General features: G+C 48.2%; 56 protein-coding genes (1 of these 56 only partly in view). 24 read left to right on the top strand and 32 right to left on the bottom strand.

What is annotated here, in order from left to right:
• The 5 genes from H6F88_RS15775 to H6F88_RS15755 all read right to left on the bottom strand — a co-directional run.
• On the bottom strand, positions 1-1,506 hold the 5' portion of the coding sequence (locus tag H6F88_RS15775) for a CHASE2 domain-containing protein (RefSeq protein ID WP_190643713.1). Its footprint begins 405 nt before the window's first position; the window shows 1,506 of its 1,911 coding nt (coding positions 1-1,506); the start codon lies at positions 1,504-1,506; its stop codon lies beyond the left edge, outside the window.
• Positions 1,507-2,157 carry a response regulator gene (locus H6F88_RS15770; protein WP_190643712.1) on the bottom strand — a complete coding sequence of 217 codons (651 nt, stop codon included), beginning with the start codon at positions 2,155-2,157 and terminating at the stop codon, positions 1,507-1,509.
• Between the two features lie 36 nt (positions 2,158-2,193).
• Complete coding sequence (locus H6F88_RS15765; protein ID WP_190643711.1) at positions 2,194-2,892, bottom strand: hypothetical protein; 699 nt, start codon at positions 2,890-2,892, stop codon at positions 2,194-2,196.
• 211 nt (positions 2,893-3,103) lie between these two features.
• On the bottom strand, positions 3,104-3,589 hold the full coding sequence (locus H6F88_RS15760) for a hypothetical protein (protein ID WP_190643710.1): 486 nt from the start codon (positions 3,587-3,589) through the stop codon (positions 3,104-3,106).
• Between the two features lie 124 nt (positions 3,590-3,713).
• The gene (locus tag H6F88_RS15755) at positions 3,714-3,932 is read right to left on the bottom strand and encodes a hypothetical protein (protein WP_190643709.1); all 219 of its coding nucleotides are present in this window, start codon (positions 3,930-3,932) and stop codon (positions 3,714-3,716) included.
• 292 nt (positions 3,933-4,224) lie between these two features.
• Between H6F88_RS15755 and H6F88_RS15750 the strand changes: the two genes are divergently transcribed.
• Positions 4,225-5,106, top strand: coding sequence for a calcium-binding protein (locus tag H6F88_RS15750; protein ID WP_190643708.1), 882 nt, complete (start codon positions 4,225-4,227; stop codon positions 5,104-5,106).
• Positions 5,107-5,574: 468 nt separating this feature from the next.
• Complete coding sequence (locus H6F88_RS15745; RefSeq protein WP_190643707.1) at positions 5,575-6,573, top strand: Uma2 family endonuclease; 999 nt, start codon at positions 5,575-5,577, stop codon at positions 6,571-6,573.
• Between the two features lie 154 nt (positions 6,574-6,727).
• Here the strand turns inward: H6F88_RS15745 and H6F88_RS15740 are convergent, their stop codons facing one another.
• The 3 genes from H6F88_RS15740 to miaB all read right to left on the bottom strand — a co-directional run bounded on the left by H6F88_RS15740 (position 6,728) and on the right by miaB (position 8,854).
• Positions 6,728-7,138 (bottom strand): HNH endonuclease signature motif containing protein, encoded by a 411-nt coding sequence (locus H6F88_RS15740; protein ID WP_190643706.1) that lies wholly within the window; start codon positions 7,136-7,138, stop codon positions 6,728-6,730.
• Complete coding sequence (locus tag H6F88_RS15735) at positions 7,139-7,348, bottom strand: hypothetical protein (RefSeq protein WP_190643705.1); 210 nt, start codon at positions 7,346-7,348, stop codon at positions 7,139-7,141. It lies immediately after the preceding gene.
• Positions 7,349-7,498: 150 nt separating this feature from the next.
• Positions 7,499-8,854, bottom strand: coding sequence for a tRNA (N6-isopentenyl adenosine(37)-C2)-methylthiotransferase MiaB (miaB, locus tag H6F88_RS15730; protein ID WP_190643704.1), 1,356 nt, complete (start codon positions 8,852-8,854; stop codon positions 7,499-7,501).
• A 270-nt stretch (positions 8,855-9,124) separates the two neighbouring features.
• Here miaB and atpD point away from each other — a divergent pair, with 270 nt between their 5' ends.
• The 3 genes from atpD (at position 9,125) to H6F88_RS15715 (ending at position 12,755) form a co-directional block, all read left to right on the top strand.
• Positions 9,125-10,582, top strand: a complete 1,458-nt coding sequence (atpD, locus tag H6F88_RS15725; RefSeq protein WP_190643703.1) for a F0F1 ATP synthase subunit beta — start codon at positions 9,125-9,127, stop codon at positions 10,580-10,582.
• 9 nt (positions 10,583-10,591) lie between these two features.
• The gene (gene atpC / locus H6F88_RS15720) at positions 10,592-11,005 is read left to right on the top strand and encodes an ATP synthase F1 subunit epsilon (RefSeq protein ID WP_190643702.1); all 414 of its coding nucleotides are present in this window, start codon (positions 10,592-10,594) and stop codon (positions 11,003-11,005) included.
• 463 nt (positions 11,006-11,468) lie between these two features.
• Positions 11,469-12,755 (top strand): glycosyltransferase family 4 protein, encoded by a 1,287-nt coding sequence (locus tag H6F88_RS15715; protein WP_206756449.1) that lies wholly within the window; start codon positions 11,469-11,471, stop codon positions 12,753-12,755.
• A gap of 211 nt (positions 12,756-12,966) precedes the next feature.
• Here H6F88_RS15715 and H6F88_RS15710 read toward each other — a convergent pair whose 3' ends face one another.
• On the bottom strand, positions 12,967-13,266 hold the full coding sequence (locus H6F88_RS15710) for a 30S ribosomal protein PSRP-3 (RefSeq protein WP_190643700.1): 300 nt from the start codon (positions 13,264-13,266) through the stop codon (positions 12,967-12,969).
• Positions 13,267-13,479: 213 nt separating this feature from the next.
• Between H6F88_RS15710 and H6F88_RS15705 the strand changes: the two genes are divergently transcribed.
• The 3 genes from H6F88_RS15705 to H6F88_RS15695 all read left to right on the top strand — a co-directional run bounded on the left by H6F88_RS15705 (position 13,480) and on the right by H6F88_RS15695 (position 16,521).
• Complete coding sequence (locus H6F88_RS15705; protein WP_242050573.1) at positions 13,480-14,289, top strand: TIGR01548 family HAD-type hydrolase; 810 nt, start codon at positions 13,480-13,482, stop codon at positions 14,287-14,289.
• Between the two features lie 250 nt (positions 14,290-14,539).
• The gene (locus H6F88_RS15700) at positions 14,540-15,424 is read left to right on the top strand and encodes a hypothetical protein (RefSeq protein ID WP_190643698.1); all 885 of its coding nucleotides are present in this window, start codon (positions 14,540-14,542) and stop codon (positions 15,422-15,424) included.
• Positions 15,425-15,486: 62 nt separating this feature from the next.
• Positions 15,487-16,521, top strand: coding sequence for a hypothetical protein (locus H6F88_RS15695; protein ID WP_190643697.1), 1,035 nt, complete (start codon positions 15,487-15,489; stop codon positions 16,519-16,521).
• A gap of 11 nt (positions 16,522-16,532) precedes the next feature.
• On the opposite strand, the gene H6F88_RS15690 is transcribed toward H6F88_RS15695, so the two are convergent.
• The 3 genes from H6F88_RS15690 to cobA all read right to left on the bottom strand — a co-directional run bounded on the left by H6F88_RS15690 (position 16,533) and on the right by cobA (position 19,558).
• Positions 16,533-17,090 (bottom strand): hypothetical protein, encoded by a 558-nt coding sequence (locus H6F88_RS15690; RefSeq protein WP_190643696.1) that lies wholly within the window; start codon positions 17,088-17,090, stop codon positions 16,533-16,535.
• Positions 17,091-17,307: 217 nt separating this feature from the next.
• Positions 17,308-17,970, bottom strand: a complete 663-nt coding sequence (gene coaE / locus H6F88_RS15685) for a dephospho-CoA kinase (protein ID WP_190643695.1) — start codon at positions 17,968-17,970, stop codon at positions 17,308-17,310.
• A 4-nt stretch (positions 17,971-17,974) separates the two neighbouring features.
• Positions 17,975-19,558: a uroporphyrinogen-III C-methyltransferase gene (gene cobA, locus H6F88_RS15680; RefSeq protein ID WP_190643694.1), complete on the bottom strand. Its 1,584-nt coding sequence runs from the start codon at positions 19,556-19,558 to the stop codon at positions 17,975-17,977.
• 241 nt (positions 19,559-19,799) lie between these two features.
• Here cobA and H6F88_RS15675 point away from each other — a divergent pair, with 241 nt between their 5' ends.
• Positions 19,800-20,564: a 16S rRNA (uracil(1498)-N(3))-methyltransferase gene (locus H6F88_RS15675; RefSeq protein ID WP_190643693.1), complete on the top strand. Its 765-nt coding sequence runs from the start codon at positions 19,800-19,802 to the stop codon at positions 20,562-20,564.
• 57 nt (positions 20,565-20,621) lie between these two features.
• A complete protein-coding gene (locus tag H6F88_RS15670) occupies positions 20,622-21,719 on the top strand; it encodes a tetratricopeptide repeat protein (RefSeq protein WP_190643692.1) in 1,098 nt (365 codons plus the stop codon).
• 173 nt (positions 21,720-21,892) lie between these two features.
• Here H6F88_RS15670 and H6F88_RS15665 read toward each other — a convergent pair whose 3' ends face one another.
• Positions 21,893-22,345 carry a hypothetical protein gene (locus tag H6F88_RS15665; RefSeq protein ID WP_190643691.1) on the bottom strand — a complete coding sequence of 151 codons (453 nt, stop codon included), beginning with the start codon at positions 22,343-22,345 and terminating at the stop codon, positions 21,893-21,895.
• Positions 22,346-22,885: 540 nt separating this feature from the next.
• On the opposite strand from H6F88_RS15665, the gene H6F88_RS15660 reads away from it, so the two are divergent.
• The gene (locus tag H6F88_RS15660) at positions 22,886-23,893 is read left to right on the top strand and encodes a YdcF family protein (protein WP_190643690.1); all 1,008 of its coding nucleotides are present in this window, start codon (positions 22,886-22,888) and stop codon (positions 23,891-23,893) included.
• 81 nt (positions 23,894-23,974) lie between these two features.
• Entirely contained in the window at positions 23,975-25,723 is a 1,749-nt protein-coding gene (locus H6F88_RS15655) for an ABC transporter ATP-binding protein (RefSeq protein WP_190643689.1), read from the top strand.
• A 191-nt stretch (positions 25,724-25,914) separates the two neighbouring features.
• On the opposite strand, the gene H6F88_RS15650 is transcribed toward H6F88_RS15655, so the two are convergent.
• A complete protein-coding gene (locus tag H6F88_RS15650) occupies positions 25,915-26,058 on the bottom strand; it encodes a hypothetical protein (protein WP_190643688.1) in 144 nt (47 codons plus the stop codon).
• 37 nt (positions 26,059-26,095) lie between these two features.
• Here H6F88_RS15650 and H6F88_RS15645 point away from each other — a divergent pair, with 37 nt between their 5' ends.
• Positions 26,096-26,761 carry a HupE/UreJ family protein gene (locus H6F88_RS15645; RefSeq protein WP_190643687.1) on the top strand — a complete coding sequence of 222 codons (666 nt, stop codon included), beginning with the start codon at positions 26,096-26,098 and terminating at the stop codon, positions 26,759-26,761.
• A 114-nt stretch (positions 26,762-26,875) separates the two neighbouring features.
• On the opposite strand, the gene H6F88_RS15640 is transcribed toward H6F88_RS15645, so the two are convergent.
• From H6F88_RS15640 to H6F88_RS15630, 3 genes are all read right to left on the bottom strand, one after another.
• Positions 26,876-27,967, bottom strand: a complete 1,092-nt coding sequence (locus tag H6F88_RS15640; RefSeq protein ID WP_190643686.1) for a polysaccharide pyruvyl transferase family protein — start codon at positions 27,965-27,967, stop codon at positions 26,876-26,878.
• Between the two features lie 346 nt (positions 27,968-28,313).
• The gene (locus tag H6F88_RS15635; RefSeq protein ID WP_190643685.1) at positions 28,314-29,711 is read right to left on the bottom strand and encodes a TldD/PmbA family protein; all 1,398 of its coding nucleotides are present in this window, start codon (positions 29,709-29,711) and stop codon (positions 28,314-28,316) included.
• A gap of 250 nt (positions 29,712-29,961) precedes the next feature.
• A complete protein-coding gene (locus H6F88_RS15630) occupies positions 29,962-30,207 on the bottom strand; it encodes a hypothetical protein (RefSeq protein ID WP_190643684.1) in 246 nt (81 codons plus the stop codon).
• A gap of 505 nt (positions 30,208-30,712) precedes the next feature.
• On the opposite strand from H6F88_RS15630, the gene H6F88_RS15625 reads away from it, so the two are divergent.
• The gene (locus tag H6F88_RS15625) at positions 30,713-31,189 is read left to right on the top strand and encodes a DUF4079 domain-containing protein (protein WP_190643683.1); all 477 of its coding nucleotides are present in this window, start codon (positions 30,713-30,715) and stop codon (positions 31,187-31,189) included.
• A gap of 58 nt (positions 31,190-31,247) precedes the next feature.
• A complete protein-coding gene (locus tag H6F88_RS15620) occupies positions 31,248-33,578 on the top strand; it encodes a ComEC/Rec2 family competence protein (protein ID WP_190643682.1) in 2,331 nt (776 codons plus the stop codon).
• Between the two features lie 5 nt (positions 33,579-33,583).
• Here the strand turns inward: H6F88_RS15620 and H6F88_RS15615 are convergent, their stop codons facing one another.
• Positions 33,584-33,859: a MoaD/ThiS family protein gene (locus H6F88_RS15615; protein ID WP_190643681.1), complete on the bottom strand. Its 276-nt coding sequence runs from the start codon at positions 33,857-33,859 to the stop codon at positions 33,584-33,586.
• Between the two features lie 139 nt (positions 33,860-33,998).
• Entirely contained in the window at positions 33,999-35,306 is a 1,308-nt protein-coding gene (gene thrC, locus H6F88_RS15610; RefSeq protein WP_190643680.1) for a threonine synthase, read from the bottom strand.
• A gap of 528 nt (positions 35,307-35,834) precedes the next feature.
• Here thrC and H6F88_RS15605 point away from each other — a divergent pair.
• Positions 35,835-36,320, top strand: a complete 486-nt coding sequence (locus tag H6F88_RS15605; RefSeq protein ID WP_190643717.1) for a sterol desaturase family protein — start codon at positions 35,835-35,837, stop codon at positions 36,318-36,320.
• A 178-nt stretch (positions 36,321-36,498) separates the two neighbouring features.
• Here H6F88_RS15605 and H6F88_RS15600 read toward each other — a convergent pair whose 3' ends face one another.
• The 7 genes from H6F88_RS15600 to H6F88_RS15570 all read right to left on the bottom strand — a co-directional run bounded on the left by H6F88_RS15600 (position 36,499) and on the right by H6F88_RS15570 (position 43,153).
• Positions 36,499-37,113, bottom strand: a complete 615-nt coding sequence (locus tag H6F88_RS15600) for an isochorismatase family cysteine hydrolase (protein WP_190643679.1) — start codon at positions 37,111-37,113, stop codon at positions 36,499-36,501.
• 88 nt (positions 37,114-37,201) lie between these two features.
• A complete protein-coding gene (locus H6F88_RS34030) occupies positions 37,202-38,059 on the bottom strand; it encodes an ABC transporter permease (protein WP_347277703.1) in 858 nt (285 codons plus the stop codon).
• Complete coding sequence (locus tag H6F88_RS15590; protein ID WP_190643677.1) at positions 38,046-38,783, bottom strand: SDR family NAD(P)-dependent oxidoreductase; 738 nt, start codon at positions 38,781-38,783, stop codon at positions 38,046-38,048. Before H6F88_RS15590 ends, H6F88_RS34030 begins: the two co-directional genes overlap by 14 nt.
• 18 nt (positions 38,784-38,801) lie before the next feature.
• A complete protein-coding gene (locus H6F88_RS15585; RefSeq protein WP_190643676.1) occupies positions 38,802-39,752 on the bottom strand; it encodes an EamA family transporter in 951 nt (316 codons plus the stop codon).
• A 12-nt stretch (positions 39,753-39,764) separates the two neighbouring features.
• Positions 39,765-41,126: a type III glutamate--ammonia ligase gene (gene glnT / locus H6F88_RS15580; RefSeq protein ID WP_190643675.1), complete on the bottom strand. Its 1,362-nt coding sequence runs from the start codon at positions 41,124-41,126 to the stop codon at positions 39,765-39,767.
• A gap of 39 nt (positions 41,127-41,165) precedes the next feature.
• A complete protein-coding gene (locus H6F88_RS15575) occupies positions 41,166-41,957 on the bottom strand; it encodes a creatininase family protein (RefSeq protein WP_190643674.1) in 792 nt (263 codons plus the stop codon).
• Between the two features lie 38 nt (positions 41,958-41,995).
• Positions 41,996-43,153 carry an aromatic ring-hydroxylating dioxygenase subunit alpha gene (locus H6F88_RS15570; protein ID WP_190643673.1) on the bottom strand — a complete coding sequence of 386 codons (1,158 nt, stop codon included), beginning with the start codon at positions 43,151-43,153 and terminating at the stop codon, positions 41,996-41,998.
• Positions 43,154-43,435: 282 nt separating this feature from the next.
• Here H6F88_RS15570 and H6F88_RS15565 point away from each other — a divergent pair, with 282 nt between their 5' ends.
• The 5 genes from H6F88_RS15565 (at position 43,436) to menH (ending at position 47,649) form a co-directional block, all read left to right on the top strand.
• Positions 43,436-44,269: an ABC transporter ATP-binding protein gene (locus H6F88_RS15565; protein WP_190643672.1), complete on the top strand. Its 834-nt coding sequence runs from the start codon at positions 43,436-43,438 to the stop codon at positions 44,267-44,269.
• Between the two features lie 495 nt (positions 44,270-44,764).
• Positions 44,765-45,733, top strand: a complete 969-nt coding sequence (locus tag H6F88_RS15560) for a sodium-dependent bicarbonate transport family permease (RefSeq protein WP_190643671.1) — start codon at positions 44,765-44,767, stop codon at positions 45,731-45,733.
• A 4-nt stretch (positions 45,734-45,737) separates the two neighbouring features.
• Positions 45,738-46,049 (top strand): P-II family nitrogen regulator, encoded by a 312-nt coding sequence (locus H6F88_RS15555; RefSeq protein WP_190643670.1) that lies wholly within the window; start codon positions 45,738-45,740, stop codon positions 46,047-46,049.
• 6 nt (positions 46,050-46,055) lie between these two features.
• Positions 46,056-46,769, top strand: a complete 714-nt coding sequence (locus tag H6F88_RS15550) for a carbonic anhydrase (protein WP_190643669.1) — start codon at positions 46,056-46,058, stop codon at positions 46,767-46,769.
• Between the two features lie 64 nt (positions 46,770-46,833).
• On the top strand, positions 46,834-47,649 hold the full coding sequence (gene menH, locus H6F88_RS15545; protein WP_190643668.1) for a 2-succinyl-6-hydroxy-2,4-cyclohexadiene-1-carboxylate synthase: 816 nt from the start codon (positions 46,834-46,836) through the stop codon (positions 47,647-47,649).
• Between the two features lie 35 nt (positions 47,650-47,684).
• Here the strand turns inward: menH and H6F88_RS15540 are convergent, their stop codons facing one another.
• On the bottom strand, positions 47,685-48,584 hold the full coding sequence (locus H6F88_RS15540) for an AraC family transcriptional regulator (protein ID WP_190643667.1): 900 nt from the start codon (positions 48,582-48,584) through the stop codon (positions 47,685-47,687).
• 439 nt (positions 48,585-49,023) lie between these two features.
• Between H6F88_RS15540 and H6F88_RS15535 the strand changes: the two genes are divergently transcribed.
• Complete coding sequence (locus H6F88_RS15535; protein ID WP_190643666.1) at positions 49,024-50,565, top strand: alanine/glycine:cation symporter family protein; 1,542 nt, start codon at positions 49,024-49,026, stop codon at positions 50,563-50,565.
• 196 nt (positions 50,566-50,761) lie between these two features.
• On the opposite strand, the gene H6F88_RS15530 is transcribed toward H6F88_RS15535, so the two are convergent.
• On the bottom strand, positions 50,762-51,847 hold the full coding sequence (locus tag H6F88_RS15530; protein ID WP_190643665.1) for a pyridoxal-phosphate dependent enzyme: 1,086 nt from the start codon (positions 51,845-51,847) through the stop codon (positions 50,762-50,764).
• Between the two features lie 335 nt (positions 51,848-52,182).
• Between H6F88_RS15530 and H6F88_RS15525 the strand changes: the two genes are divergently transcribed.
• Both H6F88_RS15525 and H6F88_RS15520 read left to right on the top strand, forming a co-directional pair.
• Entirely contained in the window at positions 52,183-52,761 is a 579-nt protein-coding gene (locus H6F88_RS15525; protein WP_190643664.1) for a TetR family transcriptional regulator, read from the top strand.
• A gap of 109 nt (positions 52,762-52,870) precedes the next feature.
• On the top strand, positions 52,871-54,010 hold the full coding sequence (locus tag H6F88_RS15520) for a cytochrome P450 (protein WP_190643663.1): 1,140 nt from the start codon (positions 52,871-52,873) through the stop codon (positions 54,008-54,010).
• A 24-nt stretch (positions 54,011-54,034) separates the two neighbouring features.
• On the opposite strand, the gene H6F88_RS15515 is transcribed toward H6F88_RS15520, so the two are convergent.
• From H6F88_RS15515 to H6F88_RS15500, 4 genes are all read right to left on the bottom strand, one after another.
• Positions 54,035-54,430: a hypothetical protein gene (locus H6F88_RS15515; protein ID WP_206756448.1), complete on the bottom strand. Its 396-nt coding sequence runs from the start codon at positions 54,428-54,430 to the stop codon at positions 54,035-54,037.
• Between the two features lie 248 nt (positions 54,431-54,678).
• Positions 54,679-55,431, bottom strand: a complete 753-nt coding sequence (locus tag H6F88_RS15510; RefSeq protein WP_190643661.1) for a glucose 1-dehydrogenase — start codon at positions 55,429-55,431, stop codon at positions 54,679-54,681.
• Between the two features lie 251 nt (positions 55,432-55,682).
• On the bottom strand, positions 55,683-56,132 hold the full coding sequence (locus H6F88_RS15505) for a hypothetical protein (RefSeq protein ID WP_190643660.1): 450 nt from the start codon (positions 56,130-56,132) through the stop codon (positions 55,683-55,685).
• A gap of 137 nt (positions 56,133-56,269) precedes the next feature.
• Positions 56,270-56,818: an NAD(P)-dependent oxidoreductase gene (locus H6F88_RS15500; RefSeq protein WP_347277704.1), complete on the bottom strand. Its 549-nt coding sequence runs from the start codon at positions 56,816-56,818 to the stop codon at positions 56,270-56,272.
• Positions 56,819-56,934: the final 116 nt, after the last annotated feature.

Below are 56,934 nucleotides of genomic sequence, written 5' to 3'. Positions count from 1 at the left end.
ATAAAGCACTTCATCGAGTGATTCAGTGAGGGCGATCGCCTGATCCTCTGCCAGGTGCAGGTTTTCGTCACGGGTCAACACTTCCTGGCGCACCAGTTCGTACACGGCTCGTAGTTCCTGGTTAAGATCTTTGAGTCTTGCCTCAATTTGGGGAAGTTCCAGATCACCCGATTGCGTCTTTCTGAGCAACAGGGATAGCGTTTGCAGTGGTCCGTTGTGAATGGCGTTAAAGGTGTGGTCGATCACGTATTGGCGATCGCGTAACTGCTGTTTTAAATCCTGCTGATATCGATAAAACAAAGCGGTCGTCAGCCCCGCCCCATTTACCAGGAGAATTATCAGCGGTGGCACCAGTGGCACCCACCAGCCCATCACTAAGAGCCAGTAGGATACGCCCAAAAATACAGCACAGCTTACACTCAGCCCCGCAACGACGCGCCAGGAGGTGCCTAAAAATCGTCCCAGGCTAATCCCTAAAATTCCCCAGGCGGCGATCCACAAATATTCCCAACTCTCGCCCCAACTGTTGAGTAGCGGACGCTGATAGAGCGCTGCCTGCACAATTTGGCTAATTGTGTGTGCCTGCACTTCTACGCCGTAAACAATTCCCGGTGCTGGATTGGGAGCCATACTGGAAACAGCAACGGTGTTGATAATATCTTTGACACTAGGTGCGACTACACCGATGAGGACAATGCGATCGCGCACCAACTCATCAGGCACTTCACCTGCCAATACCGCCCGCAGCGACACCATTTCAAACGGATGTCCGCCGCTGCGATAGTTGATGAATGTATCGACCTCATCCGTTGGTTTTTCTAAATTGCGGTATCCGCCTGTGTTGGGCTGAATTCGGGGCAGTTCAGCCTTGCCAAAGCGCAGCGCATAGGGGTCACGGAGTCCAGACTCCAGGGGGAGGTTGCGATCGCCCAAAAACTTCCCTGCCACTCGAATGGCTAACGAAAAGCTAAATTCTTCCTGGGCATCGTAAGCCCCTAATAGGTTACGCCGTAGCTTACCGTCTGGATCAGATTGCAGGTCGGCAAAGCCCACCTGTTCGGCAGGCAAGGCGGGAGGAGGGGCGATCGTGCGGGGAAAAATTCGCTCAATGCCAATCAGGTTAGGCGTGGTGTGAAACAGGTCTGCAAGCTGCTGATGTCCTGGCTCTTGAGGCAAATCTCGAAAAATGTCCAGCCCAATTACGGCAGGTTCAGACTGGTTAAGGGTTTGAATCAGGTCTGCCAATTCACTATCGGGAATAGGGTACTGTCCTACGGATTGAATGTCATCTTCATCAATCCCAACAATGAGGATATGTTCGTCGGTGGGTTCAGGTGGACGCAATCGCAGCAGGTAGTCCAACGCAAACCATTCCAGCATTTGTAGTCCGCCAACCAACCGCAGCGCCACAACCAGCCCGATCACTGCTAGCCCTGGCAGTGCGCCCGATCGCCAAAGTTGCAGTTCACGTTGAAGAACTGCCCAAATGCCCTGCCCTGTCCGCATTTAGTCAATCAATCCTTCTTCACGAGCGCGAATCTCAGTTTGAATCCGGTTATTCTTGCCCGCATCAGGATAAACGCCCAGAGCATCCTGTACCTGTGTCCAGTAATGGCGCACAGTGCGTTCGGCGACTCTCATGCGTTCGGCGATCGCCTTGTCTTGCAAGCCTTCCTGAAACGCTAGTCGCAGCACTTCCAACCATTCTGGCTTAATCTCCAGTCCGGTTCGCATCTCCCTTGGCGTGTAGACGACTCCTTGAATTGCCCAGTCCACTTTGGTGAGCATTTCCTTTAGCGGCAAACTCTTCTCAGCAATGGTGAAGCCGCCCTCATGAGTATTAATAGATGGTTTGAGCCGCACCAGTGATTTTGCATTGGCGCTCTGCACCACAATATTTAGCGTTGGGAAGCGCTGGAGCAAAGTTCTCAACAGTTGTAAACCTGTCTCAGTGCGAGAAACCTGTCCCGATTGCTCTGGCAGCGCCAGGTCTACCACAACCAGGTCAGGCTGAGTTTGCTCAATCAGCGTCAGCGCTGTTGCAGTCGCCTGGGCAGTGCTGATTTTTGCATCGGGATATTGGCGCTGAAGCACCGTGACGGTGCTGTCTAACACCAGTTCGTGGTCGTCCACCACGACAATTTTTAGCCCAGCCACCCTCTCTCCTCCGGATCAATCCATCGTTGCATTCGTTTATACCTTATCGTGAGCGTACCGCCATCGAAAACACCAGGAAACGGTCTGCTGTTGCTGTCGATAAGAACAGCGTCCCGAAGCAAGTACCTGAAAGGTTCGTGGCAAATACTTCAGTTCTGGCGATCGCCCCGCCTGTTGAGCAGCCTCGACCGAAGCGTAGTGAATTTGCACCACCAATTCTCCCCAGTGCTGACGGTTTCGTAACTCAATTGATATTGGCATCTCCGCATCAGCATTGTTCTGGGTTGCAACCAGATGTAACAACTGATCGAGTGCAGTCAAAAGTATCTGGCTGCGAATCAGCGGTTCAGAATGCCAGAAATCTGGCAGGGTCAGGGCGATCACCTGTTGCGCCCCCGGAGTGGCGATCGCCTCAAACCGTTTTGCCCAGTCGCGAATTGCCAGCGGTAAGCTAACCTCTCCATAGGGCGGAGCCAGATTATCACTCAGTTGCACCAGATGCCCGTCCAGATACTTCATCTGCTCGATCCAGTGCTGCACGCCATCTTCGTCCAGGCTCAGCTCCAGCCGCCGTCGCATTACAAATGTTTCCTGCAACAGCCCGTTGCGAACCTGCTCTGCCTCTCGACACAGCCATCGCTGCCGCTGCTCAAACCACCACCGTAGAGCCTGCTGAGTTTGCCAGTGAACCACAGCTAGCCACACTAAACCACTCACTAACAACAGGGAAAGCACAAATTAAATGGGTGGGAATGAGTAAAGTGGAAATTATTTGAGTAGGGGTTTGGCAATGCCAAACCCCTACAGTTCAGCCAAACTCCTACGGTCAGTAGACAATGCAAATTGATTGATGCATTGAGGCTACCTCTTATAAAACTCACATTCCTCTTCAATAGCTGTCCGAAAACTGAAAACTTGATTGCACTTTTCTGCAAACCTTTTTCCGTCATCTACGGGCATCTGCCAAAGCAAGCTGATCGATCAATCCTGGCAACTGTTGAGGGCTGAAAACACTGAGATAGCGGGGAGTGAGGGAGGGAGTCAAAAGCTCCAGCATCAAGCGGTTCTCAACCCAAAACTCAACCACATCAAATAATCCATCTCGATTGGCAAGAAATACGCGCCATCCTTCCTTCTCACCGATTCGCTCAATCTCTTCCAGGCTGGCAGGAACAGAAATTGCAGCATGAACAGAGGTGTAGTGACTCGGTTTCTGATTCAGTTGAAATCCGGCTTGCCCCTGATAGCTGTCTGGAATCAGTTCAGTTCCGAGTGGATAAAACTCAAACATCGTGCCAAACTCATCCCCTGCCAAAACAATGTAACTACCTGGGTTAGGAGGGAAAGGAACTACTCGCCCATGAAGAATTTCAGCGAGAACTTCGGCAACATACAGCGGATCGATAACTGCGACAGAAATATGGTGAAGCATGATTGTCTCCTTGAGATACTGTTAGGTCGAACTTGTGACTAAGAAAGTGATAGATGTGGGTTGAGTTAAATGGAAGGACTACACGCGATCGCCATCAATTTGCTCATGGGCGATCGCTATCACATCATTGTTGAGCAATGGTTTCAGACTGAAGTTGGGTTTGGGTTGCACCATTTGCGTTAGTTTCAACAGCATTAGCTTGTTGAGAAACTGCCCAGCCAATGAGTCCAAAGAAAATTGTGCTGGTGGCGAGGGTAGTGAGTGTCCAGTTAAAGAGCGATCGCTCCAGAGAGGGCATCGAAGCTAAGGATGGTGCAGCACCGGAAAGTGTAAGTGTTTTCATGAGGCAAACCCTCTTAGCGGTTGATACTTCCAACAATACCGAAGCAATTTCACGAAATCACGGTTAGTTCCAGTCAAGTTGAATGCAGTTTTCGGCAATCCTCATGGCTTCAAACAACACCAGGTTGTACCAGAAACGACGATTGAATTGACCGAAAACCTACATGAATTCCATCTTTTCTCCTTGCATGATGAAAACCACAAGGCATTTAACACAGGGCAATGAATCACAGCATTTAGCCTTTGCAACTTGTGTTTATAGCAATTTTCAATTCATCAATCAGGAGAGAATCATGGCTCAAGTCGTCGGTAGCAACTTATCCGAGCGCGTATTTGGTACGAATGACAACGATGACTTATTTGGGCTAGGAGGAAACGACAGACTGACAGGGTTTGCAGGGGATGACCTGATGGCAGGTGGTACCGGCTACGACACCGCAGACTATAGCCGTCTGGGACGTGCAGTCACCCTCTTACCCGGTGGACGGGTAAGCAAAGGTGGGTTGGGAGTCGATCAGATGAACAGCATTGAGCGAATCGTTGGCACAGCCGGGTTAAACAACTCGATTGATGGGGCAAGCGGCAGCGGCAGTGCATCCTTCAACGTAGACTTGGGAGCCAAAAGACTCACAGTGAATAATGTTCCATTTTTAGGAACATTAAACTTCTCGGTACATAACTTTGTGCATGTGCGTGGCACTCCCTCCGCCGACCGGATTACCGGCAGCGGCAAAGGAAATTTTTTGGATGGTCAGGGTGGTAATGATACACTCACAGGAAGTGCTGGCAGTGACACAATAGTAGGCGGCAGTGGCATCGACCTTCTTAATGGTGCTGACAATTTCTATAGAGGCTTCCTTGAAGTTGACAGCCTCACGGGTGGAAGCAACAACGATGGTTTTATAGTAGGCAATCGCTCCGGTTCATACTATCGATTCAATGGTTCCAGCGACTATGCCTTGATCAGGGATTTCACCCGTGGAGATCTAATTCAACTGGGCGCAGGTGAAACTTATCAAACCCGTCGAGACTCCTTTGGCTTTGACCTGTTTGTATTTCGTGACGGTGTGGCAGACTTGGTTGCCGATGTTCGCACGACTTCCTTTGTATCGCTACCCTCTGGGCCATTTCGCCTTGCCTCTGGTCAGGTACTTGGTGGTTTCTATGGCGCTTAGATAACTTTAACACTAGTTAAACGAAGTGCCAGACTGGACCCAGTATTGGGATTAATCGCATCTAACCCTGATCGAGCAATCTCCTACCTTCTCTGGAGAAGCCCAATGATTCTCCAGGAAGGTTCAAAGGCTCTCTAGACAATCTCAGAGACTCTCTAAACAATTTAATGGAGTTCCTCAGACAATTTCAGAAGTTCTCTAGATAATCTAAAAGGCTCTCTAGACAATCTCAACCATTCTTCAAAGACTGCAAATAGAACATTGAATGCTCAAACTTCAGTCATGCAAACGGATACGATCTGTCCTTTGGGATCAGCGATCGCTTCTAAAAAGGTAAGAGCCCTGAGAAGTGATTTTCATTCCTCACATTCATACCTATTCTTGATGGGAAGCCCTATGCAGAGATTGGTAAACGAACTGAACAATGCTTACAATACAAACAAAAGTCCAAGCTGTTGAGGCTTTACGGTGACTCAAATTATTCTTAACCTCAACCCCTTCATTCAGCTAAGTGATGAACAGTTCTACCAACTGTGTCAGAATCACCGCGACTCAAAATTTGAGCGAACAGTCCAGGGAGAATTAGTCATCGTGCCATTAGTAGGTGAGGAAGGAGAAAGTTGGAAGGCAGATTTGATTAGGGAACTGATGTACTGGAATCGACAGTCTCAACTTGTTAAGGGATTCAATTCTTTAACCTGCTTCAGACCACCAGAGGGGGGCAATCACTCTCTTGATGCAGCCTGGGCCTCTTCAGAACAATGGAATCAACTCACACCAAAACAACAAAAGAAACTTTCACTCCTCCATCCAGATTTCCTAATCGAACTGCCTTCTGAGAACAACGCCCTTGAGCCATCGCGACAAAAAATGCAGGAATACCTCAACAATGGACTACGGTTAGGATGGCTAATTAATCTCCAAAAACGCCAGGTAGAGATTTACCGAACAAATCAAATTAAGCAAGTACTTGAAGACCCAAAGCAGCTAAGCGGAGAAAATGTTTTCCCTGGCTTTGTATTGGATCTATCTACACTATGGGGCAAATCATGGCACTTCAGTATGGGCTTCCGAAATATACTGCAATTATTATTTGCTCCTACTGCCCTTGAAAAAGAATCACTTGAGTGGCGTAATAATATTCAAGCTGACACTGTTAAGAAGAATATAGAAGACAAAAGGAAAGGTCTTTTCTCAACCCTTTCCTGGATTTTTATCCCTGCTGCACTTGGCGTTATTGCCGCTCAGTTACTAAATCACGTATACATTATTCCTAGCAATTTTGTGCCCTACATTAGAACTTTCTCTTTATCAATATTTGCTTTTGCAACATTAAGTCGTCTAGAAGAAGCAAGAACGTTCGATGGTAACAGTTTGCCTGAAAAGACAAATACGTTTCTATTTAAGCTTTTCTACGGTTTTGGGTTTTCCCTTACCATTGCTACGTTGTTCTTAGCTATAGATTAGTTAGCGTTACGCTCTTTCTGCTATGCATGAATCAACGTAGGGCGGTCTAATGCTGGGTTCCCTTCGAGACTTTGTAACAAGTACTTCTGGATAATCGCAGTCTTCAATAATTTTGACAGGTGCGGTTTGCTCTTTAAAGTTGGTTGATGCAAATTTACGGTGGTGGATGACGACCTAGCAGTTCCTCTTCTGTGCGAATCGCCAACATAGCTGGTCGATTCAAATCAAGCGCTTGCAACGTTGCCCTACCCGTAGCTGTCAACCCGATAACTTGCACATCCCTCCAGACAAAGTGTTCCTTCCAGACTTGTTTGCGAGGATTAAATATAGAGACAACTTCACCCGTCTCTGAATCTTCAAGAACTTGCCGCGCTCCCTTGCGAAGGGAGGAGACGCAAGCAAGAGCCAAATTTTCAGCAATTGTTTCGCCACCAGCTACTACAGGAATGATGTGGTCGATATGGAAAGTAGCAACTTGTCCAATCTGCGATATCCCGCAATATTCACAGCGATTACCCGCTCTCTGAATCACTAATCGGCGGAGAGAGGCAGAAATTGTACCCATTTAAGTCTGTTTCGTTACCCGTGTTGAGCGTAAACGCAACAAGGATAGGAATTCTGCTAGATCAACAAGCCCTTCCGCTTCCTGTCGTTCTGCCTGAGACAAAGTGTGTCCCTCATCCTGACGATCCAGCAGGAACTGTAGACGTGCTTGAACTGCTTGAGGAAGTTGGAACCGAGCTAGTTCGATAGGAATCTCGACAATTTCCGGCATAGAGCAGTTAGCCTAATAGAGACTGTGCTGTAGCCTCATTGTAAGTGACGGAATTGAAATGGTGTACGTATTGCGATCGCACATCACACCAGGTAAACAACTGGTTGTCCGTGAGAATTTTGAGGCTACTTGCTGCTATCCAACTCGCCGTTAGACTACCGCAAGTTGGACTTGCTCACCCGTCAGACTAAACGCTCGAACTTCGGTGATTTTGACAGGCACGGTTTGCCCCTTGAGGTCAGCGATCGCTCCCTCAAAAAAGGTTAGTCTGTTACCGCGTGTACGCCCCATCACCTGATTCGGATCTTTGGGATTCTGGTCTTCAACTAGCACTTCTTCAATGCGTCCCTGGTAGCGGAGCGATCGCTCCGCCGCTTTGATAGACACTAAATGGTTAAGACGTTGGAGGCGATCGCGCTTCACCTCTTCGCTTAACTGATTTTCCCAGAGCGCAGCGGGTGTGCCAGGGCGGGGAGAATAGGCAGCGGTGTTGAGTTGGTCAAAGCCGATGTCCTCCACCAGCTTTAGCGTGTTTTCGAACTGGGCTTCGGTTTCTCCGGGGAATCCGGCGATCGCATCCGCACTAATCGAAGCATCGGGCATGTAGCGGCGAATCGTATCAATAATTCGACGGTACTTTTCCTGGGTGTAGCCGCGACTCATCGCCTTTAGCACCTCGTTGTCACCCGACTGAAAGGGAATGTGAAAATGCTCACACACTTTGGGCAATTCAGCACAGGCGCGAATCAGTCGCTCGGTAAAATAGCGGGGATGGCTGGTGGCAAAGCGAATTCGCTCGACTCCGGGCACGTCATGAACGAAGTAGAGCAAATCAGTCAGGGTGTGCTTATGGCGACCTTCTGCCGTTGCGCCTGGTAAGTCGCGCCCGTAGGCATCAATGTTTTGCCCTAACAGCGTCACCTCCCGGTAGCCCTGCCGCCCCAATTCCTCCATCTCTGCCCGAATTGCTTCGGGTGTGCGGGATTGCTCGACTCCGCGCACATTTGGCACAACGCAATAGGTGCAGCGCTCATTGCAGCCATAAATTACATTTACCCAAGCACTAACGTTGCTGTCTCGTCTCGGTTTGGTAATGTCTTCGACGATATGAATGGGTTCAGTCGCCACAATCTGATTGCCATTAAACACCTGCTCCAGCAAATCGCGCAGTCGGTTTGCGTGCTGAGGACCCATCACCAGATCGAGTTCGGGCACCCGCCGCAGCAACGCCTCCCCTTCCTGCTGGGCAACGCAGCCTGCCACGATCAGCGTCAAGTTGGGCTGCTCATGCTTACGTCTTGCCTGTCGACCCAGGTAGGAATAAACCTTTTGCTCGGCATTGTCCCGAATCGTGCAGGTATTGTAGAGAATTACATCGGCATCGTCTGGAGCCTCTGACCACTCAAACCCCATTTCTTCTAAAACGCCTGCCATGCGTTCGGAGTCGGCTTTGTTCATCTGGCAGCCGAAGGTGGTGATGTGATAGCGATGCGAAGAATGGGTCATAGTGAGCAGTCGTTTTTTGTCGTAGAAGAGATTTGGAAATTTGTATCGCTGGTAGGGACGAGCGGCTGTTCGCCCTTGGGAAGGAAGAAGCAAAATGCAGTAAGCCTGCACTTTATTATAGATTTTGGGCGATCGCCCCATCCGTCAAATTTTTCAGCAGTTTGCTTTCGTTAAAGATTTACATTCAGTGATAATCTGAGAGATGGAAATTTTAATTCTTAAGACTGTCTTCAAGTTTCTAGAAAAGCTGATCACAGAATAGGCGCAAGCATGGTCACTACAGCAGAAAAGACAAACGTTGGCTTCATTACCCAGATCATTGGCCCGGTTATCGACGCTCGATTTCCCAATGGTCAATTACCTAAGATTTACAACGCCCTGAAAGTCAGCGGCACAAACTCAAACGGGCAAGAGGTTTCGGTTACCTGTGAAGTGCAGCAGCTTCTAGGAGACAACCAAATTCGGGCTGTGGCAATGAGTTCCACAGATGGTTTGGTTCGAGGCATGGAAGTCCTTGATACGGGCGCTGCTATCAAGGTTCCAGTCGGGCTAGCAACCTTGGGAAGAATTTTTAACGTCTTGGGTGAACCCGTAGACGAACTGGGTCCAGTCAATAACGAAGAGTTCTTCCCGATTCATCGTGCTGCACCTAAATTCACAGAATTAGAAACCAAACCTTCAGTTTTCGAGACTGGAATTAAGGTGATTGACCTGCTGGCTCCCTATCGTCGGGGTGGCAAAGTGGGTCTGTTTGGCGGTGCAGGAGTTGGCAAGACTGTGTTGATTCAAGAGCTAATCAACAACATCGCAAAAGAGCATGGCGGAGTGTCGGTGTTTGGTGGCGTGGGTGAGCGCACCCGTGAAGGAAACGACCTTTATAACGAATTTAAAGAGTCGGGCGTGATCAACGCTAACAACATTAGCGAGTCCAAAGTGGCGCTAGTGTACGGGCAGATGAACGAGCCACCGGGAGCCAGAATGCGCGTAGGTCTGTCGGCGCTGACGATGGCTGAATATTTCCGAGATGTCAACAAGCAGGACGTGCTGCTGTTCATCGACAACATCTTCCGGTTTGTGCAGGCGGGTTCTGAAGTGTCAGCGCTGCTCGGACGAATGCCCTCTGCGGTAGGATATCAGCCCACCCTGGCAACAGAGATGGGTGACCTGCAAGAGCGCATCACCTCAACCACTGAGGGTTCGATTACCTCCATCCAGGCAGTTTACGTCCCTGCGGACGACTTGACCGACCCCGCTCCAGCAACCACGTTTGCTCACCTGGACGCAACCACCGTACTTTCTCGGGGTCTGGCAGCTAAAGGAATTTATCCGGCGGTAGACCCACTCGATTCTACTTCCACAATGCTTCAGCCCAGTGTGGTTGGCGATGAGCACTACAGCACTGCTCGTGCGGTGCAGTCTACCCTCCAGCGCTACAAAGAACTGCAAGACATCATTGCAATTCTCGGTCTGGATGAATTGTCTGAAGATGACCGTCTGACCGTTGCACGTGCCCGTAAAATTGAGCGCTTCCTCTCTCAGCCCTTCTTCGTAGCTGAGGTATTTACTGGTTCTCCTGGTAAGTACGTCACTTTAAGCGAGACAATCAAAGGCTTCCAGATGATCCTGTCGGGTCAGTTAGATGATCTGCCAGAGCAAGCTTTCTACCTGGTAGGTGGCATTGATGAGGCGATCGCCAAAGCCGAGAAGATGAAGGCTGAAGGTAAGTAGGATAAAGTCATGGCACTAACTGTTCGTGTAATTGCCCCAGACAAGACCGTTTGGGATTCTGATGCTGAAGAGGTAATTCTTCCTAGCACGACTGGCCAACTGGGCATCTTGCCAGGACATGCACCGCTTTTGACTGCTTTAGATACAGGCGTGATGCGGGTTCGGGCAAACAAAGACTGGGTGGCGATCGCCCTCATGGGTGGGTTTGCTGAAGTCGAAGCCAACGAAGTCACCATCCTGGTGAATGCAGCCGAGCGTGGCGACACCATCGACCGGGAAGCTGCTCGCACTGCCTACAGCGAAGCAGAAGCCCGCCTCAACAAAGTTGAAGCAGGCAACCGACAGCAGCAGATTCAAGCGACCCAAGCGCTAAAGCGTGCCCGTGCCCGCTTCCAGGCTTCTGGAGGAACGGGACAGGCTTAAAGCTAGGTATAGAGCTATACGAAAAAGAGCCTCTCACAATGTGAGAGGCTCTTTTCTATTTTTTCCGAGCGGAGACAAAACTCATTGCGTCTCTACCAGGAAAAACCTGAGCTACTCAGGCTTAAATTTTAATGGCATTAATCAGGGCATAAAGGGCATAAGTAACGTGAGTTCGGGTTAAGCTAAACGCTGCAAGGTTTGGTATAAAAGGCTTTAGGCAAAGGGTATTGCTGTAGGCTCTTCTCAATAAGGTTGTTTATTGAGAAAAATTGCATCTGTGGACCTTGCTGACAATAGCTTGATTCACTGCAACGAAATGAGGTACGAAAAATCAGGGGTTCTGACGATTTCTTATCCCGAACTCACGTTAAGTAGATATAAATAAAGCGTGAGCAACTTCTAAGCAACGAAGGAGCAATGCTCTTCGAGTTGCGAGCTCAACCGAACTGTCTTTCTACCCGATATGAGTAAGGTCGGCATTATGGTTCAGGTGGGCAGAGCATCTGAGGAAACAGCTAACTCAAAAACACTATCTACCAATTTAATTATGCTGAAACACTATATATTCTTCACTCGAAACGTGATGCCACAGCCCGGTGCGGCTCATCTTGTTCACGCTGCAAACTCAGCTGACGGAATGGCAAATTTAGGGTATCCCAGTCTGTTAATTCATCTCAGTAAAGAGCCAAGCGCACTGAACCTTACGAATCTCCTGCGCCCCTTTCAACCACAAGCCCCTTCAGAAGAATTAATCAACCTCTACAATCTTCGTGGAAAACTTAAAGTTGCTGCTCTTCCTACCCCAAAACTGAAATCAACCAGCAAACTACTCAAGAAAGCAACTCATCCCAGCACACTGATTGCAAAATACTATTTCCCCATTCACATTCGCCCTGCGGCTCAAATTGTCCATTCACGAGATTGGAATTTTGTTGAATCAGCAATTAAATGTGGAGTTCCAGCAATTTATGAACATCATCATCACGAAGAGAAACAGTTTGATCCTGAAATTGTCCAAAATCCGCTGCTGCAAGTTGCTGTAACTGTCGCAGATTCAGTTCGTGAGAGCATGATTCAAAATGGGCTGCCCGCCGACAAGATCGTTAAGCTTCACAGTGGCTTTAACAGTGTGTTTCTGAACAGGCAACCTGAACAAGCTGCAACCTGGCGTAAGCAATTGTTAACCAATGAGCAATATCTAGTCGTTTATGCGGGAGCACTACTGCCCTTCAAAGGCGTTGACCTATTGCTAGATGTGACTCAACAGCTTACCCATGCCCATTTTGCATTTGCAGGCGGAGATGAAACACAAGTAACCGCTTACAAGCAATTAGCAATTGAAAAACAGCTTAGAAACGTCACGTTTTTAGGGCACCTCTCACACACTAGCCTTCCTGGGTTGCTTCAGGCGGCCGATGTGCTCGCTCATCCTCATTGTTCTGGACCAGCCTCAACGTTTACGTCTCCTCTTAAGCTGTTTGACTACCTAGCATCAGGAACGCCAATTGTTGCGACTGAAATTACTTCTTTGGTAGAGTTCAAGTCTTGTAATGCTATTGCGGGTTGGTGTGAGCCGGATAACCCAGATTCGTTTGCTAGATGTATTCAGCAGGTTTTAGAAACTTACCCCAGAAAATCAGAGGGCTACAGCCATATGATTGACTATGTTCAGCAATTTTCTTGGGAAAATCGTGCTGCTAAACTGCTTAGCTATGTAAAAGATTCAATGCGTCCTGTGCTGCTGCAATAAGGCTTATACCGTTTTTGCATATCTACACAGTTATATAGGTATGAGTATATTTTTGGGACAAAGGGCTTGAGCTGAATGGCACTGACTTAAGAGCGATGGGCAGCGCCCACCTTACAGTTTTTCAAAGCTTCTGGCGATCGCTGAATCCTTATCTCAGTGCCATTCGGTTGAAACCCTTTATCGCTGATGTTCAACTACGCTCTGAGTGCAACTAAGCGCTACCTGTGAAAACCACTTCGGGAAACTTCACTTGAGCCTCAGACATAGGGCGGCGCTTGCCTTCCTCTTGCCAGTAGTTGATCACCTCAGTCGCTTTGTTGAGCAGTTCAATCCGGTCTGCTTCAGCAATCCAGTGCTTTTTCTCCATTTCAGTCTTGAGCTGTTCCCAGGCATCATTCCGGGGCCAGAAGAAATAGGACGTAAGCGGACTGGTGCCCTTGCCGACCACCTGGTCAACCGCTAACGCCACATCGTTCTCAAGCCAGAGAACCTTCAAAATAAACTTTGACAAACGCCAACCTCCACAATTCCTAACAGTTTTCTGATAACTCCACAATCCACTATGGTAATGCATGGATTCACAGATAACCAAATTGGGCGAGGAGAAAAGAGTAATAGTAGATGCTTGACAGTGCATAGTCTTATAAATATGTTCTGGTCTATAGCTCCATACCCTTTCTCCCCCTTCCTTTTCCCCAACACAAAATTACAGGAGGCGCAGTCGTTGGCTAAGCAGAATCAGGCATTTCCCCCCGCGATTGTAGTATTTGACATTGACGGCGTAATTCGAGACGTGGGCGGGTCTTATCGGCGGGCACTGGCGGACACGGTGGAGCAGTTCACTCAAAGTGCCTATCGCCCTTCGGCGACCGATATTGATGCGTTGAAAGCAGAAGGACACTGGAATAACGACTGGGAAGGGTCACAAGAATTGGTCTACCGCCATTTTGAGGCACAGGGGGTAGAGCGATCGCACCTCAATCTCAACTACGGCGACATCGTTGCCTTCTTTCAAAGCCGCTATCGCGGACCCGATCCGCAACACTGGACAGGCTATATCTGCCAGGAGCCATTGTTATTAAATGCAGACTATTTTGATCTGCTGACCCAAGCTGGCATTCCCTGGGGCTTTTTTAGTGGTGCTACGCGGGGATCAGCTTCCTATGTGCTGGAAAAGCGGTTGGGGTTGCGATCGCCCGTTCTAGTTGCAATGGAAGATGCTCCTGGCAAGCCCGACCCTACTGGGTTGATAGAAGTTGTGCAGCAGCTAGAACCTTTTGGCGCATCCTCTACCCCTGTCCTCTATTTGGGTGATACGGTTGCTGACCTCCACACAGTACAAAACGCCAGTCGAATAGATTTGTCTCGCCGTTGGATTGGCGTGGGTATTTTGCCCCCTCACGCCCAAGCCACTGCCGAATACTCTGTAACCTACACTACAAATCTGAACAATGCAGGTGCAGCAGTCGTATTAGCCAACGTCAAGAACCTGACACTGGATTACATAAAGAAACTTGTCAGCTCAGAGGTATAAAATAAAACTTTCGCTGCTCGTTGGATTTAAGTAAAAACAAAAAAACCGGATTCTTTATGAAGAAAAGGTAAAGTTCAGTATTTTTATAGACCACCTAAAGAACGTCGGATATAAATAGGAAAAACAAGAGCAAGATTCTTCCTCTTCTCGAAAGATTGTTACGCCGCTCAATAAGCTGAACCGATGAGTGAATGTTTCTTCTGGAACTTTTCATTCACTCGTAATTACTTAATGCAATGTTTGAGAAGCTATGACTCAAAATGAACTTGATCTCTGCTTTTGCACGTTGGCATTTGGTGATACCTACCGTTCTTTAGCTAAGGAGCTTGCTAAAGATCTGGAGCAATACGCCCCTGACGTTCCCTTTGTACTTTTTACTGACAAAGTAAGCGAGTTCAAGGCTCACAAAAATGTTCTGGCTTTTGGACATAGAAGGCGAGGTGTTTTGCTCTATCATGAGCGGCGATTTGCGATCGCCAAAGCCTTAACAATGGCAAATTCCTGCATGTATTTAGATGCAGATGTACGGATTTGTGCCCCGGTTCCAAGGAATATACAGTGGCTTCCGGGCTTAACTGCTAGAAGCTGTAGTTCAATGAACAAGCATATTCGAGAACGCTTGAACAAAACCGATCCACCCGATCCCAAAGCCGTTAAAGTTGTTGAAACTTATAAAAAAATGGCGCACAAGGTTGGCGTCGACCCAGAGGATGACCAGATCAGGTTTATTAACGAATTTCTATTTGTGATTACGAAAGATTCTGGTCGAGAGATAGAGTTTCTTGACCTATGGGGACGGCTAGCACTGTATGCAGAACTGCTTGGAATGCACAAACACCCAACCTATGCAATGGGCTTAGCTGCTGTCAAAACGGGCTTACATATTCGTCACGATGTAATGGAAGGACTTGACTTTTTTGATGATCGAATTGAGAAGGTCAGAATCGCCAATGGGCAATCTGATCCAGCCGCCAAGCAAAAGTACTTTGAAACGCAACAAAAAGTTGAGCAACGCTACCGTTCATTGCCTCATAAAGCAATAGATAAAATATCTCGTTTTTTTCGCCATCACTATCACACGACCCGCTTAAAAATTACAACGTATGTGAGCGATTCTAACTTTTATCATCACTAAACCATGATTTTATCAATTGGTTTCAGACTAGCCATATTGCACATCTCAGGTAAACAACACTTATGAACAACAGCCTGCCCCCGATTTACTTCTTTTACCCTAAGGATGCATGGCACGAAGACATGCCAATGGTTGCCGATAAGTATTGGTACTACCACGTTGAGAATCAGGTAACGTTTGGCATGTACTCCAGCATCATTCAAACTTACTTACACTTAAAAGAGTCTGGTTTTCCTTGCGAATTGGTCACAAAGATTCCAAGTGAAGGTATTGTAGTTGCCCATCGGCGCTCTTTTCCGTTTCACCTTCGCCCCAATCCTAAGCAGCTATTTATTTGCTACAAGGCAAATTATGATTTTCACCCCTATGCTCAGATTCACGTTGTGCTGAATTCCAGGGAGCCTAAATCGCTGTACACGCACTACTACATTCCTCACTGGCGACAAACGGGTTTGATTCCACGCGATCCAGCACGAGGCGATCGCTTTGAAAACGTGGCCTATTTCGGACTATTTTGGAATCTCGCACCCGAACTGCGAACTGAGCATTGGCAGAACCAACTAAAAGATTTGGGGCTGTCCTGGCGCATTGTCGACCCAGAGCAGTGGAATGACTATCGAGACACAGATGCAGTTGTAGCGGTACGCAACTTCAAACGCAAGGATTTTACCCATAAACCTGCGCTAAAGCTCTACAATGCGTGGCACGCTCACGTTCCTGCCATTTTGGGTGAGGAAACCTCCTTTCAAGCAGAACGCCAGAATGAGCTAGATTACATCGAGATCACTTCTCCAGAACAGGCTCTACAGGCACTCAAGCGGCTTCGAGATAATCCAGAGCTGCGTCGAGCTATGGTTGAGAACGGCAAAATACGGGCCGAAGCGACCACGCCTGCACAGCTTGTGCAAGAATGGCAAAATTTCTTCAAGGACACCGCAGTGCCAGCTTATCAGCGGTGGCAGTCTGCATCGCAACTTAGCCGAAAAACCTTTTACCTGCGTCGTTATGTCGTGCTGCGGTTGAGGGAGTTACAGGAGCGCGGCAGCAAGCAACTCCTGGACGAATGGCTCCGTCGCAAATCAAAAGCAGTTAGCTAGACGGAAAGCAGCTAGTTAGATGGAAATCGCCCTCGTTGTTTGCGGGCTTCCATTGCCCGCTCCAGCATTTCTAATAGCCCAGGTGCTTCTTCTTGCAGCGTCAACAGCAGTCGCTCTCCTGCTTCCAGGTCGCCCGGATCTTTGCCTGTCTCCATCACCACGTTGAGCCGAGGCATTGCCATTTCGTCAACGATCTGTACCAGTCCGTGCAAACAACGGTTGAACTGCTTTTCGGTCAAGGTGGAGTCTTCTAGCGGAAACTCGATGATTGCTCTGATTTCACCGTCGGAGGGGTCATATTCCCATTGCAGCATCTTGGTTTCCCAGGAAATGCTCAGCATCGTTTGCAAGATTGCCCCTTTGTGAGGGTGGTCTTGAATGCCAGACAGGACTCTGGGTGCAAAAAGCTTGAAGAAATCTCCATCCTCATCTAACTCGACGACAATTAAGAAATCTTCTATGTTGTCGGCGTATACGCCTGTGAGGATACGACTTTCTTCTTCATCTACTCGATATTTCCAGCCTGATTTATCCAGATAGGAAGCAATTTGCTGAAGTGTTGCGCCCATGAAATTCTCTCTAGGTCAACAGTAGGGTATCCAAAACAAGCTACCTAAAAGCTATTTCAACTTAAAGATATTTCACCAGTAAGAGCACTGATTGTCTCAGTGCTGCCAGTCGTTCATCCAATCTATCATTAGACTTCTGGCAAATTAGGCGACTCGCCAAGCAGGGGCTGTTTGAAAGCGAACTCTAATTTTCTGCCTGATTAGGCTTTTGGTAGGTCTAAGGGTGCTGCTGGGATGCAACAACATTGGGTGGAACGGACTGAGCCAAGGCTAGATCCACTTGGTGAAAGAGGGATTCCAGATCGGCTGAGTTCTCAATCACGATATCAGCCCGGCCAACTTTTTGCTCAATTGGCATCTGGCTGCTGATTCTGGATTGGACTTGCGCTAGTGTGAGGCGATCGCGCTGCATCAGATGCTCGATCTGTCTGGCTTCAGGACAGCGCACGACCCAAATCTCGGTGACAAGGTCAGTCATGCGAGCTTCAAATAGCAGCGGGATCACTAACACGACGGTGGAATGATGCTGAGTCAGGAGGGTTTGCAGGTTTTTCTCCAGGCGATCGCGCACATACGGGTGAACTCGTTGCTCTAGCCAAAGCCGCTCTGCTGGGCTATCAAAGATGATTTCACCTAGTCGTTTTCGGTCTAAGTAGCCGTTTGGGAGCAATATGCCTGAACCATAGCGCTCTGCAATTTCTGTCAAAACTGTAGATCCTGGCTCTACGGCTTCTCGTGCATAGAGGTCAGTATCTAAGACGGGCAGTTTGTGAACGTTGCCTAGATAATCTGAAATGGTGGTTTTACCCATGCCAATTCCGCCTGTTAAGCCAATGATGCGCTGTCGGTCGGAGGCATACTGCTGTTGCTGGTCGCTCATCTGTCTAGCCAGAAACTCTAGCCCACTGTACGATCGCTTGAACTAACCCCTCCAAAGTATACTCTTCTGCCTCAATGTCAACGCGTCCTAATAGGCGATCGCAGGCTGCTGAAGTTTGGGGTCCAATAGAGGCGATGCAAATGTTGTTGAGCTGGTTGGCTTCTACTCCTAGCATCTGATGGAAGCATTGCACGGTTTTTGAACTCGCAAAAGTAATGATGTCTACTTTGCCTTGTTTAAGCGCTGTGAGCGTTTCAGGGGCGATCGCTTCTGGACAGCGGGATTGATAAGCTGCAACTTCGGTAACGACTGCCCCTTTGTCTGTAAATTCTTTTACTAAAACGTCTCGCCCACCACTCTCGACTCTAGGAAACAGAATTTTTTTGCCTGTTAGATGATCCACGTCTGGGAAATGAGTGATGAGCGAATCTGCAACGAAGTCGGGTGGAATAAAGTCGGGCTGTAGTCCTCGCTGGGACAGACTATTAGCAGTCTTTTTGCCAACGACCGCAATGTTTACACCCGCCAGAGATCGGGCATCTTTGCCCTGAGCAGTAAGTCGTTCAAAGAAGTAATCTACGCCGTTAATGGAGGTAAGAATGAGCCAGTCAAAGTTGCTCAAATGGGCGATCGCTTGATCTAAGGCATCCCAATTAGAGGGCGGACCAATCTCTAGGGCGGGCATTTCAAGTACGGTTGCTCCGGTTTGCTGAAGCAGTTTGACAAATTGGCTCGACTGGCCGGCGGAGCGGGTAATGAGTACGGTCTTGTCAGCCAGGGGATTGGGGGTGGGGGATTGGGGGTGGGGGATTGGGGGTTGAGAAGTCACAGGGATAGACGCTTGTTTTGAGTCACGCTGTAAGTCATTTTCAGGGGTGGGTTGAAGATAGGGGTGTAGTGCAACAACTTCGCCAATCGTAATTACAGCGGGGGAAAGGGACTGACGAGCAGTTTGGTGGACGATGTTGGCAAGAGTGCCAAACCAAGTTTGCTGTTGGGTTTGTCCGGCCCAACGAATGATCGCAACTGGGGTGTGGGGCGATCGCCCTCGACGCTGTAGCTGCTCCACGATTTCGGGCAGGTGTTTTGTCCCCATCAAGATGACGAGTGTTTCGATTTGTGCCAGGGCTTCCCAATTGAGTAGGTCTGGGTCGTGGGCGCTGAGGATGGCAAAGCAGCGGCTTAACACGGGATCGGTTAAGGGAATGCCTGCTAATAGGGGAGCTACGAGTGCAGAGGAAAGCCCTGGTATGACTTCAAAGGCACAATCTGCGGCTTTAAGTGCTTCAATTTCTGCGGTGCATCGCCCAAAGATGAAGGGATCGCCGCTCTTGAGCCGCACAACTTGTTTGTTTTGCTGACAATGCTCGACGAGCAGTTGGTTGATTTCGGTTTGTGCGACGCTAGGTTCTCCGCCGCGTTTGCCTACGTCGATTTTGAGGCAAGGTGGCACAAGCTGCAACAGGGCAGCATCAACCAATGCGTCGTAAATTAGTACCTCTGCCTGGGCTAAGATTTGCTGCGCTCGCACGGTTAAATAATCGATGCTGCCTGGTCCAGAACCTACTAAGTAAACCTTACCTCTCATCTTTCATCTCCCATCTCTCCTGCATTTCTAGCCCCTAGCCCCTTCTCTATTCCTATAATCCTATGTGTACTGAACTGTGGGTTCATTGCTGAATCTTCTTTGGGGGCTTTGCCCCCAAGCCCCCACTGGGAAGCACGTCCCCCAGACTCCCTCCGCAAGGGGCGATCGGTGGGTAGCGGGACGCGCTTCGCATCGGTGGGAGGCAAGGGTTCTTTGCTCTTTTGGGGTATGGGTTCTTGGTATGGCTCAGTTGCAGCGGGTAGCGATCGCCCCTCATCAGGTTTTGGATCGACGGGTAATGCTAACGGCTGAGCAGCAGCATTATTTGACGCGGGTGTTGCGGCTGCGGGGGGGCGATCGCTTTATTGCGATGGATGGGCAAGGAAACTCCTGGTTGGCTGAGCTAGGGCAGTCTTTGTCTGAGGCGGTGGTGGTTGAGCAATTGATGCAGGAAGATCCGGTTGAACTGCCGCTGGCGGTAGTTTTGCTGGTGGCGCTGCCGAAGGGAAGCGGTATGGATGAGGTGGTGCGACAGGCAACGGAGCTGGGGGTTAACCAAATTCTGCCCATCATTAGCGATCGCACGCTGCTAAACCCTAGTGCCCAGAAATTGGAACGCTGGCGGCGGATTGCTCAGGAGGCGGCTGAGCAGTCTGAACGGCAAGTTGTGCCTGAAGTTTCTGCACCCCTATCGTTTGAGCAAGCTTTGAAAATCTGGAATTCTACGAATGCAGTCTGCTATCTCTGCGCGGCACGAGGAAACCCTCCTCATTTACTAACCTATTTGCAGGCTCAATCAGTATCTAATCATTCTCACAATCCTCGATTGGTGGTGGCAACTGGACCGGAGGGTGGCTGGACAGAATCAGAGGTGGAGCAGGCGATCGCCTCTGGCTACCAGCCTGTTTCTCTGGGACAACGCATTCTCAGGGCTGTGACAGCGCCCCTTGCTGCCCTATCCCTAATCGCCGCCACAGCCGAATCTTCCCAAATCCCCAACCGCTAGTCCCCAACCCATAATCCCTGTACTAAGCTAAAAACACACCCCACTGGCCCAATAGCCATGCTTGAGCAAATCGCTGCTGCTTTTGACCGTCAGGACTATCAAACGGCTGCTCGTTTACTGAAACCACTGTTGCAGCAGTCTCCTAATCATCCGGGGGTGCTGTTCTATGCGGCTCGGCTGCATGAGGTTTCTGAAGAATCGGAATCTGCTGAGGCGATTTATCGGAAACTGCTAAAGGAAACGACGAATCCTAAACTTGCAATTCAAGCTCGTCAAGGGTTACAGCGTTTGCAGGCAGCTACTCAGGAAAGCAGGCAGGAGGCGATCGCTCAGGCAAAGGCAGATCCGACGAATACAGGATCAGCCTTTTTGGTGCTAGAGCCAATCAATGGCGCAACTAGACCACCTGCAGTTCACAATTTTGCTCGCATTATGAAGCTTGACCCCTACACGGCTCAGCTGCATTTGCCGAGCCGAGGCTGGCGGCTTTATCGAGTTGGCTCTGCGGCTGAAATTCAAGTCTATGGGCAGGAGCTACGGCAAAGTGGAATTCCAGTTTTCTGGATGAATTTGCAGGCGATCGCTAAGATTCGGGTATTTCGCGTCCACTATTTCAAAACGGCTGATCCCCAACCTACGGTAGTTTGTCAAAATGAGGCAGATCAACTTGGCGCTCTTACGTTCAACTGGTCTGAGGTGACGCGACGAGTTGAAGGACGACTGCCGATTTTTGAAGATGTGGTCGATCTCGATGCCCGTAATCGGCTCAAGCGCAAAGAGCAAACTCAAGATTATGCTCAGATTTGTGACCTGCACCTACCAGGGCGCAATTGTATTTTGAGAATCTGTGACACCACTTATCATTTTCAGCAGGGTATTCCTTTTCAGGCTGATCAAACTCAGGTAAAAAAACTTCAGGTCACAAATCGGATCAACTGGAACAGTCTGCTTGGTTTTCTAGATCACAACCTGACAGAAGTTCCCCTTTGGGCTGATTTTACTCCTTTCGCTGAAACAGCCCTTGACCCTCTCGATCTGGTAGGTGGTCTTAATGCCCATGTTGGATTACTGCGCAAAGCTGAAAGCAATTGGGACCCAGCTTTTCAACTCTACAGCAGCCTGATTTTCCTGCATGAAACAGCCCATTCTTCATGAAACAGGCCATTAAAGCTTACTAATACCAATTCTTCTGCAGTCCGCATGTCTCCCAAATAAGCGGCTTCGTGTAGAAACGGTATCGCCTAAATGAGTTTAAAAAAGAGGACTGAACAGTGCTCAGCCCTCCATCTTCAAATTATTTTGTCAACAAAAGTTTCTCAATACTGCGGTCAGGCTTTCACTTTCTTTGCCATGTCCAAGAAGTAGCCCATGCTAGGACCAGGACGACGGCGACCGTTTTGACTGGCAGTAGGCATGAGAAACTTAGGCGCAAAAGTAGGTACAGGCTGAGGAGTATTGAGTGGAACTGCAGGCTTAGACTCAGGCACAGAAGTATCAGGTGCCTTTTGCTCAACCGCGCTGATCTGAGCAGTTTTAGTTGCAGGCTGCGTAGGCTGTACCTTGGCAGGTTCTAACTTGGCGGGTTCCGGCTTAGGAGAAGCGCCATTGGAGGCAGCAGTAGAAACAGTATTCGCAGGTGCAGAGGGTTGTGGCTCCTCCTTGGACTCATCCAGTTCAAGGAAATAACCAGATTTCTTTAACCCCAAAACTTTGCTAAAGGAACCAAATAAACCGCCTAGAAAGGCCAGGAGGTTGCCGATAATTTTTTTGATGAAACCCATTGCCGCGATCGCTCCTAATCGTTACCTTATCGAGTTTACTTTAATAGCTCAACACTAAACTTGAGACTGTCTTGAGAGTCAAAAACAGATCCAAATCAAGACTTTAATAGAACTCAAGCAATCTCTATCAGAGAATTATGAGACTTTCTCAATCCCTCTTACAAAGAATTTTAATATTTTGTTACAAAAATTCACTTATTGATCCTGAGCTGCATTAAGTCAGTCTTAACTCACTTTAATAACCGCCCGTTTCCTTGCTCTGCTACTTTTGAGTCTAATCTCTCAAAACGAACGCAACTACTAGCTTCAGAGCTGTTAATTCTCTAGAAATTAACTGTATGGTTTGAGTAGGTTTTGAGTAAAATTCTGCATATTTGAAGCAGTCTATGGCTATCTATTGCCATAATTGCTTGACAGACAGCAGTGTTACTGATTAACAGGATGAACTGAAGTCAGGGAACTTCACCTCGATGCTCAAATTCATCTCAGGTAAAGCAGTAACCAGACGATTACGCAAGATGACATAAGGATAAGGCAGCAATGTTCGAACTGCTAACCCGAATTTTACTTTGGGCACTGATTGGTATCATTCTCTGGCGCATTTTTCTCAACGTCATTCCCAGAATCTATTTGACCTGGCTGGGAGGACTGTTGATTTTTACTTTTGTCATCCTGGCTTTTCTCAACCCAACTGACGATACGGTAGGGGCTGTCTGGCAAATTTTGTCAATTCCGCTAAAACCCCTTGGGCTATCACTTCTACTATTGCTTAGTGCGATGCGCTCAGGGATCAAAGCAGTTGCGGGAAACCTGGTTTTGGCAGCAGCGTTAATTTTGCTCTTTTCCAGTCTGCCCCTGACAGCCTACTGGTTAACTTCCCAATCTGAGCGGTCTGCCGAGGCATTTGCTACTAATGACAATATTCCTGCTTTGACTTCAGCCCAGGCAATCGTCGTATTAGGAGACAGCTCAGGCTTGCTCGACTCCTCCTACCGGACTCGAACTGAGCTAGATGAGGATGGCATCAGTACTAACTTGACCCCTCGATTACTCTATGCAGCAAGGCTTTATCAGGAAGCAGGAAGTAACCCACTGGTAATCGTCAGTGCTGGGCTACAAGACCGTGAAGGGGAAGATACGAATGAAGTGCAGTCCATTACCAACCTGCTGGCGGGCACGGGAGTACCTAGCAACCGAATTGTGATCGATTCCGAGAGTGCCGGTGCCCGCACCAGTGCTGAGGCAGTGGTGGAGATTTTAGAAGACCGGGGAATCAACAACGATGATGCTTCGGTTGTCCTAGTTGGTTCTGCTGTGAGCATTCGTCGAGCTAGTTCCACTTTTGGGCGGTTAGATGTGGCGGTAATTCCCAGACCAACAGAATTTTCTGCCCTTTCCTTGCCAGGTAGCGATGACTTTACGTTGAGAATTGCAGATTTTGTTCCCAGTGTCGATGCGCTGGCTCTCACAACTCGCGTTGTCGATGAATACTTGACTTCGATTTACTACTTCTTACGAGGCTGGTTGTCTAACCCAATGGGAATCTAGTCAGCGCTGACTCGGTTACGATGGTTGAAGCAGTAGCTCGCTTTGGGGCGGGCTGTGCCTTGCTCTACCTTGCGCTCTACAATGGCTCGTTCTCAACTCAGCAAACTGTCTGCTTACCTGCGCCCTCACTGGCGACAGGCTACTTTAGGAATTCTGGCGCTGCTAGTCGTTAATGCGCTAGGAGTTTACATTCCCATCCTGATTAGTAACGGCATTGACGATCTTCAGGTGACGTTCAGTTTCAGACAAATCTTGAACTACGTCATTTTGATTTTGGTGCTGGCATCAGGAATGTGGGTGGTGCGAATGTCCTCGCGCATTCTCCTATTTGGGGTGGGGAGGCAGGTGGAGTTTGACCTGAAGCAAAAGATTTTCAATCACCTGCTCAAGCTGGAGCCTGCCTACTTTGCAAACAACACGGTTGGAGATTTAATTAGTCGAGCCACCAGTGATGTAGATAACATTCGGCGGCTGTTAGGGTTTGCCGTATTGAGTTTGGCAAATACGGTTTTTGCCTATGCACTCACGCTGCCCGTGATGTTGGGGATCAATGTGCGGTTGACCTTGTTGGCGATCGCCGTTTATCCCATCATGCTGTTTCTCGTCCAGAGTTTTAGTAATCGCCTTCGCAACGAGCAGCTTCAGGTGCAGGAAGAAACATCTAGCCTCAGCGAACTGATTCAGGAAGACATGAGCGGCATGGCGCTGATCAAGATTTACGCTCAGGAAGACAATGAACGTCGTGCCTTTCAGGAGTTTAACCAACAGCTTTTGATGGCAAACCTGAAGTTAGCCAAAACTCGAAATACGTTATTTCCCTTGCTGGGTGGATTGGCTAGCATCAGTTTGCTGGTGATTCTGGGAGCAGGGGCAGGGGCGATCGCGGATGGCATTATTAGCATCGGAGATTTTATCGCGCTGCTGCTTTACGTTGAGCGGCTCGTGTTTCCCACTGCTCTGCTAGGCTTTACGATCACCGCTTACCAGAGAGGTGAGGTCAGCATTGACCGCATCGAATCGATTCTCACGGTTGAGCCAAAAGTGCAGGATGCACCAGGCGCAATCTCACTCCCTCGATCTGAGGTGAAAGGCTGGTTGAGCGCTCAAAACTTAACTTATACCTACCCCGGTGCCAAAGTTCCGGCTTTGGAGGCGGTTAGCTTTGCGATTAAACCTGGAGAAACGGTCGCAGTAGTGGGTCCAATCGGTTCTGGCAAAAGCACTCTGGCGAATGCTCTGCCCCGCCTGCTCGACATTGCGCCTGGGCAACTGTTTGTCGATGGCTATGACATCACCCAGGTGCGGCTCAAAGACTTGCGGGCGGCGATCGCCTACGTCCCTCAAGATAGCTTCCTGTTTAGCACCACCATCAAAAACAACGTCCGCTATGGCGACCCGCTAGCCGAACAAGACGATGTTGAATACGCTGCTAAACAAGCCCAAATTCACCCCGAAATTCTCAACTTTCCGCAGCAGTACAAAACCGTTGTGGGAGAGCGTGGAATCACGCTCTCCGGTGGACAACGCCAGCGCACAGCTCTAAGCCGAGCGCTGTTAGTCGATTCCCCCATTCTCATCCTGGATGACTCGCTCTCCAGCGTAGATAACCAGACCGCCACCGAAATTCTCAAAAATCTCTCTGAAGGCACCCGTCGCAAAACCGTCATTTTCATTTCCCATCAGCTTTCGGCAGCAGCAACCGCCGATCGAATTCTGGTAATGGATCGGGGACGGATCGTTCAATCGGGCAAGCACTCTGAACTGCTAGCACAATCAGGTTTATACCAGACCCTTTGGGAGCAGCACAAACTAGAGGAGATCCTGCAATAGCAAGCCCAGGCAGCTTGTGGGAGGCGCATTCTAGAGAAATGCGCCTCCCACCGATCACTCACTCTAAGGCTGGGTTAGAACTGTTGCAGATTGAACAAGAATTTTAAAGCTGTCCTTTTCAGTAAATGAACAGTGATATGATTGCTTCGCTTCATCGATCTAAGGGGGAATCACCTCCTGGAAGCCATCGGTTAAATTCTTAAGGTTTTGCCCTTATTGGAAATACCGGGTTTGGGGAAAGTCATGCCTGCGATCGCACCAGGCAACGGTGCAAATCCGTCGCTGTCTCGCAACTGTGAAGAAGCCAGCTTTTGACTTCCAGCCAGAATACCCATCGATGATCTGCCTTTGTTTATCTGCGAGGTACAGATTATGGCAATTCTGCGTTCCACATCCACTCAATCGACTCAAAGTTTAAATCGTCTGTGGGCTGTTGTTTCACTCACCGGGTTGAGTTGGTTAGCCACAACGCTTCCGGCAATGGCTCACCACCCTTTTGGCGGCAAGGCTCCAACTAATTTTGTAGAAGGATTTCTCTCAGGGCTGGGGCACCCCGTGATTGGGCTGGATCATTTCATTTTTGTTATTGCAATTGGTTTGATTGCCGCCAGACAAGCACGGGGAATTTTTGTTGTTGCCGCGTTTTTGCTTACTGCAATGCTAGGAACCAGTCTGCACCTAGCATCAGTGAACCTGCCTGCTTCTGAGTTAGTGATTGCTGGTTCAGTCGTAGCATTTGGCGCAATGCTGCTATTTGAGAAGAATCTGAATTTGCTGATGATGGTGCAATTAGGGGCGATCGCCGGACTCTTCCACGGTTATGCCTACGGTGAAGCAGTCATCGGTGCAGAAATGGCCCCTATCCTGTCCTACCTAGCAGGCTTCACGCTAATTCAGTTTGGCATCGCCGCAGTTGCCCAGCAAATCGGTAGAGCCATTCTTCAAAGAACTCCCGGTCAACCGACAGCCATCCGCTTTTCCGGTTTAGCCATCTGTGCAGCCGGACTGGTATTTTTGACAACCTCGCTCGTGGGTTAACAGGCAGAAAAATGTTTGTCTAACGGTGAGCGTCACCGGCGGCAGATATTTCTGAACTGAAAGTAGCTTTGCTATTCTGTTTGGTGCAAACAAGGGTTAGCTGGCGATCGCACTTCAAAGCTCCTGAACCGTTGATGCAGAGTTTGAACTTAAGGCGGTAGACAAAAAGTCTTGAGATTTCTGAATCTCTAAGTCCAGCTTGGGGATTATAGGAGAGTAATCAATCTCTAAGTAATTGTCGGGAACTAGTTCAGACTCGGCTTCAGCCAAAATAATGCGATCGCCCAACCCTAAATGATTCAACAAATCCAATACTTTACGCACTTTGTATTTATTGCTAAATACGGTGAACGGTTTCCTAAAAATAATAGAGAATACCGTTCCGTGGAAGAAGTTTGTAATGACGTAAGAGGCATTAGCAAAATAACCTAACCACTCCTGCGGGCTAACACCAACCAAATTGATGTCAGCAACCTGGTTGTAATACCCGATAGAGACAATGGTCAACTTCTTGATGCGAGCCACTTCCTTGATAAACGATTCCTGTTCTTTCTTTAGTCTAGTTTCGTAATAAATCAACAGATAATCCTTCTTAAGACGGGGCTTAAGAAGAATGTCTTCGTAATTAGTCAAAAATGTAGGATCAAGCACTCGTGTTGCCTGCTTGTTACATTCATTCTTAAGCAACTGCAAGCTGTTTGTATCTCGCACCGAGAGTGAGTCAAAATCATGAATGAGACGACAAATTTCCTCTCGTTCTGCACCTAGCGCATCTAAATTCCCAAAACTAGGAGCGTAGCTGATTTTAAGAGTATTTGGTTTATAGATAAAATCCAAGAAATATGAGGGATCGTACCCACGAACTGACCTGATCTTCCAAACTTCATCGCTACCTGCAATGACAGCATCATAATGTTGAAATTTGGCTTTTATATTATCTCTGGTGTAAACCTTATCTCTGCTTAACTGAGTTTGAGATCGTAGAAATCTTGCCATCTTCCAAGATTTTGCTACACATCTTAGCCAATGTTTGCTAGCGCGAATAGGATAAATATCTTTTCGATAAAACTTAACGGCGGCAACGGGTCGATAGTCGATTAACTCACAGCTATGTCCCCTACTTTTAACAGCCTTTTGCAGAGCGTATGCCTGTAAAGTTGCACCATAGTTTGTCGTGTGATGATAGGTTAAAATTCCTACTTTCATTTGTACTTTGTTAAAAACACATCGTTACTCTTTCAAAAGGCGTTCTGTTGAGGAACAACTTAATATACCGAAAAAAAGCAGATTTTGAGCAGGTACTAGATTTAAGATCCGGATATTTAAGAATAGAAGTACAGGACTTAAACCTAAGCTCTGAGATCTGAAGAATAAGTACTGAGAGTTTAGAAATATTAGAAATAAGGGTTTGAACCTTACGGCAATTTCCACTTGGATAAACCACAAATCCCTGCAGGGGCAGTTCGCGAACTGCCCCTACGCTATGGCTCACCTATCGGAAAATGACTGTAAGTGTAGAGCTTAAGAATTCATCAATAAGAGCAGTAGCCAGCTATTCTGCTTCGCCACCTACCACAACATCACGAATTCGCAGGCTGGGACCACCACAACCCACCGCAAGTCCGCTTTGTCCGCCTTTGCCGCAGCCACCCGACTCATCCCAGTAAAAGTCGTCACCGATCGCCTCAATATCGCTCAGGGTGCTAAACACATTGCCAGAAAGCGTGACATCTCGAACGGGTTCGGCGATCGCCCCATTCCGAATCATCCAGGCTTCCCCAGCGGTGAAGGTAAACATCTCACCATTGGTCATGCCGCCCAGCCAGTTGCGGGCGTACACGCCTTCTTGAATGCCGTTAAATAGATTGGCGACGGGCGTATCACCTCGCTCAATCCAGGTATTCGTCATTCGCACGATGGGTGGATAGTGATAGCTCAAACAGCGTGCGTTACCTGTTGGCGCTTCATCTAGCTTGCCCGCTGTTTCTCGTGAATGGAGTCTCCCAACTAACACGCCATCCTCAATCAACTGAGTTGTGGTCGCTGGAACACCCTCATCATCATAAAAATAGCTGCCCCGATGACCACCTGGTGCTGCCCCATCAAAAATTTGTAGCCCTGCTGGACCAAACCGCCGCCCCAACGTCATCACTTCCAGCAGATCAGGATTTTCGTAAGCCATATCGGCTTCCGACAAATGCCCAAATGCTTCATGCACAAACAGCCCTGACAGAATCGGGTCAATTACCACGGTGTAAGTATTGCCTTTCACCGCAGGCAATACCAGCGCATCTACCGCCCGCTGTGCAGAACTTGTAACCTGCTCGTCCAGATTTTCCAAATCTTCATAGGCTTTACGAGAGCCTGTGGTTTCACGCCCCGTTTGCACCGTTTCACCGTTCCGGGCAGTTGCAGCAAAGCGCATTTCTAAATCAACCCAAGATTGCTCGATCAGGGTGCCTTCTGAAGTTGCTAGAATCACCCGCTGAGCGCTATCTCCATACCGTACTGAAGTGGTAGCGATGCGGCTGTCAAAGCTTCTAAGAATTTCAGCATAGTGATTGCACAGTGCTTTTTTTTGAGCCAATGAAATGTGACGAGGATCGGTTCCCGTGAGCGGTAGTTGGCGAGTGTCTTGAATGGCCTCAATTGGCGCTAGCAGCGTTTCTTCATCTCCGACTAGACGAGCAGCGGCGATCGCCTCTTCAATTCGCTCTGCCAAAGTCGAAAGCTGATTGAAGCTAGCAAAACCCCAACCCCCTTTGAAGCAAGCTCGAACTTGCCCGCCCACCGAAATTCCTTCGCTCAACGTTTCTACTTTGTCGCCGCGTAGGAGAATATCTGTCCCTTCTGCCTCTTCTAACCGAACTGACAAGTAATCGACCTGAGAACGATAGCGCCCAATCAGATCAGACAGCAGGTTTTGAGCATCAGTCAGCGCAGTAGACATAGGAGCTTTTAAGTGAATTAAACGAGGAAGCTGACTTCTATTGTGCAACACCTTTCCTGTTTACGGCTCGATAAAGTAGTGAGACTGAGAATCTGAATTAAGGGTGTTAAGGAATGTTTGAGAAGTCTAACCTGTAGCTCGATTCCTCGTAGGGGCTTAGCATTCGGGCAATGACTTTCGGTACATCGAGATGGACATCTGCCGAATGCTAAGCCCCTACAGGAGATATTTATTCTATGGCGATCGCCAACTACGCTTCAGGATTTTGTCGGTTCAGCAAAATGTCAAGAATTTGGCGATTTTCGGGCTGTAGACCTCGTATTTCAGCCATGTCCCCTCGCTGCTCATTCATCATGCCGAGCAAGTCTTGGATGCTATCTGTTAAGGTTTTTTGCATTTCACGCTGCTGTATACCTAGCTGCTGAACGGCTAGCAGGGTCACTTCAGCTATTGTTTCTAAGCAAGTCACACGGTCAGGTAAGTTACTTTCTGTCATCGCTGTTTTCTATTCGATTAGAAGTAGGCGTGGTAGTAGAGCTAGAAATTCTCTTTAGAAGTAGGCGTGGTAGTAGAGCTAGAAATTCTCTGCTGCAAAAGTGCTATTTCTTAATGATACAAGCGAACTCCATCGGCTTTAACTGGGAATCACGATTGGAGATGTGAACTCTTGTTGAACAGGCGATCGCTCTAAAAACGAGATATATCCCAAGACCCAACAGATCACAGTCTCTGCGAAAGGCCAGGATTGCGGATTAAATAACTTGTGGGGTGGGTGTCTCACCCGCCTGGACGGGCAAGATGCCCATCCCACAAAATGTACAGTTTATTTGATTTCCATTCCTAAGGATTATTGAGTTTCCAGGCGAAATTTCACGTTCCTACAGGTTGGATTGCTCTATCAATTAGCTTCCTTCTGACAAGATAGATCTCATAGAATGTCTTTAAGAAATATTAAGGCAATGCTCGTTAAAGCCGTAGTTTGAGCAATAGAGGAGAACTGGATGTCAGGTATCAGAGATCTGTTAGAGCCGATCGCCGCCTGGTTTCGCGACTTTGGAATGCCTGAGCCGATTGTGCATTGGGGGCATCCCTTAATGATGGGGATTGTTGTATTTGTAATGGGCAGCTTTGTCGGTTTGGCAGGTTGGCGTGGTAGGGCTGCCACCGATGAAGCCGTCGCTGTGAAGAGCCGTTCTGACCACCGTAAGCTAGCTCCGCTGATGTTTGCCTTCATTGCCGCAGGTTATACAGGTGGTGTTCTGTCCTTGGTGATGCAGAATCAACCGATCTTTGAAAGCCCACATTTTTGGACTGGTTCGGCTGCCGTACTGTTGTTGGGGTTGAATGGGGCGATCGCTGCCACTGGGTTTGCCAAGAAAACTTCCCTTCGCACCCTCCATGCCTACTTAGGCACTGCGGCTCTCTGTGTGCTGTTTCTCCATGCCGTTTTTGGCTTAAAGTTGGGTTTGTCCATTTGAGCTAGATTCCCAAATGGTTTTGGGTTAACTAGCGGAAGAGTTGTGGGGGTCAGCATCTATGGCTGCTGTAAATGGTGCTGTTCTTAGTCTGGCGTACATTCTGGGATTGCTGTTAACTGCACTACCGGGTCAGTTTGGGGGAATTCCTTTAGGGGCGATCGCTCTCCTCTTAACGGGTGCGATCGCCTCATTCACATTGCCCCGCTTTTGGAAGACTGGGCCACGATCGCGGCTCTGGCTAGTGGCGGGACTAGTTGGACTGCTGGCAACGTTTTACTTTCAGTTACGCTTGCCAGATGTGAAAGAGTCAGACATCAGCAACCAGATCAGCGACTTTGACCCTACGGCTCCTGCCCAACTTCTCACCGTTCAAGGAAAGATTGATACGCCACCTCAACTCACCCGTAAGCAAAAGGTACGGTTTTGGCTAAACGTCACTCAGGTGAGCGAAATTACTAGCGATGAAACCAGTGCAAACGCCGGAAAGCCCGTTACAGGAAAACTTTACGTTACTGTACCGCTGCTGCAAGGGACTGGGTTAACGACGGGACAGGTGGTCGCTGTTACGGGCACTCCGTACAAACCCAAACCTGCCGAGAACCCTGGCGGCTTTAACTTTGAGCAATATTTGGCACGACAGGGCGGCTTTGCTGGACTGACTGGTACACAGATTGACTTTCCTGAAGGAGAGGGGCGATCGCCCTGGGGATGGTGGCTGATCCGCGAAAGAATTGTACAGTCACAGGTACGATGGCTGGGTGTACCCGAAGGTCCACTGCTCAGCGCAATGGTGATGGGGCGCAATGGGGTAGATTTGCCCTACAGCGTTCAAGATCAGTTTTCTCGTGTGGGGCTAGCTCATGCGCTGGCGGCTTCTGGCTTTCAGGTGTCGCTGTTGGTCGGAGTGATGCTAACTCTGACGCAAAAGCTGCCTAACCGGGCGCGGCTGATCTTTGGACTCGGAGTTCTGATTCTCTATACCGGACTCACCGGAATGCAGCCTTCTGTCCTGCGAGCAGCTGTAATGGGAACGGCCGCCTTGATTGCTCTGACTACAGAGCGCAAGGTCAGACCGCTAAGTTCCATTTTGCTTGCCGCTGCCATTTTGCTGCTAGTAAACCCGCTGTGGATTTGGGATTTGGGTTTTCAGTTGAGTTTTTTGGCAACGCTAGGACTGATTGTTACCGTTCCACCGCTGACGCAAAGGCTGGATTGGTTGCCACCTGCGATCGCCACCCTGATTGCCGTTCCGCTTGCTGCCTACCTCTGGACATTGCCCTTACAGCTTTATGCTTTTGGCGTAGTTTCTCCCTACAGCATTCTGCTGAACGTCCTGGCTACGCCGCTGATTACCTTGATTAGTATTGGCGGCATGATCAGTGCTGTGGCTGCTCTATTCTGGTCAACTGCCGGAAGTGCTTTGGGTGCAGTGCTTTACTATCCACTGCATGCACTGGTTACTCTGGCAGAATTTTGCAATCAGCTCCCTGGAAACTCTTTTGCCACCGGGACGATTTCAGTAATTCAGGCGATCGCCCTTTACAGCCTAATCGTCATAGTTTGGGCGTGGAGACGGGGACAAAAATACTGGTGGATCGCCTTTCTTATTGGACTCAGCTTAGTTGCGATTCCCCTCTGGTTTCGCTACACCAATTTGTTTCAAGTGACCGTTTTGTCTACCTCTGGGACACCCGTTCTGGTCGTTCAAGAGCGGGGGTCGGTCGGACTAATCAATAGTGGTGATGAGGAGAACGTCAACTTCACAGTCTTGCCTTTCCTGAGAAAACAGGGAGTTAATCAGATTAACTGGGCCATCTCAACTGATCCCAATCCGGGTGAAGCAGGGTGGGATCGAGTTTTGGCTGACCTACCCATTCAAACGTTCTACAGTAGCCCAGAGACAACAGCCAGCACCTCTTTTGCAACCCCAGATGCAACAGCAGGTCAAACTTTACCCAGCCTCATCGCCTCGCAGCCAAAATCGCCGCTACCTGTAGGTCAGGCTGTGTCGCTAGGTTCTATTTCTGCAATACTGCTCAATGCCGATCCCGTTGCACTTCAGCTAAATATTGGGGATCAGCAGTGGCTATTGCTGCAAAACCTGGAGCCATCTGCCGAACACCAACGGCTTCTAACCGAAAAGATTCTGACTCCAGCACAAGTCTTGTGGTGGTCAGGTGAGTTTCTGCGCCCTGACCTTTTGTCTGCAATTGATAATCGGGTGGCGATCGCCTCTGCTTATTCTATCGACCCCAATACGGCGCTGCGACTACGCGAACAGGCGATCGCCACCTATTGGACGGGGCATGATGGCGCGATCCAGTGGACACCTGAAAAGGGTTTTACCCCGTTTCTCAGTCCACTGGAGAACAGCCCTTCTGCCTTCTAAACGTCTCAGCCGCCAGCCACTGCTGGAACGATACTAACTTCATCCCCTTCGCTTAGGGAAGTTTGCTTGCCATCCAAAAAGCGAATGTCTTCGCTGTTGACGTAGAAATTAACAAAACGGCGCAGTTCACCCTGATCGTCACACAGTCGTGCTTTGATGCCAGGGAAATTTTGTTCTAAAGAATCGAGCAATTCCGTGATTGTGCCACCATCGCATTCAATCGCTGCCTGATCTTTAGTGAACTTCTGCAATGGAGTAGGGATGAGAACTTTGACAGCCATGATGAGATTTGGAGATTTGAATGATGAGTATTGAGTGATAGGGGCAAAGCATTAGGCGAAAATTTCCGCATTCAATTCAACAGCTTACCTGCTGAGTGCTTTGCCCTAATACGAAGTAGTTTCCTTGCTTGGAATTAGCTTAAACCAAGACCTGTTGCCATTCCAACCGACCTAGCGTGTGAGAACGCTCTAGAGCACGCTCAAAGCTGTCCAGCTTAGGTTCAATCGTGAGCGGTTCACCGATATAACCCTGTACTGCTTCCTGGGTTTTCAGCCCGTTGCCAGTGATGTAGGTAACGGTAGTTTCTTCAGGGTCAATTTTGCCTGCTTCGACCAGCTTCTTCAGTACAGCAATGGTAGTGCCGCCTGCGGTTTCGGTGAAGATACCTTCGGTTTCGGCTAGTAGCTTAATTCCCTCGATGATTTCAGCGTCGTTGACGGACTCAATGTTGCCGTTGGTTTTGCGAGCAATATCGACTGCGTAAACGCCATCAGCAGGGTTACCAATCGCAATCGACTTAGCGATCGTGTTGGGCTTCACGGGGGTAACAAAATCCCGACCTTCCCGGAATGCCTGAGCAATGGGGGAACAGCCTTCAGCTTGTGCACCACTAAAGCGAACGGCTTTTTCTTCTACCAGACCGACTTTGATGAATTCCTGGAAGCCTTTGTAGATCTTGCTAAACAGAGAACCGGAAGCAAGGGGCGCGACGATGTGGTCGGGCAACTGCCAGCCTAACTGCTCTGCAACTTCGTAACCCAAGGTCTTGGAACCTTCAGAGTAGTAGGGGCGCAAATTGATGTTGACAAAGCCCCAACCGTGAGAGTTAGCCACTTCACAGCACAGGCGATTGACCTGGTCGTAGTTGCCCTGAACCGCCATCACAGTGGGTCCGTAAATCAGGGTGCCGAGAATTTTACCGGCTTCCAGGTCAGCGGGAATGAAGACGCAGCAGTCTAGTCCTGCGTGGGCAGCGATCGCCGCTGTAGAATTTGCCAAGTTTCCAGTGCTGGCGCAGGACACCGTTGAGAAACCCAGTTCGCGGGCACGGGTCAGCGCTACTGAAACCACCCGATCCTTAAAGCTGAGGGTGGGCATGTTCACCGCATCGTTTTTGATGAACAGTTTCTTTAGACCGAGGCGACGGGCTAAGCGGTTTGCCTGCACCAAAGGAGTCATCCCGGTTCCCACATCAATGGGGGTGTCGGTTTCAACCGGGAGGAAGGGACGATAGCGCCAAATGGAGTTTGGCCCCGCCTGAATGGTTTCACGAGTAACAGTTTGGCTCAGTTTGCTGTAGTCATAGGTGACTTCGAGTGGACCAAAACAGAACTCACAAACGTGAGTAGCCTTAAGTTCGTACTCTTCGCCGCATTCTTTACACTTCAGAGCGGTAAAGGTAGCGGCAGAAGATAGAGCAGTTTGGGTTTGAATTGCCTGGGTCATGAGTTAGCGTCCTCGACAGCAAGTTTTCGACATCGGTAGAAATCGGTCCTGGCGAGGGCTAGAGGCTTTCCTCACCTGATGTTGGTCTGATAGTAACATGGGCCACAAAACCCGTCAAACATACCCGACAAAAAAGGTCGGGTATAAGAAAACTCTTGATTTTTAAGGCTTTGAGCTTGTTCATTAAAAATTTGCTGTGTTTCCGAGGCGAAATCTTTTGCTCTGAATAAGTCAGCCAAGGAGTAGATCTTTAATTCTGCTCCTTGGCTGATGCCAATCTCTAATCCTCAATTTTTATGTCTCTCAATTCCAGTCTGTCCTGGGGGTTTCCCCAGACCCCGATTGGGGGACGAAGCGCGTCCCCCAAGCCCCCTCCGCAAGGAACTGTGGATGTGTGGCATAACGCGCTTCGCATCGGTGAGTAGCGAGGATGTTGCTTGGCTCGGATGCGGCAATTCGGGCGAAGATGGCACAATTTATCTGTAGGTTGTGTCAAATTACGAATTGGTGTGACAGGAAATGAATTTTATGGTTGCGATCGCTTTTTTCGTCGCGGCGTTTGTCTTCGCTAGCTTTGTCGAATACTGGATGCATCGGATCATGCATCTTTCACCTCAAAAAATTGGGGCGCGTCACCTCGATCACCACAAGCGCAATGAGGGGCAGGGCGTGGCATGGGAATTTTTGGACTATATAAAGGGCAGTGCGATCGCTATGCTGCTGCTCTTCTTCTTCTCGTTTGAAGCGGGGATGGGCTGGCTTTTGGGTGCATTGGCTTATGCGGCATTTTCTGCTTATGCTCACCAACTCCAGCACGAAAACCCTACAAAGTGCTTTTGGATGAAAATGCCCGTTCACTATGTCCACCACAAGTACGGTATGTGGCACCACAACTTTGGCTTAGCGGTCGATTGGTGGGATCATGTTTTCGGCACCTACAAACTGGTGGACTGGATGACTGAAGAGGAACTGAGCCGTCCAGAGCGAGGATATCTGCAACTGCGCTGGTGGTAGAGATTTGGGTAATGGGATGAAGGGAGCGATCGCACCCAAAAAGTCTAAAAAGCCAACTTTAGCCAAACGCACGTAGGGCGCAGCATTCGGCAAATAAACCTTGGAATAAACCAAAAATCCTTGCCCGAATGCTACGCCCTCATAGGAGATACGCATCACCTTTCAAATACTTTCAAAGTTAGAGGGATTCTTGCAAAGCTGGCGATCGCTCTCCCGTTACTGCTTCAACAAAGTCAGTGTGAAAAATACGGGCACCTGTTTGCAAGTACTCCATTGCGGTGAGGGCAGCCCAGTGGGCATCCCAGTCGGAGCCAGAGCAGCAGTCTTCAATTACGTGAAAGTGATAGTCACGCTGATGGGCATCTGCTGCGGTGTAATGCACACATACATTTGTCATGCCGCCCATTAAAACCACCGTATCGACCTTTAAGCCACGCAGCAAAATTTCTAGGTCAGTGCCAAAGAAGCAACTATAGCGACGTTTAGAGATGGCAAACTCGCCATCAATTGGTGCTAGTTCCCAATAGTAATTGGTGCTTTCCCAGGTTTCCAGGCAGTGAACAGGTTCAGCGCCATCTAATTCTCGTCCAAAGTCCACCATTTCTTTTCGATGCACTTCTTTAAAGTGAATGATTGGCAGTTTGGCTGCACGAGCCGCTGCTAGTACCTGTTTTGCATTGGGCAAAGTTTCTTTTGTGCTTGTATGGGGAAGTGTACCGCCGCCAAAAACAGGTCCCCCCTGCATGTCTACCAGGATTAAGGCAGTGCTGTTCAAATTCAAGTTTAATGTCATAAAGCGATCGCTCCTTAAAAATCTAATCTGTCAACCCACTTCTACAGACACAATGAATTGATCTCACAAGAAAAATCTCACTAAATTCTCAATGCCGAGTTGCATCCGCCCACGGAGTTAAAAGCTTTGAGAGCCACTTGAGCAGATAGTCTGTGATTAGACCAATCAAGCCAATAACGGCAATACAAAACAATACTTTCTCAGTTTGCAAAAACCGTTGTGCCTGCAGAATTTTGAAGCCTAAACCGTTCTGTGCCGCTACCAATTCTGCATATACTAAGAAGTTCCAGGCTCCAGAGATATTGACTCGCAACGTGTCTAAAACACTTGGGAAAGCGGCTGGAACAATCACTCTAAACAACACATCTAACCGATTTGCACCCAACGTGTAAGCTACATTAATCATCTCGTTGGGAATGAATTTGACTGCATCTGCAACCATGATGGCGTTGTAAAACACTACTCCCATAAAGATGATGACTGTTTTGGAGGTTTCGCCTAGGCCAAACCAGATAATCACTAATGGAACAAATGCTAAGACGGGCATGTAGCGGACAGTGCCAACAATGGGGGCAAACAAACTTTCCATGCTGTAGAAAGTACCCATTGCAATTCCAACCGGTACACCAATCACAGCTGCCGCCAGGAAGCCTGCCGCAACCCGACCGCAGCTTGCCAAAACATCAACAGTGAGTTCGTCCTGGAACAATGCAATCCCGGATTGAATGACTGCCGTAGGCGTTGGCAAAAAGATCGGAGTGACCCATCCCGCATAGCTAATTACCGTCCAGGCAGTCAGTGGGATTGCTAAAGCAATAGCGGAAAGTAAGATTGCTAACCAACGCGGAAAACCCTGGCGAATGCTCCAAAACACAGACGGTTTAAGATACCGTCTGGGTGCAACAGAGGGTTGAATGTTGGGGGTACTAAGACTAGATTGCGCCACCGGCTGTGTTTCCTCCATCGAGAACTAAACAACTGCCCATTGCGTACTCGGCATGGGCTAAAAAGTAAGCGGCTTCTGCGACTTCGAGCGCGGTTGCCATACGGGGAATCGGTAGCACCTGTTGCCAGTGTGCAACTTCTTCTGTGGGAAGGTCTGCTGTTAGCGGCGTATCGACTGGTCCAGGGCAGAGGGCATTAATCCGCACACCCTTACGGGCATGATCCATTGCCATTGATTTAGTCAATAGAATGACTCCGCCTTTAGAGGCGCTGTAGGCTGCTAGTCCACGGCAGCCCAAAATTCCGGCATCAGAAGCAACATTTACGATTGAACCTGTGCTGCGATCGCTCATGTGCTGCAATACCTGTCGATTTACAAGGAAGGTTCCTTTCAGATTGGTGTTAATCACCTGATCCCAGGTTGCTTCGTCGGTTTTCAGAATCGTACCAGCGGGGGCGATGCCAGCAGCGTGTATCAGGACATCAATTTGTCCCCATTCTGCTAGAACGGTTTCTACCATTTGTTTCACATCCTGGGAAACGGTGACATCAGCGGCAATCGCCTTCGCCACTCCCCCATCTAGCTCAATCTCTTGCTGCACTTTTTCCAACAGATCAACTCGACGAGCGGCGATCGCCACAGCGTATCCTTTTTGAGCAAACAATAGTGCTGTTGCTCGCCCAATCCCTGAATTTCCGCCTGTGACTAACGCAACTTTTACCATTACTCTGCAAAGTGAGTCCTAAGAGTTTCTAGGGTTTCTGCCAAACAGCGTTACACCAATTGCTGCCGTTGTAACCATTGCGATCGCCACCAAACTCCGAAGCTCCAACTGTTCCCCCAAAAACAACAGTCCGACCAACGCAGCGATGGCAGGTTCTATGCTAATCAAAACGCCGTAGACTCTTGGCGGTAAGCATTTGAGCGCTTTGTATTCTAAAGAATAGGGCAATATAACGCCGAGGACAGCAATGCCAAGACCCAACAGGAGAATGCTAGGTTTCAGCAGAGCGCTACCGCCTGCATGAATGCCGAGGGGCAACATGAGCAGAGTAGCGATCGCCATTGCCAGCGATAGTCCTGACCCACCTGAAAAAGCTCGTCCAACTGGAGCAGAGAGCAGAATAAAGCCAGCCCAAGAACTAGCTGAGAGTAATCCAAAAGTAACGCCCAGTGGGTCGAGAGAAGCACCGCTAAGCGGCGTGAGCAACAGGACTCCCGCTGCTGCTAAAATCACCCATACTAGATCGAGCAAGCGGCGTGAACCCAGGACAGCCACACTCAGCGGACCTACAAAATCCAAAGCTGAGGCAATGCCTAGAGGAATGCGGGCGATCGCTCCATAAAATGCCAAACTGAGTCCAGCGATCGCCACTCCCAACCCTGCAACCAAAACATAATCTCCCCATCCTCGATTTTGCAGCCGGGGTCGCCAGATGAGCAGCATCAATACTGCGGCGATCGCCTTACAAATAAATGCCGCTCCAATCGGACTGAGTACATCAAAAAGCTGCTTAGAGGTCGCCGTTCCTGCCTGTGCTGCAAAACTGGTAAGTAAGACCAAACTGCTAGGTGGAATTGAACCAAACCACGTCTGTAACTGTCCGTTTTTCTGCGCGATGAATGCAGTGAAGGACGACAAATGGGGATTGGGAACTGCTTCACGGGGTTGGGGATAGATAGCAGACTGCATTCAATTTTTCCTCTAGAAAAACTTCAGGTAACGCTGAATTTCCCAATCAGAAACGTGACTGTGGTATTCCTCCCATTCCTGAGTTTTGAAGTCAACATAGGTTTGATACATCAGATCACCCATTACCGATTTGCTGAGCGGATCGGCGGCAAAGGCGGCGATCGCCCCTCCCAAGGTGCGTGGCAAAAACTTAATTCCCTTCTCCTCCAATTCTTTGAGCGAATATTCGTACATGTTTTCGGTATGCGGTTCACCCGGATCAAGACCTTCCCGAATTCCCTCCAGTCCTGCCGCCAGAATCATTGCCGCACCTAAATATAAGTTGCTAGAAATGTCAGCTGCTCGACATTCCACTCGTCCGCCCCCTAGCGGAATTCGCAACATGTTGGTGCGATTATTATTGCCATAGCAAATGTACACAGGTGCCCAGGTAAAGCCTGACATACTGCCCTTGGGCACCAGTCGTTTATAGCTATTAACGGTGGGCGCAATCACTGCACAGATTGCCTGAGCATGTCTGAGAACGCCTGAAGTGAACTGATAACCTAGCTTTGACAAGCCACAGCGACGCGGATCATCAGCATCAACAAACAAGTTTTCACCCGTTTTGACATCTGCCAGCGACATGTTGTAGTGTGCGCCGCTACCTGTGCGATCGGCGAAAGGCTTAGGCATGAAGGTAGCGAAATAACCGTGTTTTTTAGCGATTTCTTTCACCATAAGTTTGAAGAAGGTGAGGCGATCGGACATTTTGAGGGCATCGCAGTAAGTAAAATCCGTCTCAAACTGCCCGTTGCCATCCTCATGGTCAAAGGAGTAGACATCCCAACCAAGCTGATTCATTGCTTCGACAATCTCTTGCACCCAGGTAAAGTTATCGAGCAGTCCGGGTAGGTCGTAGCAGGGTTTTGCTAGCGTGTCGCGATCGCTGACAGGTGCCCCCCGTCCATCTGCCGTTTCCTTCAGGATAAAAAACTCAGTTTCAATCCCCATATTGAAGGTGAAACCCATTTCAGCCGCTTCTGCCAACACCTTCTTGAGAATGCTTCGACAGCAGGCATCAAAGGGTTTTCCTTGTAGATACAAATCACTGGCAAACCAGGCAATCTCAGAATTCCAGGGCAAAATAGTTGCCGAATCGGGGTCAGGACGGGCAGAAACTTCCTCATCACTCACAGCCTGCGGCACACCATCCAAAGCTGCTCCAGTAAATAGCTCTGAGCCTGCCATCATTTGCCCAAAGTGAGACAAGGGAACTGCCTTTGCCTTACACATTCCGTGAATATCGACAAAACTGGCAAGGGCATATTTAACCCCTTTATCTTGTAGTGAAGCTTTCAGGGATTGCAGTTCAGGAGTTAGGGTTTCAGCCATTTTAAGAAAGTGTATGAGTTAAAGATGTAGGTTAAGGAGTTATGGAACTGTAGGAGGTGGCATTTCTTCTAGGGGAGTTCCTTCGGCGATCGCCCTCTTCAACTGCTCACTCAACTCACTCACTGCCACCTCCAAAATTTGTTTGCCAAACGCTTCATCTGCCTTACTGGGCGAACCGACTGCGCCATGAACGCTCTCTTTGTTCACCGTGTAGGCAAAGAAACAACCGACAGAGCGATCGGGTTCATCTACAGCTTTCTCAAGCTGCACCAGATCCGGACGTAGCGCTAACATCACCGACGTTTCAGCACAGTTGGCGTGAAAATTAGCTGCATCATGGTGATAAAACTCATGGATCTTGGGCGAAATCTCCCAAATTGAGCGCAGCGCAATTCTTAGATCTGGATATTGGTGGCGCACATTTTCTAAACCACAGCGCAAAGGTGCCCAGTTTGTGACATGTCCGTTGAGCAGCAAAATGCGGCTGAATCCCGCGCTACAGACCCATTCTGCAATTTCTAGCACCAGTGTTGCTAGCGTTTCGGGACGCAGCGAAATCGTGCCTGCCCACTTTTTAGAATGTCCTAGAGAACAGCCATAGGGCAAAGTTGGCAAAACAGGAATTCCCGTTTGGGCAGAAACGCCATGAGCCACTGCGGTCGCTGAGAAAGTATCAACCCCAACGGGTAAATGCAGGGCGTGCTGTTCGGTTGCACCAACGGGAAGAATTACCAGGTTCATGCCGCGATCGCGCAAGTGAGTAATTTCCTCCCAGGTGAGTTCTTCCCAGAGGATAGGGGATTGAGAAGGGAGGGAAGCAGGCAGAGGCATGGAGGGAAGAGTGTAGTGGTATGAGAAAAGGATGGTTTCTATTTGGCGGGAGTGGCGATCGCTCTCATGATCAGCTCTTGAAACAGGTGTGTGCCCATTTCACGCGTTGGGGATAAGCGTCCCTGACGATACCCCAAGGACTGAGTTCGCTTTTGAACTTCAGGCAAGAGCTGTAAATCTTCTTGCTGAATGCCGTCATAAAACTCGATCAGCGGCTCCAGATTTGCTGGTGACTTAGCAGCATCCGTATTCGGCACCAGCCAATCCCACCGAACTCTGGTACGGCATGGCCCTTGCGGATCAATCAGGTAAATGATGGCGCAGTTGGGTGCCACAATCCAGGCAAAGTTCGGGAAAAAACTCATTGTCGAAATACCTGCCATCTCGTACTCATTCAGCCCATCAACGTAAAGGGCTGGGTCTTTCTCAGACGGCAACTCGTCTCGACCCACAAAAGGGGTGTATTGCAAGTAATAGTGATATCTCGCCTCAGCCTTTATGTGCTGATAATACTTGGCCAGAATCGGGTGAACTGTTGGCTCGTGATAGTTTTCTGCATTATTTTCGACGTACAGCTTCCAGTTACTATCTGTCCAATAGTCGATATAGTGAGCCCTTGCCCAGGTTTCTAGCTTGTATCGCTTAAACATCTCCGGCAATTCGCCTAACTGAACTGCCAAAGCATCTGATTTAGGGTCCAGGTTAACAAAGATGAATGGACCCCAGGTGTCCACCTTCACCGCCGTCAAGCCGTAAGCCACCAGGTCAAAATTCTCTGCCTCCTCCATATCAGGAATGCCGCGCAGGTTGCCCTCCAGGTCAAAGCTCCAGGCATGGTAAAGACAGGTAAGACGGTTACACTTGCCGCTGTCTACTGCCACTGGACCAGCCCGATGGGTACAAATGTTGAAAAAGGCGCGTAACTCGCCCGCCTTATTTTGCAGAATGACCAGAGGCTGCTCGGCAATCTCAACAGTGAAGTAAGAGTTTGGACCATCAAGCTGGCTGACATGCCCAACGTAGTACCAGTATTTACCAAAGATGCGCTCTTGTTCCAAGCGATAGATCTCTGGTGAACTGTACATCTCAGCCGGAAGCGTAACCGCTTCACTGGAGAGCGATCGCGGCTGCCACGACTGCAACCAGGCAGGCTGCTTCGACTTCTGATCTAGTTCTGTCCCAATCAGGTTAACCACGGCTGAAGTACTGTTTGGAATTGAGGAGTGTGGAAGGCTTTATTCCAGACAGTCTATAGATTCCCAGTTGACTTTTTGTATCCAGAGATACGGAGAATAGTTGTGAACAATTGATTTCCAACCTCTTGATTTTACTGCTCCTAGCTATCTTGACTGACGGGACTGTTTTGATTGAAAGTAGCGATGAACTGTATCTCAGTTAACTTTTCATCTCGCAATCATCGGTTTAACTGAGAAAACCTATATCAAAGTGATGCCCACCCCTACTCAGGAATTTTGATCATGCTGAACACCCGCCCATCCAGCGATGTGCGAGGACAAGAAGCCGGACTCGATGTGAGCCCCTCCTCCACCGCACAGCCCAAGATGGAAGTTCGCGGTCTGTTCAAGACCTTCCAGGTTCAGGGCAAACCGCTGATGGTGCTGCAAAATATCAACTTTCAGCTTCATGCGAGAGAGTTTGTCTGCTTGGTTGGGGCATCCGGTTGCGGCAAATCGACGCTGCTCAACATTGTTGCTGGACTGGATTCGCCAACCGCAGGGCAAGTTTTAGTTGATGGAGAAATGGTCGCTGGTCCTGGCTCTGACCGGGGCATGGTATTTCAGGGCTATACCCTTTATCCCTGGCTGACAGTCAGTGGAAATATTGCCTTTGGGCTAAAGCTGCGCCGCCTATCACGGGCACAACAGCAAGAGCGGGTGAATTATTATCTGGACGTAGTGGGGCTAACTCAGTTTGCCAAAGCTTATCCTAAGCAGCTCTCTGGCGGCATGAAACAGCGAGTGGCGATCGCCCGTGCCCTTGCCAACGAACCCGAAGTCTTACTGATGGACGAACCCTTTGGCGCGCTCGATGCCCAAACCAAGGAGCAAATGCAGCAATTTTTGCTCAGACTATGGGATCAAACCCATACTACTATCCTGATGATTACCCACGATGTTGAAGAAGCAATCTTCCTGTCGCAGCGAGTATATGTCATGAGCCGCTGTCCAGGACAACTGAAGCTCGAAGTACCTATTACCCTACCTGCTCAACGCGACCTGGAAATAAAACTCACTCCCGAATTTGTAGACATCAAGCGGCAGGTTCTACACGCTCTAAGAGACCAAGATTGAGCTAACATTGTTGCCGCGCAATTGTTGCCGCGTAGGGCTAGCTGCCAGCACTCTTCACTCCTTCGCAAATTTTCTTCAGTACGCTGCTGTTCTAAAATTCGCAGGTCGAGTTCCTGGTTAATCAACTTGATTTGCCGAGTTCGCCATGTGTCAGCCTGAGCGAAATATAGGTTCAGGGTTAAAGTCCAGGCGATAAGCAGCCCTCAACCAGCACGAGTAAGCGGTAGCAACAATCCCTTGCGCTTTATAGGAGAAGGACTGGGAATAAGGGAATTAAGGCGATCGCTAATTTCCGTTTCACAAGAATGGAATCTTATTTATTCAGCAAATTTAGGAATCTTTGCGGTTTCTAGCAGGTACAAATGACTTTGTCCTGCAGGATTCCATTGACACGGGGTGACAGGACGCGATAATCATGATTCAACCGTTACATCCTTTTTTGACAATGCAACATTTTCTAAACTTTCGGTTTTATCAGCAGCAAGGGGGACGGACATGGATGTCAGCTTAATCGTATCCAACATCCTGAACCCACCCATTCTGTTCTTTTTCTTGGGCATAACTGCTGTTCTAGTCAAATCTGACTTGGAAATTCCTGCTCCTATTCCAAAACTCTTTTCGCTCTACCTGCTATTTGCGATCGGCTTTAAGGGAGGGGTAGAGCTAGTTAAAAGTGGCATTACTCAGGAAGTCATGTTGACGCTTCTTGCGGCAATGCTGATGGCATGTATTGTGCCGTTTTATACCTTTTTTATTCTAAGGATAAAGCTGGATGCCTATGACTCAGCTGCGATCGCAGCCACCTACGGCTCGATTAGCGCTGTTACCTTTATTACTGCAAGTACTTTTTTGACTGGACTTGGCATCGATTTTGATGGCTATATGGTTGCGGCTCTTGCCCTAATGGAGTCCCCAGCAATTATTGTAGGTCTGATTTTAGTCAACTTATTTACCGTGGATGAGACACGAGAATTTGCCTGGTCGGAAGTGCTGAAAGAAGCATTTCTTAACAGTTCAGTTTTCTTGCTGGTAGGTAGCTTACTGATCGGCGTATTGACGGGAGAGCGGGGTTGGCACGCCCTAGAACCCTTTACTCAGGGAATGTTTTACGGCGTTTTGACCTTCTTCTTGCTAGACATGGGACTCGTTGCTGCTAGAAGACTTAAAGACTTACAAAAAACTGGCCTTTTTCTAATCTCGTTTGCCATACTGATTCCTATACTCAATGCAGGCATTGGGCTGCTTATTGCCAGATTCATTAACATGCCTCAAGGAGATGCACTTTTGTTCTCCGTTTTGTGTGCAAGTGCTTCTTATATTGCTGTCCCAGCAGCGATGCGAATAACGGTGCCCGAAGCGAACCCCAGCCTGTATGTTTCGACTGCTCTAGCGGTGACATTCCCATTCAACATCATTGTAGGAATTCCACTCTATCTGTACGGAATTGACCTGTTGTGGAGATAATCTCATGCATCTTGTTAAAAAAATAGAAATTATTGCCAATTCATTTGAGCTTGGTAAAATTTTGGATAGCTTAAATAAATCAGGTATACACGGTCACGCTGTAATTCGTAATGTTGCGGGTACAGGGTTGCGAGACGGCACTGAAGATCTAGACATGACCATGCTAGATAATGTTTATATTCTTGCTTTCTGTATGCCTGAGCAAATTAAAACAGTTGTCGAAAATGTTCGACCTTTGCTCAACAAGTTTGGTGGCACCTGTTACGTCTCAGATGTAATGGAAATTCGCTCTGTTAAATGTATTGCATCATTGTGAGTCACTATGAATCATACCCATAGTTTCATCGGTCGGCGTGACCTGCTGAAACGAGCTTCAATCACAACATTGGGTTTAGCAGCTGGCACTTTCTTAGGGCGCGTAAAGCAGGCTGAAGCTGCTGAACTGTCTGCGATCGCCCCTTCCCTCAGTCCTGATGATGCCCTACAAAAACTGATGGAAGGCAATCAACGGTTTGTCCAGCATCAGCCGCAATATCCAGACCAGTCAGCAGCACGGTTACAGGAAGTGGCTCAGGTGCAGCATCCCTTTGCCACTGTACTGAGTTGTGCAGACTCACGAGTGCCAGCCGAAATCCTTTTTGACCAGGGCATCGGTGACATTTTTGACGTGCGAATCGCCGGAAATATTGCTACGCCAGAGGCGCTTGGTAGCATTGAATATGCCGTTGTTCTACTAGATACGCCGGTGCTAATGGTGCTGGGGCACGAGCGCTGTGGTGCGGTCACGGCTGCAGTGCAGAATGAGACTCTACCCGGTGAGATTGGCAGCTTCGTCAAAGCGATTTTGCCAGCGGTTGAGCGGGTCAAAGACAAGGCAGGTGATACGGTCGATAATGCTGTAACTGCGAATGTGCAGTACCAGATCGAACAGTTGAAGCGATCGCCCCTCCTAACAGAGCGATTACAGTCAGGCAAACTCAAGATCGTCGGCGGTCGATACGACCTGGACACAGGAACAGTAACGATGGTTGCTTAGCTTTAGCTTCGGTGAAATTTCGACTTGAGCAGAGTTTTGAGGAACTTAGTTCAGACAGTTCACGATGGAGCAGTTTGTCAACGTTGATCAGTATCGTTTCAACTATCAGGCGGTAGGGCATCCCGATCATCCTGTAATTCTGTTTTTGCACGGGTTTATGGGGGATTGTCATGAGTTTGACCAGACGATCGCCCTTCTATCCAATCACTACTATTGTCTCTCTATCGATCTACCAGGACATGGAAAAACTCAAGTCAAAACTGGCGATCAAGCATATACCATCGAAAGCACCGCACACGGGTTAATCCAATTTTTGGAGGCTCTCAAGATTCAATCCTGCTCTCTCGTTGGCTATTCAATGGGAGGACGGCTTGCCCTATACCTGACGCTTTACTTTCCACACAAGTTCTTAAAAACAGTATTAGAGTCTGCTTCTCCAGGGCTTAAGACTTCAGCCGAGAGGGAGCAGCGAATTCAACAGGATCTCACTTTAGCCAAAAAACTAGAAGCAAATCTTCCTTCCTTCTTAACAAAATGGTATGAACAGCCGCTATTTAATTCACTTCAACGCCACTCAGACTTTGAGAAATTGCTAAAGCAACGTCTAAAAAATTGTCCTGAACAGCTTGCTAAGTCTCTTTGCTATCTGAGTACAGGCTGTCAATCCTCACTGTGGCAACAAATCCAACAAAACACAGTTCCAATCAGTCTGTTAGCAGGTGAGTTAGACCCTAAATTTGTCCAGATCAATCATGAAATGTCTCAGCTAGGAAAACTCATGCAGCTCAGAATTGTGGAGCGGTGCGGGCATAACATTCACTTTGAAAATGCTCATATTTTCGCAGAGCAGATCCAAAATTTTTTAAGCAAAGATGTTTGATATCTGCTGAACCTGTGCAGATCTTGCTGCAATGTTTAACGAGATTCTCTAAACATCTTTGGCGTTACACCCACATATTGACGAAAGAGGCGAGTAAAAGAACTGTGGTTTGTGAAGCCGACTTCAAAGGCAATTTCGGTAATCGTCAATTCGGATTTTGACAACAATTGCTTTGCTCTATCGATTCGGCATTGAGTGAGATACTGATGGGGAGTCTTACCCGTTGACTGCTTGAATAACCGACAGAAATGATACTGGCTCAGTCCTAATATCCCTGCCATATCAGCTAGAGAAATATCCTGATCCAGATGAGTTTGGATGTAGTCCGTTACTTTTTGCAGTTGAGACTTTGATAAATGTCCTGATGCTCTCGGCGGCAGTTTCACCTGCCACGTTGAATAATGCTTAATCAAATGGATTGCTAATCCTGTCGCCAACGATTCCCCAAACATTCGCCCTGCTGGATGGTCTGCTTCTACATCCGCTTTAAGAGCGAGCCCAACTTGCTGAATGAATGGATCAGCCACACCAATTTTGGGAATCAGTTCAATCCGATCGGGCTGAATCGACTCGTTGACGATCTTCTCAAAGAAGGCTGAAAGAAAGCCAATCAAGGAAAACTCACCAGGTTGCTGCCAAATCGATGAGTACCTGACCTTAGCAGGAATAAACAACACCTCACCGGGCTGACAATAACAGGTTTGCACCTGTCCCTCAAATCGATGCTCTGATGAAATGGGATGTCCACTGCCCGTGATTCCAATAACGTGCTGCATGTATTGAAATTCTGGACTTTCGTGCGCCGGATGATCGTAGTGATTAAAAAATATCCCTTGCCATTGCGATCGCTGACTCGAAATGACCGGCGACTCGGACAACGCAGGACGAACCTGTTTAGTTAGATCAACCAGCGGCAGCCCATCTACAGAACTCATAGCAAAGAACCTACGCCGTCAACCCTAATAATTTAACGTAAAGAGAAATAAGTCATACCAATTCCAAAAACTAGGGTTACAGATGAGTCGGGGCGATCGCCCAACGCTCTACTTCCACAAATTATTCAGAATCGCTCTACAGGTTTTGCTGGTAGTGCAAATTTTAGTCATAGTGAGTAAAAGCTGAAATTCGTTGATGACGGAGAAGCACTCATTCTTGACTGCAACTTCTAGTAAGTCGTCTACTTAATTAGACAGATCCTTCTTCTACTCCTTAAAGTGGAGTAAACCCTGAAACTTTTGACTGGGCTTGAAAACCGGGTTTCTACAGAAAACTTGTGTAGTGTGCTTCTCCGGGGGAAAGTGTTTCTTTAGAACAAAAATAGTCTGCAAAAATTGTAATTTCTTAATACCAACTAATTTCCTGCAATAAGATTCTATGAGATCTATAAAAAACATTGCTCTAACATTTTTGGTTTTGCTTGTTTTAGCTGCGCCTGGATTCGCTCAAGCCTCTGGTACAGCAAATACAAATGGGTTCTTAGCTGGCATTGACGCTGTTTTCGGTGCAGTTGTAGCAGCTCTAGAAAAAGTGATCTTTCTCAGTATTGGTGGTATGCCACTGGTTGTCCTATGGCTACTGGCGGGAGCAATCTTCTTCACGTTTCGGATGAAGTTTGTTAATATTCGGGCGTTTCGTCATGCGATTGATGTGGTTAGGGGCAATTATGATAACCCTGATGAACCTGGAGAAGTCTCTCACTTTCAGGCACTTTCTGCTGCGCTCTCTGCCACCGTTGGACTGGGCAACATTGCAGGAGTGGCGATCGCCATTCAGCTTGGCGGTCCCGGAGCCGTCTTTTGGATGACTATCGTTGGGCTGCTAGGCATGTCTAGCAAGTTTGCTGAGTGTACCTTGGGTTTGATGTATCGCATCATTCGTCCCGATGGCACTGTTTCTGGCGGTCCAATGTATTATCTCTCCAGGGGTTTAGCGGAAAAAGGGTTGCGCCCTCTCGGTAAAGTTTTGGCAGGAGTTTTCTGTGTATTCTGTATCGGTGGCGCATTTGGCGGCGGCAACATGTTTCAGGTTAACCAGTCTTTTGCTGGCTTGACTGCCGCTATTCCTGCCTTGGAGGGCTTCAACTGGCTCTATGGGCTGGTTCTCATGGCGTTGGTAGGCTTAGTCATCATTGGTGGGATTCGGCGAATTGGGGCAGTAGCCGGGTTTCTGGTCCCCGCGATGTGTCTCACTTACTTTATTGCAGCACTTTGGATTCTCGTCACGAACTTGACCGAAATTCCAGCCGCCGCTGCCACCATCGTGCGTGAAGCCTTTTCACCTCAAGCAGCGATTACAGGAGGACTCGTTGCAGTCTTAGTTCAAGGCGTGAGACGAGCTGCTTTTGACAACGAAGCTGGGGTCGGCTCAGCCCCCATCGCTCACTCTGCTGCCCGGACTGATGAACCTGTGCGCGAAGGTATTGTTGCTCTACTGGAACCGTTTATTGACACCGTTGTAGTCAGCAATATGACCGCTCTGGTTATTGTAATCACGGGAGTTTATGCCAACCAGACAGGAGGAGAACCCGATGGCATTCAGATGACCTTTGAGGCTTTTTCTACTTCAATTCCCTGGTTTCCTGTAATTTTGGGGATTGCAGTCTTTTTGTTTGCTTTCTCCACCATTATTTCCTGGGGCTATTACGGCGAAAGAAGCTGGACATTTTTGTTTGGAGAGCGATCGCTAAGGGTCTACCAGATCATCTACGTCATCTTTGTATTTGTTGGAGCAGTGGTAAACCTGCAGTCTGTTCTCAACTTTGGTGACATGATGATTCTGGCAATGGCATTTCCCAACTTACTCGGCTGTTTTCTCCTATCAGGCAAAGTAGCAGAAGCATTGGAAGATTACCTGACCCGTCTCAATTCGGGACAAATGGTTGAGGTAAGACGAGTGGAAGAACCTACCGTTCGTTAATTTCTAAACTATACGTAGCGGCAGAAACCTAGAACTCAGCTCTTGTAGGATGCGTTAGCGCAGCGTAACTCATCACTCATCTAGGTCACCTCACCAATTCCAAACCTTCAATCAATAAAACTTTTGCATGAATCACTTTTGAAGTGTGAAGGGTAGCGCTAACCCTTCACGCAGAAAGTTTGATGAATTCATGCCTTTAAGTAGCAGACATTTGAAATTGAGGGGTTGAATGGGATAAAGCAAGCTCTTCTGGTGACATGAACTCCTCAATCTTTTCAAATAGAGGGGATGATAGATATCGCTCACCCGTATCGGGCAGCATACAGAGAATGACAGAGCCAGCAGCGGCCTTCTCAGCGACCTGCATTGCAACGGCAAAGGTTGCACCACCGGAAATTCCGGTGATAATTCCTTCCTGACGAGCTAATTGATTAGACCACTCAATACCCTCTGCTCCAGAGACTGGAACAAACTCATCAAAGTAGTGATGATCAATGGCTTCTTGTAAAACATAGGGGACAAAATCAGGAGTCCAGCCCTGAATAGGATGAGGTTGGAATGCTGGATGGCTCACGGCAGGAGAGCGGTCTGCGTTGCGTTCCTGAGGAATGTTAGACCCAACCACTGGCGCATTACTGGGCTCGGTGAGAATGATTTTTGTCTCAGGTCGTTCTTTACGCAGTACCCGAGCTACACCCGATACAGTTCCACCTGTGCCATAGCCTGTAACCCAGTAGTCAAGCTTTTCTCCTGCAAAATCAGCTAGAATCTCGCGGGCAGTCGTGTTTTCGTGGATTTTTGCGTTGTCATCTGTCTCAAACTGATGAGCTAGAAACCAACCGTTCGCGTCGGCTAATTCTTTTGCCTTTTGGTACATGCCGTAGCCTTTTTCGGCTCGAGGAGTGAGCACCACCTTAGCGCCGAGAAATCGCATCAGCTTGCGTCGTTCAATCGAGAAACTATCCGCCATCGTAACCACTAAAGGATAACCCTTCGCTGCACAAACCATAGCTAGACCAATGCCCGTGTTGCCGCTGGTGGCTTCCACAACGGTTTGACCCGGTTTGAGATCCCCACGACGCTCGGCTTCTTCAATAATGCTGATGGCTAGACGGTCTTTAACCGAAGCGGCAGGATTAAAGAACTCTGCTTTGACATACAGGCGAACATGATCAGGGGCTAAAGTATTAACCCGAATGCAAGGTGTGTCTCCGATGGTATCTACAATGCTTTCATATAGGCGGCCACGACCAAGGGTTTGACGCGAATCGTTGGAAGTCATGTTATCTCTTTTCCTAAATCATTTGTAATCATCCGTGCCATATTATTACTGCGTTCATGCCTCTGATTGAATAATATTGTTGCGTTGGCATCAAAAATGTCAAAGAACGTTATTTTTCGCAAAACTTGTAAAGTAGCTGCTCCATATCTCTGCACAAGCAAGATAACGTTCCGCCAAAATAGAAATAGGGCAGGCATTGACATTAAAACCGTCCAGACGGTACAGTAAATTTATGGTTACTTACAAGCGTTTGGCAATTCAGCTTTTGCCAGTTGAAGCTTGATACCCAAACGCCAAATGCCCCCAGATTCTGTGACAGTTTCCTGGTCATTTCTATGGCTGATACAAAAAGGTCAAAATCTCGATCAGCCACTCGTGAAACTCTGCTCCGGGCTGCTAGTCAAGTTGTCATTGATAAAGGAGTTGAAGCGTTAACACTGGATGCTGTAGCTCAACAAGCAGGAGTCAGTAAAGGAGGGTTGCTTTATCACTTTCCTAACAAAGACACCTTGATGACGAGCATGGTGGAGCAACTGATTCAAGATTTTGAAGCAGTATTGCAGACTGAGTTTGACCAGGACGATGCACCGGGAACGCCCGGACAGTGGGTGCGCGCATATATTCGAGCGACGCTACGGTTTAGCAAACAATCACTGGCATTAGTTGCCCGTCTTTCTTCAATTGCGGCTAACTCGCCCGACTTGTTTGAATCTGCCAAAGTCTATGAACAGCAGTCACGACAGCGAATTGAAACCAGTGGAATTGATCCCATAAAGGCAACAATTATTCTGTTGGCGACTGATGGTTTGTGGCTCTCAGAAGTGTTTCAAGTTGGCACTTTAGAGGAGCCTCAGCTGACTCAAGTGGTGGAAACACTGCTGGCGATGACGCGATCGCCCGAATCAGCTAGCTAATATTTCTCAATCTGTTGTCTGAATGCTGATGACTCCAGTTCATCCAGCTAGTTTGTCCTGCCAATGCACATTTTTGCTCACATATAATTGCTCACATACGAGATTCATCATGGAAACCAATCAACCATCAATAGCAACACCGAATTCCGAACTATTTGGCAATCCTTATCCTTGGTATGCCCAGATGCGCCGTGAATCACCTGTGTGGTATGACGCAAATCAGCAAGTCTGGATGGTGTTTCGCTATGAGGATGTAAAACGGACATTTTCGGATTGGCAAATATTTTCATCCAAAATTCCTCATCCACCTGAGCAAACTGATTTGACTCAAAGTTTGAACTATACTGACCCACCCAAACATCAATCACTGCGATCGCTGGTTGCAAAGGTGTTTACGGCTCGTCGGATAGAAGAATTAGCACCGCGCATTACTCAAATTACCCATGAACTGATTGATCAAGTTCATGGGCAGGAACGGATTGACTTTATGCGTGACCTGGCAATTCCCCTACCTATCATTGTGATTGCTGAAATTTTAGGTATTCCCATTGCAGATCGCGAAGACTTTAAGCGGTGGTCAGATGGAATTGTGGTGTATGACTCAACGGCAATAACAGCAATGGCTGACTATTTCCGACATTTGCTAGAGCAGCGGCGACAGCATCCTGGCAAAGACTTAATTAGTGATTTACTTGCCGCCCACGAAGCAGCCGAAACCCTGACTGCTCAGGAGCTAGTAGATTTCTGCATGATCCTGTTAATCGCTGGTAATGAAACCACAACAAACTTACTGGGAAATGCTGTTCTCTGTTTCAAGGAACATCCAGAAGCCTTCGAGCGGCTGAAGCGGGAGCCAGATCTGGTGCCGCTGGCAGTCGAGGAAGTCTTGCGCTATCGCTCCTCGGTGCAGGGAATAGAACGGTTTACCAAAGTTGACGTACAGGTGGGGGAACAGACCATTCCAGCAGGACAAATGGTCATCGTTTGGATGGGGTCAGCCAACCGGGATGAGACAAAGTTCGATCGCCCAGATGAGTTCATTGTCGATCGTGATCCCAATCCACACTTAGCCTTTGGCAATGGCATTCACTTTTGTCTGGGTGCGCCCCTGGCTCGTCTAGAAGGCAAAATTGTACTAAGTGCGGTGCTAGAACGCCTGTCCAACTTACGGATTGATCCAAACGCCACATTGGAGTTTATTCCCTCGACTGGAGTGCATGGGGTTAAATCCTTACCCGTCCTGTTGTAAACGTTTCAAAATATCGTGGTTATATTAGCCGCGCCTTTCAACGTATCCCTTGATAAGTTGGGTAATAGCCAATATCTCAAGCATTAAGTATGTATACACATTGGCAACCAAGAATGATTGCTTCACCTTTCTGTAATCAACTTTTCTAAGGCTAAGAGAACCTATAAATGATTCCACAACCACAGAAAACCAAAACATAGGAAGGAGTGTGAAGATGATTTCCAGTGGTAGAAACGGAAAGGAACCCGGCTGCACCGGTACAGTCGATCCAAAAAGTATGGTTCCGGTCAATGCTCCAATCGGTAATATAACAAGCAGCCCTCCAACAACAGTTGATATAACATTGGTGCTAAAAGCAACCCAAACTGCTTTGAAAACACTAGTTTTAAGCAGTTTTCTATGAATGTAGGCTTCAATCACAATAATTGGGATTAGCAGGAGAACCTGATAGAAAAGGCTCTGAGAAAACAGTGGGATTCCAGCATTGGCTAAGAGTAGGTTTTTAAAGTAGAAGGACGAACTGCTAATCAACATAAGAACCTAAAAAACGTGTTTCTTAAATATATAAATGGGTACTAGCTAACGGTGCACTTGAGCGGACGCAGACAACCTTTGCGATACACCTAAATCTTTCGTCAGTCCGCTCCAAGCGAATGTTTGACTGCAACCTACTGTACCGTGTAGCCGCCATCAATCACTAAGTTGTGCCCAGTAATGTAAGAAGCATCGTCAGAACATAGCCAAACAACTGCTTTAGCAACCTCCTCTGGCGTTCCACCTCGCTTGAGCGGGACGCTTGCCTCCATTTGCTGCAAGGTATCCTGAGGAACCTCAGCCAATAAATCAGTCAAAATTAAACCTGGACTGACGCAGTTGATCCGAATCCCTTGTCTCCCGTATTCCATTGCAGCAGTTCGGGTTAAAGCCACTACCCCTCCTTTGGCAGCAGTGTAGCTGGCAAAATTAGGCACACCAATTACACCACCTCCTTGAGATGCCATATTGACGATCGCCCCACCCCCACTTTTGAGCATCGCCGGAATCTCATATTTCATCGATAGCCACACTGCTTTCAGGTTGACGTTTAATTCTAAGTCCCACTCCGGCTCTGACAGTTCAACGAGTGGTGTAGCTTTGCCAAATCCAGCGTTGTTGAAAACGCAATCGAGACGACTGTAGGACTCTAAAGTTCGATTAATGAGTGCATCAATATCTGCTGCCTTTGTTACGTCAGTCTTGATAAAAAAACCATCACTGCCAGCCGCTTTGACCTGCTGAACTGTTTCTTCGCCTTCTGACTCTCTACGAGCCGCAACAACGACCTTCGCCCCTTGTCTAGCCAACTCAATCGCAGTAGCTCGACCGATTCCAGAGCTTCCACCTGTGACGATCGCGACCTTCCCACTTAGCCCAAGACCCATGCTGCTCGCTCCTAGTTACAACTGTTTGTGAGTAAGCTAGGAGAAATGTTCACGATTGTCTATCAACTTCTTGCGATCGCATTCCATAAATATCCTCTGAAAGGCACATTACTAGTAATTTAGCGGTCGAGCGATCGCGGTTACCGGATGTAGATAACCTTTACACCCTAACTGATTATGTTGAATACATTCCAGTGCAGCATGGTTGTTAGGTGTTTAAACAATCTTCAGCATTATTCCTACGCTTTTCATCACAAACTTAAGAGGAAAATTGTAAGAATGCAGCCAGCGATCGCAATTGATGTATGAAGCGCCACCCAAAGCTGATTAGGATAAATTTTTGTCATAAACGGGTGACGCTTTTCATGAAATTCTTTTGCTTGAATCCTCAGTGCTTCAATCTGTGCGTCAGGATATAACTTATCTAACTTGTCACGATAGAGTTTTATGATTGATAGACTGTAATGAATGCGTTCTCGGTATTTGCGAACACCGATCGCTCCGTAAACTCCCAGAAAAATAAGCAGCAGAGATAGTGGAAGATTATTCCTATCAAGTCCTTTCTGAGTAAAAATTCCTACTATGGCTGAAGCAATAAGAAGAATAATGTTGCTTAGAGCTGATCTCTGATCCTCTGCTTGCTTCACCTCAGCCCATCTCTGCTCACAAAGTTTCAATAAAACATCTGTTGCATCTGCCATCTCATTCTGCCTTTTCAGGAAAAGTCATACTCTTTGTTCACGTTAAATCCTAGTTCTTTTTAGAAAGCTCTTTCTAGAAACGTTGTTAGCATTTCTCCAGACTTTCCTACAGTAAAGATCTTACAGGGACAAATAACCTATTTAGAGCGCCATTGGTAACGGGGACTCCACTGCAACACTTCTTTAGCCAATTTCGTATCAACAAGAGCTTTGTAAGGCTGGTCTTCATATTCCTGTCCACCTCTCCACTCCACATTCGGATGAATGGATTGAGCCATTTCCAGACTCGTCCGAGATGCTGAAGAAATATCGTCTGCATTCAGTAGCAACGTAACGTGACCGGGGTCAGGACACTCTAACGCAAATCTTGCTGCATCTGCTGCATCCCGCACATCTAGAAATGCACCATACTCCCAAAATGGTTCCCACTCGAAGTTGGGGTTAGTCCGTCTGTTAGAAATGATGAAGTCGTAAGTCCCTGTGTCAAACACACCGGAAGGTCTAAGACAGATTGTTGGAATACCTGTGCTGTTTGTGAAGAATCGGCACATTTCTTCACCTAGCTTTTTGGAGATGGCGTAAGGAGTTGTTGGATAGCAAGGATGGGCATCATCCAAGGGAAGATAATCTGGTTTTCTTTCACCTTTGAATACTCCTAAGGCATCCACGCTACTGAAGAATACGATACGGATACTGTTGGCGAACCCTGACTGGGATCACGCCTTCCTTAATCTGGCGCTAGAGCCGCGAAACGAGAAACCCGAGTTTTTGCTCTTGGTACTCCAGTCAACCAGTTGACCAA

Source organism: Oculatella sp. FACHB-28, assembly GCF_014696015.1.
GTDB lineage: Bacteria > Cyanobacteriota > Cyanobacteriia > Elainellales > Elainellaceae > JAAUTN01.
The sequence above is the reverse complement of the archived record's forward strand: the minus strand, read 5'-3'. Positions and strand labels throughout refer to the sequence as shown.

Excerpts from the sequence above, each read along its gene's own strand:
- H6F88_RS15760 (WP_190643710.1), bottom strand. The coding sequence starts at position 3,589 with ATGCTTCACCATATTTCTGTCGCAGTTATCGATCCGCTGTATGTTGCC.
- H6F88_RS15755 (WP_190643709.1), bottom strand. The coding sequence starts at position 3,932 with ATGAAAACACTTACACTTTCCGGTGCTGCACCATCCTTAGCTTCGATG.
- H6F88_RS15750 (WP_190643708.1), top strand. The coding sequence starts at position 4,225 with ATGGCTCAAGTCGTCGGTAGCAACTTATCCGAGCGCGTATTTGGTACG.
- H6F88_RS15740 (WP_190643706.1), bottom strand. The coding sequence starts at position 7,138 with ATGGGTACAATTTCTGCCTCTCTCCGCCGATTAGTGATTCAGAGAGCG.
- H6F88_RS15735 (WP_190643705.1), bottom strand. The coding sequence starts at position 7,348 with ATGCCGGAAATTGTCGAGATTCCTATCGAACTAGCTCGGTTCCAACTT.
- miaB (WP_190643704.1), bottom strand. The coding sequence starts at position 8,854 with ATGACCCATTCTTCGCATCGCTATCACATCACCACCTTCGGCTGCCAG.
- atpD (WP_190643703.1), top strand. The coding sequence starts at position 9,125 with ATGGTCACTACAGCAGAAAAGACAAACGTTGGCTTCATTACCCAGATC.
- atpC (WP_190643702.1), top strand. The coding sequence starts at position 10,592 with ATGGCACTAACTGTTCGTGTAATTGCCCCAGACAAGACCGTTTGGGAT.
- H6F88_RS15715 (WP_206756449.1), top strand. The coding sequence starts at position 11,469 with ATGAGTAAGGTCGGCATTATGGTTCAGGTGGGCAGAGCATCTGAGGAA.
- H6F88_RS15700 (WP_190643698.1), top strand. The coding sequence starts at position 14,540 with ATGACTCAAAATGAACTTGATCTCTGCTTTTGCACGTTGGCATTTGGT.
- H6F88_RS15695 (WP_190643697.1), top strand. The coding sequence starts at position 15,487 with ATGAACAACAGCCTGCCCCCGATTTACTTCTTTTACCCTAAGGATGCA.
- H6F88_RS15690 (WP_190643696.1), bottom strand. The coding sequence starts at position 17,090 with ATGGGCGCAACACTTCAGCAAATTGCTTCCTATCTGGATAAATCAGGC.
- coaE (WP_190643695.1), bottom strand. The coding sequence starts at position 17,970 with ATGAGCGACCAGCAACAGCAGTATGCCTCCGACCGACAGCGCATCATT.
- cobA (WP_190643694.1), bottom strand. The coding sequence starts at position 19,558 with ATGAGAGGTAAGGTTTACTTAGTAGGTTCTGGACCAGGCAGCATCGAT.
- H6F88_RS15675 (WP_190643693.1), top strand. The coding sequence starts at position 19,800 with ATGGCTCAGTTGCAGCGGGTAGCGATCGCCCCTCATCAGGTTTTGGAT.
- H6F88_RS15670 (WP_190643692.1), top strand. The coding sequence starts at position 20,622 with ATGCTTGAGCAAATCGCTGCTGCTTTTGACCGTCAGGACTATCAAACG.
- H6F88_RS15665 (WP_190643691.1), bottom strand. The coding sequence starts at position 22,345 with ATGGGTTTCATCAAAAAAATTATCGGCAACCTCCTGGCCTTTCTAGGC.
- H6F88_RS15660 (WP_190643690.1), top strand. The coding sequence starts at position 22,886 with ATGTTCGAACTGCTAACCCGAATTTTACTTTGGGCACTGATTGGTATC.
- H6F88_RS15655 (WP_190643689.1), top strand. The coding sequence starts at position 23,975 with ATGGCTCGTTCTCAACTCAGCAAACTGTCTGCTTACCTGCGCCCTCAC.
- H6F88_RS15650 (WP_190643688.1), bottom strand. The coding sequence starts at position 26,058 with ATGGGTATTCTGGCTGGAAGTCAAAAGCTGGCTTCTTCACAGTTGCGA.
- H6F88_RS15645 (WP_190643687.1), top strand. The coding sequence starts at position 26,096 with ATGGCAATTCTGCGTTCCACATCCACTCAATCGACTCAAAGTTTAAAT.
- H6F88_RS15640 (WP_190643686.1), bottom strand. The coding sequence starts at position 27,967 with ATGAAAGTAGGAATTTTAACCTATCATCACACGACAAACTATGGTGCA.
- H6F88_RS15635 (WP_190643685.1), bottom strand. The coding sequence starts at position 29,711 with ATGTCTACTGCGCTGACTGATGCTCAAAACCTGCTGTCTGATCTGATT.
- H6F88_RS15630 (WP_190643684.1), bottom strand. The coding sequence starts at position 30,207 with ATGACAGAAAGTAACTTACCTGACCGTGTGACTTGCTTAGAAACAATA.
- H6F88_RS15625 (WP_190643683.1), top strand. The coding sequence starts at position 30,713 with ATGTCAGGTATCAGAGATCTGTTAGAGCCGATCGCCGCCTGGTTTCGC.
- H6F88_RS15620 (WP_190643682.1), top strand. The coding sequence starts at position 31,248 with ATGGCTGCTGTAAATGGTGCTGTTCTTAGTCTGGCGTACATTCTGGGA.
- H6F88_RS15615 (WP_190643681.1), bottom strand. The coding sequence starts at position 33,859 with ATGGCTGTCAAAGTTCTCATCCCTACTCCATTGCAGAAGTTCACTAAA.
- thrC (WP_190643680.1), bottom strand. The coding sequence starts at position 35,306 with ATGACCCAGGCAATTCAAACCCAAACTGCTCTATCTTCTGCCGCTACC.
- H6F88_RS15605 (WP_190643717.1), top strand. The coding sequence starts at position 35,835 with ATGGTTGCGATCGCTTTTTTCGTCGCGGCGTTTGTCTTCGCTAGCTTT.
- H6F88_RS15600 (WP_190643679.1), bottom strand. The coding sequence starts at position 37,113 with ATGACATTAAACTTGAATTTGAACAGCACTGCCTTAATCCTGGTAGAC.
- H6F88_RS15590 (WP_190643677.1), bottom strand. The coding sequence starts at position 38,783 with ATGGTAAAAGTTGCGTTAGTCACAGGCGGAAATTCAGGGATTGGGCGA.
- H6F88_RS15585 (WP_190643676.1), bottom strand. The coding sequence starts at position 39,752 with ATGCAGTCTGCTATCTATCCCCAACCCCGTGAAGCAGTTCCCAATCCC.
- glnT (WP_190643675.1), bottom strand. The coding sequence starts at position 41,126 with ATGGCTGAAACCCTAACTCCTGAACTGCAATCCCTGAAAGCTTCACTA.
- H6F88_RS15575 (WP_190643674.1), bottom strand. The coding sequence starts at position 41,957 with ATGCCTCTGCCTGCTTCCCTCCCTTCTCAATCCCCTATCCTCTGGGAA.
- H6F88_RS15565 (WP_190643672.1), top strand. The coding sequence starts at position 43,436 with ATGCTGAACACCCGCCCATCCAGCGATGTGCGAGGACAAGAAGCCGGA.
- H6F88_RS15560 (WP_190643671.1), top strand. The coding sequence starts at position 44,765 with ATGGATGTCAGCTTAATCGTATCCAACATCCTGAACCCACCCATTCTG.
- H6F88_RS15555 (WP_190643670.1), top strand. The coding sequence starts at position 45,738 with ATGCATCTTGTTAAAAAAATAGAAATTATTGCCAATTCATTTGAGCTT.
- H6F88_RS15550 (WP_190643669.1), top strand. The coding sequence starts at position 46,056 with ATGAATCATACCCATAGTTTCATCGGTCGGCGTGACCTGCTGAAACGA.
- menH (WP_190643668.1), top strand. The coding sequence starts at position 46,834 with ATGGAGCAGTTTGTCAACGTTGATCAGTATCGTTTCAACTATCAGGCG.
- H6F88_RS15540 (WP_190643667.1), bottom strand. The coding sequence starts at position 48,584 with ATGAGTTCTGTAGATGGGCTGCCGCTGGTTGATCTAACTAAACAGGTT.
- H6F88_RS15535 (WP_190643666.1), top strand. The coding sequence starts at position 49,024 with ATGAGATCTATAAAAAACATTGCTCTAACATTTTTGGTTTTGCTTGTT.
- H6F88_RS15530 (WP_190643665.1), bottom strand. The coding sequence starts at position 51,847 with ATGACTTCCAACGATTCGCGTCAAACCCTTGGTCGTGGCCGCCTATAT.
- H6F88_RS15525 (WP_190643664.1), top strand. The coding sequence starts at position 52,183 with ATGGCTGATACAAAAAGGTCAAAATCTCGATCAGCCACTCGTGAAACT.
- H6F88_RS15520 (WP_190643663.1), top strand. The coding sequence starts at position 52,871 with ATGGAAACCAATCAACCATCAATAGCAACACCGAATTCCGAACTATTT.
- H6F88_RS15510 (WP_190643661.1), bottom strand. The coding sequence starts at position 55,431 with ATGGGTCTTGGGCTAAGTGGGAAGGTCGCGATCGTCACAGGTGGAAGC.
- H6F88_RS15505 (WP_190643660.1), bottom strand. The coding sequence starts at position 56,132 with ATGGCAGATGCAACAGATGTTTTATTGAAACTTTGTGAGCAGAGATGG.